The 56,461-nt window shown below is 53.8% G+C and carries 61 protein-coding genes and 2 tRNA genes (2 of these 63 running past the window's edge); 40 read left to right on the top strand and 23 right to left on the bottom strand.

Features of this window, described 5'->3' with window-relative positions; translation table 11 throughout:
* From araA to rsxC, 6 genes are all read left to right on the top strand, one after another.
* Positions 1-1,260 carry the 3' portion of an L-arabinose isomerase gene (gene araA / locus KGP16_RS12560; RefSeq protein ID WP_223501397.1) on the top strand. The gene continues 246 nt to the left of window position 1, outside the view, so the window shows 1,260 of its 1,506 coding nt (coding positions 247-1,506); its start codon lies off the left edge, out of view; its stop codon occupies positions 1,258-1,260.
* A gap of 101 nt (positions 1,261-1,361) precedes the next feature.
* Positions 1,362-2,774, top strand: a complete 1,413-nt coding sequence (locus KGP16_RS12555; RefSeq protein ID WP_021804521.1) for a glycoside hydrolase family 1 protein — start codon at positions 1,362-1,364, stop codon at positions 2,772-2,774.
* A gap of 298 nt (positions 2,775-3,072) precedes the next feature.
* Complete coding sequence (locus KGP16_RS12550; RefSeq protein ID WP_021178055.1) at positions 3,073-3,513, top strand: DUF2569 domain-containing protein; 441 nt, start codon at positions 3,073-3,075, stop codon at positions 3,511-3,513.
* Between the two features lie 144 nt (positions 3,514-3,657).
* A complete protein-coding gene (rsxA, locus tag KGP16_RS12545) occupies positions 3,658-4,239 on the top strand; it encodes an electron transport complex subunit RsxA (RefSeq protein ID WP_021178056.1) in 582 nt (193 codons plus the stop codon).
* Positions 4,239-4,814, top strand: coding sequence for an electron transport complex subunit RsxB (rsxB, locus tag KGP16_RS12540; RefSeq protein ID WP_021804523.1), 576 nt, complete (start codon positions 4,239-4,241; stop codon positions 4,812-4,814). Before rsxA ends, rsxB begins: the two co-directional genes overlap by 1 nt.
* Positions 4,807-6,906 carry an electron transport complex subunit RsxC gene (rsxC, locus tag KGP16_RS12535; protein ID WP_218519400.1) on the top strand — a complete coding sequence of 700 codons (2,100 nt, stop codon included), beginning with the start codon at positions 4,807-4,809 and terminating at the stop codon, positions 6,904-6,906. The genes rsxB and rsxC overlap by 8 nt, the downstream gene beginning before the upstream one ends.
* A gap of 35 nt (positions 6,907-6,941) precedes the next feature.
* On the opposite strand, the gene KGP16_RS12530 is transcribed toward rsxC, so the two are convergent.
* Positions 6,942-7,835: a helix-turn-helix domain-containing protein gene (locus tag KGP16_RS12530; RefSeq protein ID WP_218519401.1), complete on the bottom strand. Its 894-nt coding sequence runs from the start codon at positions 7,833-7,835 to the stop codon at positions 6,942-6,944.
* Between the two features lie 295 nt (positions 7,836-8,130).
* On the opposite strand from KGP16_RS12530, the gene rsxD reads away from it, so the two are divergent.
* From rsxD to KGP16_RS12500, 6 genes are all read left to right on the top strand, one after another.
* A complete protein-coding gene (gene rsxD / locus KGP16_RS12525) occupies positions 8,131-9,216 on the top strand; it encodes an electron transport complex subunit RsxD (RefSeq protein ID WP_218519402.1) in 1,086 nt (361 codons plus the stop codon).
* Between the two features lie 9 nt (positions 9,217-9,225).
* Positions 9,226-9,855: an electron transport complex subunit RsxG gene (gene rsxG / locus KGP16_RS12520; RefSeq protein WP_021804527.1), complete on the top strand. Its 630-nt coding sequence runs from the start codon at positions 9,226-9,228 to the stop codon at positions 9,853-9,855.
* A complete protein-coding gene (locus KGP16_RS12515) occupies positions 9,852-10,553 on the top strand; it encodes an electron transport complex subunit E (RefSeq protein ID WP_059200728.1) in 702 nt (233 codons plus the stop codon). Before rsxG ends, KGP16_RS12515 begins: the two co-directional genes overlap by 4 nt.
* Positions 10,550-11,191 (top strand): endonuclease III, encoded by a 642-nt coding sequence (gene nth, locus KGP16_RS12510; protein WP_021804529.1) that lies wholly within the window; start codon positions 10,550-10,552, stop codon positions 11,189-11,191. Before KGP16_RS12515 ends, nth begins: the two co-directional genes overlap by 4 nt.
* Positions 11,192-11,785: 594 nt before the next feature.
* On the top strand, positions 11,786-13,294 hold the full coding sequence (gene dtpA, locus KGP16_RS12505; RefSeq protein ID WP_074031407.1) for a dipeptide/tripeptide permease DtpA: 1,509 nt from the start codon (positions 11,786-11,788) through the stop codon (positions 13,292-13,294).
* A gap of 293 nt (positions 13,295-13,587) precedes the next feature.
* Positions 13,588-13,740, top strand: a complete 153-nt coding sequence (locus KGP16_RS12500; protein WP_059200725.1) for a Hok/Gef family protein — start codon at positions 13,588-13,590, stop codon at positions 13,738-13,740.
* Between the two features lie 93 nt (positions 13,741-13,833).
* On the opposite strand, the gene KGP16_RS12495 is transcribed toward KGP16_RS12500, so the two are convergent.
* Positions 13,834-14,397: a helix-turn-helix domain-containing protein gene (locus tag KGP16_RS12495; RefSeq protein ID WP_059200724.1), complete on the bottom strand. Its 564-nt coding sequence runs from the start codon at positions 14,395-14,397 to the stop codon at positions 13,834-13,836.
* Positions 14,398-14,508: 111 nt separating this feature from the next.
* Between KGP16_RS12495 and KGP16_RS12490 the strand changes: the two genes are divergently transcribed.
* A complete protein-coding gene (locus tag KGP16_RS12490; RefSeq protein WP_179251504.1) occupies positions 14,509-15,693 on the top strand; it encodes a benzoate/H(+) symporter BenE family transporter in 1,185 nt (394 codons plus the stop codon).
* A gap of 6 nt (positions 15,694-15,699) precedes the next feature.
* On the opposite strand, the gene KGP16_RS12485 is transcribed toward KGP16_RS12490, so the two are convergent.
* The gene (locus KGP16_RS12485; protein WP_037374919.1) at positions 15,700-16,554 is read right to left on the bottom strand and encodes an aminoglycoside phosphotransferase family protein; all 855 of its coding nucleotides are present in this window, start codon (positions 16,552-16,554) and stop codon (positions 15,700-15,702) included.
* A 123-nt stretch (positions 16,555-16,677) separates the two neighbouring features.
* On the opposite strand from KGP16_RS12485, the gene KGP16_RS12480 reads away from it, so the two are divergent.
* Positions 16,678-17,055 carry a RidA family protein gene (locus KGP16_RS12480; protein WP_037374920.1) on the top strand — a complete coding sequence of 126 codons (378 nt, stop codon included), beginning with the start codon at positions 16,678-16,680 and terminating at the stop codon, positions 17,053-17,055.
* Positions 17,056-17,066: 11 nt separating this feature from the next.
* On the opposite strand, the gene KGP16_RS12475 is transcribed toward KGP16_RS12480, so the two are convergent.
* The gene (locus KGP16_RS12475) at positions 17,067-17,447 is read right to left on the bottom strand and encodes a nuclear transport factor 2 family protein (RefSeq protein WP_021804535.1); all 381 of its coding nucleotides are present in this window, start codon (positions 17,445-17,447) and stop codon (positions 17,067-17,069) included.
* 31 nt (positions 17,448-17,478) lie between these two features.
* Entirely contained in the window at positions 17,479-17,790 is a 312-nt protein-coding gene (locus KGP16_RS12470; protein ID WP_059200721.1) for a hypothetical protein, read from the bottom strand.
* A 187-nt stretch (positions 17,791-17,977) separates the two neighbouring features.
* On the opposite strand from KGP16_RS12470, the gene KGP16_RS12465 reads away from it, so the two are divergent.
* The 5 genes from KGP16_RS12465 to gstA all read left to right on the top strand — a co-directional run bounded on the left by KGP16_RS12465 (position 17,978) and on the right by gstA (position 21,225).
* A complete protein-coding gene (locus tag KGP16_RS12465; protein ID WP_115158447.1) occupies positions 17,978-18,247 on the top strand; it encodes a hypothetical protein in 270 nt (89 codons plus the stop codon).
* Positions 18,248-18,285: 38 nt separating this feature from the next.
* The gene (locus tag KGP16_RS12460) at positions 18,286-18,951 is read left to right on the top strand and encodes an HD domain-containing protein (protein WP_021804538.1); all 666 of its coding nucleotides are present in this window, start codon (positions 18,286-18,288) and stop codon (positions 18,949-18,951) included.
* 71 nt (positions 18,952-19,022) lie between these two features.
* A complete protein-coding gene (locus tag KGP16_RS12455; protein WP_021178074.1) occupies positions 19,023-19,286 on the top strand; it encodes a DUF3811 domain-containing protein in 264 nt (87 codons plus the stop codon).
* A 357-nt stretch (positions 19,287-19,643) separates the two neighbouring features.
* Positions 19,644-20,525 (top strand): 4-hydroxy-tetrahydrodipicolinate synthase, encoded by an 882-nt coding sequence (dapA, locus tag KGP16_RS12450; protein ID WP_021804539.1) that lies wholly within the window; start codon positions 19,644-19,646, stop codon positions 20,523-20,525.
* A 97-nt stretch (positions 20,526-20,622) separates the two neighbouring features.
* Complete coding sequence (gene gstA / locus KGP16_RS12445) at positions 20,623-21,225, top strand: glutathione transferase GstA (RefSeq protein WP_021178076.1); 603 nt, start codon at positions 20,623-20,625, stop codon at positions 21,223-21,225.
* Between the two features lie 54 nt (positions 21,226-21,279).
* On the opposite strand, the gene tyrS is transcribed toward gstA, so the two are convergent.
* The 4 genes from tyrS to anmK all read right to left on the bottom strand — a co-directional run bounded on the left by tyrS (position 21,280) and on the right by anmK (position 24,906).
* Complete coding sequence (gene tyrS, locus KGP16_RS12440) at positions 21,280-22,554, bottom strand: tyrosine--tRNA ligase (RefSeq protein ID WP_024529915.1); 1,275 nt, start codon at positions 22,552-22,554, stop codon at positions 21,280-21,282.
* 141 nt (positions 22,555-22,695) lie between these two features.
* Positions 22,696-23,349, bottom strand: a complete 654-nt coding sequence (gene pdxH / locus KGP16_RS12435; protein ID WP_021804541.1) for a pyridoxamine 5'-phosphate oxidase — start codon at positions 23,347-23,349, stop codon at positions 22,696-22,698.
* Between the two features lie 88 nt (positions 23,350-23,437).
* Positions 23,438-23,740, bottom strand: a complete 303-nt coding sequence (locus KGP16_RS12430) for an MliC family protein (RefSeq protein WP_021178079.1) — start codon at positions 23,738-23,740, stop codon at positions 23,438-23,440.
* A 44-nt stretch (positions 23,741-23,784) separates the two neighbouring features.
* The gene (gene anmK / locus KGP16_RS12425) at positions 23,785-24,906 is read right to left on the bottom strand and encodes an anhydro-N-acetylmuramic acid kinase (RefSeq protein ID WP_021804542.1); all 1,122 of its coding nucleotides are present in this window, start codon (positions 24,904-24,906) and stop codon (positions 23,785-23,787) included.
* A 368-nt stretch (positions 24,907-25,274) separates the two neighbouring features.
* Between anmK and KGP16_RS12420 the strand changes: the two genes are divergently transcribed.
* On the top strand, positions 25,275-25,739 hold the full coding sequence (locus KGP16_RS12420) for a glycine zipper 2TM domain-containing protein (RefSeq protein ID WP_021178081.1): 465 nt from the start codon (positions 25,275-25,277) through the stop codon (positions 25,737-25,739).
* Positions 25,740-25,827: 88 nt separating this feature from the next.
* Here the strand turns inward: KGP16_RS12420 and slyA are convergent, their stop codons facing one another.
* Positions 25,828-26,262 carry a transcriptional regulator SlyA gene (slyA, locus tag KGP16_RS12415; protein ID WP_021178082.1) on the bottom strand — a complete coding sequence of 145 codons (435 nt, stop codon included), beginning with the start codon at positions 26,260-26,262 and terminating at the stop codon, positions 25,828-25,830.
* A 179-nt stretch (positions 26,263-26,441) separates the two neighbouring features.
* Here slyA and KGP16_RS12410 point away from each other — a divergent pair, with 179 nt between their 5' ends.
* From KGP16_RS12410 to KGP16_RS12400, 3 genes are read left to right on the top strand one after another with little or no spacing between them, the layout of a single operon-like run.
* Complete coding sequence (locus tag KGP16_RS12410) at positions 26,442-26,678, top strand: DUF1656 domain-containing protein (RefSeq protein ID WP_024486868.1); 237 nt, start codon at positions 26,442-26,444, stop codon at positions 26,676-26,678.
* 3 nt (positions 26,679-26,681) lie between these two features.
* Positions 26,682-27,545 (top strand): HlyD family secretion protein, encoded by an 864-nt coding sequence (locus tag KGP16_RS12405; protein ID WP_223501394.1) that lies wholly within the window; start codon positions 26,682-26,684, stop codon positions 27,543-27,545.
* 3 nt (positions 27,546-27,548) lie between these two features.
* Positions 27,549-29,576, top strand: a complete 2,028-nt coding sequence (locus tag KGP16_RS12400; protein WP_223501393.1) for an FUSC family protein — start codon at positions 27,549-27,551, stop codon at positions 29,574-29,576.
* A 14-nt stretch (positions 29,577-29,590) separates the two neighbouring features.
* Here KGP16_RS12400 and sodC read toward each other — a convergent pair whose 3' ends face one another.
* From sodC to KGP16_RS12380, 4 genes are all read right to left on the bottom strand, one after another.
* On the bottom strand, positions 29,591-30,115 hold the full coding sequence (gene sodC, locus KGP16_RS12395) for a superoxide dismutase family protein (protein WP_021804545.1): 525 nt from the start codon (positions 30,113-30,115) through the stop codon (positions 29,591-29,593).
* A 303-nt stretch (positions 30,116-30,418) separates the two neighbouring features.
* The gene (locus tag KGP16_RS12390) at positions 30,419-31,315 is read right to left on the bottom strand and encodes an aldo/keto reductase family oxidoreductase (protein WP_223501392.1); all 897 of its coding nucleotides are present in this window, start codon (positions 31,313-31,315) and stop codon (positions 30,419-30,421) included.
* 108 nt (positions 31,316-31,423) lie between these two features.
* Complete coding sequence (locus KGP16_RS12385) at positions 31,424-31,663, bottom strand: DUF1289 domain-containing protein (RefSeq protein ID WP_021804547.1); 240 nt, start codon at positions 31,661-31,663, stop codon at positions 31,424-31,426.
* Positions 31,664-31,684: 21 nt separating this feature from the next.
* Positions 31,685-32,614, bottom strand: coding sequence for a LysR substrate-binding domain-containing protein (locus KGP16_RS12380; RefSeq protein ID WP_037374794.1), 930 nt, complete (start codon positions 32,612-32,614; stop codon positions 31,685-31,687).
* Between the two features lie 138 nt (positions 32,615-32,752).
* On the opposite strand from KGP16_RS12380, the gene KGP16_RS12375 reads away from it, so the two are divergent.
* The 6 genes from KGP16_RS12375 to rnt all read left to right on the top strand — a co-directional run bounded on the left by KGP16_RS12375 (position 32,753) and on the right by rnt (position 38,563).
* On the top strand, positions 32,753-33,394 hold the full coding sequence (locus KGP16_RS12375) for an NAD(P)-dependent oxidoreductase (RefSeq protein ID WP_021178089.1): 642 nt from the start codon (positions 32,753-32,755) through the stop codon (positions 33,392-33,394).
* 122 nt (positions 33,395-33,516) lie between these two features.
* Positions 33,517-35,148, top strand: a complete 1,632-nt coding sequence (gene eptA / locus KGP16_RS12370) for a phosphoethanolamine transferase EptA (RefSeq protein ID WP_021804549.1) — start codon at positions 33,517-33,519, stop codon at positions 35,146-35,148.
* A 161-nt stretch (positions 35,149-35,309) separates the two neighbouring features.
* Entirely contained in the window at positions 35,310-35,915 is a 606-nt protein-coding gene (locus KGP16_RS12365) for a TetR/AcrR family transcriptional regulator (protein WP_021804550.1), read from the top strand.
* A gap of 82 nt (positions 35,916-35,997) precedes the next feature.
* Positions 35,998-37,095 (top strand): alkene reductase, encoded by a 1,098-nt coding sequence (locus KGP16_RS12360; RefSeq protein ID WP_021178092.1) that lies wholly within the window; start codon positions 35,998-36,000, stop codon positions 37,093-37,095.
* Positions 37,096-37,405: 310 nt separating this feature from the next.
* Positions 37,406-37,813 carry a lactoylglutathione lyase gene (gene gloA / locus KGP16_RS12355; RefSeq protein WP_021178093.1) on the top strand — a complete coding sequence of 136 codons (408 nt, stop codon included), beginning with the start codon at positions 37,406-37,408 and terminating at the stop codon, positions 37,811-37,813.
* A 69-nt stretch (positions 37,814-37,882) separates the two neighbouring features.
* Positions 37,883-38,563, top strand: a complete 681-nt coding sequence (gene rnt / locus KGP16_RS12350; protein WP_021178094.1) for a ribonuclease T — start codon at positions 37,883-37,885, stop codon at positions 38,561-38,563.
* Between the two features lie 84 nt (positions 38,564-38,647).
* Here the strand turns inward: rnt and KGP16_RS12345 are convergent, their stop codons facing one another.
* Positions 38,648-38,995 carry a Grx4 family monothiol glutaredoxin gene (locus tag KGP16_RS12345; RefSeq protein ID WP_172413932.1) on the bottom strand — a complete coding sequence of 116 codons (348 nt, stop codon included), beginning with the start codon at positions 38,993-38,995 and terminating at the stop codon, positions 38,648-38,650.
* Positions 38,996-39,405: 410 nt separating this feature from the next.
* On the opposite strand from KGP16_RS12345, the gene KGP16_RS12340 reads away from it, so the two are divergent.
* The gene (locus KGP16_RS12340; RefSeq protein ID WP_021804551.1) at positions 39,406-40,221 is read left to right on the top strand and encodes a C40 family peptidase; all 816 of its coding nucleotides are present in this window, start codon (positions 39,406-39,408) and stop codon (positions 40,219-40,221) included.
* 214 nt (positions 40,222-40,435) lie between these two features.
* Positions 40,436-41,014, top strand: coding sequence for a superoxide dismutase [Fe] (gene sodB, locus KGP16_RS12335; RefSeq protein WP_021178097.1), 579 nt, complete (start codon positions 40,436-40,438; stop codon positions 41,012-41,014).
* A gap of 64 nt (positions 41,015-41,078) precedes the next feature.
* On the opposite strand, the gene KGP16_RS12330 is transcribed toward sodB, so the two are convergent.
* On the bottom strand, positions 41,079-41,168 hold the full coding sequence (locus KGP16_RS12330) for a YnhF family membrane protein (RefSeq protein WP_158006235.1): 90 nt from the start codon (positions 41,166-41,168) through the stop codon (positions 41,079-41,081).
* 324 nt (positions 41,169-41,492) lie between these two features.
* Between KGP16_RS12330 and purR the strand changes: the two genes are divergently transcribed.
* Entirely contained in the window at positions 41,493-42,518 is a 1,026-nt protein-coding gene (gene purR / locus KGP16_RS12325) for an HTH-type transcriptional repressor PurR (RefSeq protein ID WP_021804552.1), read from the top strand.
* Positions 42,519-42,550: 32 nt separating this feature from the next.
* Here the strand turns inward: purR and punR are convergent, their stop codons facing one another.
* Positions 42,551-43,471 carry a DNA-binding transcriptional activator PunR gene (punR, locus tag KGP16_RS12320; RefSeq protein WP_021804553.1) on the bottom strand — a complete coding sequence of 307 codons (921 nt, stop codon included), beginning with the start codon at positions 43,469-43,471 and terminating at the stop codon, positions 42,551-42,553.
* Between the two features lie 125 nt (positions 43,472-43,596).
* On the opposite strand from punR, the gene punC reads away from it, so the two are divergent.
* Both punC and cfa read left to right on the top strand, forming a co-directional pair.
* Positions 43,597-44,802 carry a purine nucleoside transporter PunC gene (gene punC, locus KGP16_RS12315; protein WP_059200715.1) on the top strand — a complete coding sequence of 402 codons (1,206 nt, stop codon included), beginning with the start codon at positions 43,597-43,599 and terminating at the stop codon, positions 44,800-44,802.
* A gap of 340 nt (positions 44,803-45,142) precedes the next feature.
* A complete protein-coding gene (gene cfa, locus KGP16_RS12310) occupies positions 45,143-46,294 on the top strand; it encodes a cyclopropane fatty acyl phospholipid synthase (protein WP_059200714.1) in 1,152 nt (383 codons plus the stop codon).
* Positions 46,295-46,334: 40 nt separating this feature from the next.
* Here cfa and KGP16_RS12305 read toward each other — a convergent pair whose 3' ends face one another.
* Together KGP16_RS12305 and KGP16_RS12300 are read right to left on the bottom strand one after the other, a co-directional pair.
* Complete coding sequence (locus KGP16_RS12305) at positions 46,335-46,628, bottom strand: I78 family peptidase inhibitor (RefSeq protein ID WP_037374799.1); 294 nt, start codon at positions 46,626-46,628, stop codon at positions 46,335-46,337.
* A 36-nt stretch (positions 46,629-46,664) separates the two neighbouring features.
* Entirely contained in the window at positions 46,665-47,315 is a 651-nt protein-coding gene (locus KGP16_RS12300) for a riboflavin synthase (protein ID WP_037374801.1), read from the bottom strand.
* Between the two features lie 333 nt (positions 47,316-47,648).
* On the opposite strand from KGP16_RS12300, the gene KGP16_RS12295 reads away from it, so the two are divergent.
* From KGP16_RS12295 to KGP16_RS12270, 6 genes are all read left to right on the top strand, one after another.
* A complete protein-coding gene (locus KGP16_RS12295) occupies positions 47,649-49,025 on the top strand; it encodes an MATE family efflux transporter (protein ID WP_021804558.1) in 1,377 nt (458 codons plus the stop codon).
* 192 nt (positions 49,026-49,217) lie between these two features.
* Positions 49,218-49,294 (top strand) — tRNA-Val (locus tag KGP16_RS12290).
* A gap of 21 nt (positions 49,295-49,315) precedes the next feature.
* Positions 49,316-49,392, top strand: a tRNA-Val gene (locus tag KGP16_RS12285).
* Between the two features lie 122 nt (positions 49,393-49,514).
* On the top strand, positions 49,515-49,820 hold the full coding sequence (locus tag KGP16_RS12280) for a pectin degradation protein (sugar phosphate isomerase family) (protein ID WP_021804559.1): 306 nt from the start codon (positions 49,515-49,517) through the stop codon (positions 49,818-49,820).
* Positions 49,821-50,249: 429 nt separating this feature from the next.
* Positions 50,250-51,662, top strand: a complete 1,413-nt coding sequence (gene pykF, locus KGP16_RS12275; RefSeq protein WP_021178107.1) for a pyruvate kinase PykF — start codon at positions 50,250-50,252, stop codon at positions 51,660-51,662.
* A 307-nt stretch (positions 51,663-51,969) separates the two neighbouring features.
* The gene (locus KGP16_RS12270; protein ID WP_005165631.1) at positions 51,970-52,206 is read left to right on the top strand and encodes a major outer membrane lipoprotein; all 237 of its coding nucleotides are present in this window, start codon (positions 51,970-51,972) and stop codon (positions 52,204-52,206) included.
* Positions 52,207-52,354: 148 nt separating this feature from the next.
* Here KGP16_RS12270 and KGP16_RS12265 read toward each other — a convergent pair whose 3' ends face one another.
* The 4 genes from KGP16_RS12265 to sufD form a co-directional block, all read right to left on the bottom strand.
* Complete coding sequence (locus KGP16_RS12265; RefSeq protein WP_094981792.1) at positions 52,355-53,374, bottom strand: L,D-transpeptidase family protein; 1,020 nt, start codon at positions 53,372-53,374, stop codon at positions 52,355-52,357.
* A 281-nt stretch (positions 53,375-53,655) separates the two neighbouring features.
* Positions 53,656-54,072, bottom strand: coding sequence for a cysteine desulfuration protein SufE (sufE, locus tag KGP16_RS12260; protein ID WP_021804562.1), 417 nt, complete (start codon positions 54,070-54,072; stop codon positions 53,656-53,658).
* A 17-nt stretch (positions 54,073-54,089) separates the two neighbouring features.
* Entirely contained in the window at positions 54,090-55,310 is a 1,221-nt protein-coding gene (sufS, locus tag KGP16_RS12255) for a cysteine desulfurase SufS (protein WP_223501389.1), read from the bottom strand.
* Positions 55,307-56,461, bottom strand: partial view of a Fe-S cluster assembly protein SufD gene (sufD, locus tag KGP16_RS12250; RefSeq protein WP_179247406.1) — the 3' portion only. The gene runs 132 nt beyond the window's last position; 1,155 of the gene's 1,287 nt are visible here — the last part of the coding sequence; its start codon lies off the right edge, out of view — the gene reads right to left on this strand; it ends in the stop codon at positions 55,307-55,309. Before sufD ends, sufS begins: the two co-directional genes overlap by 4 nt.

Genomic DNA, 56,461 nt, shown 5'->3' with positions numbered 1-56,461 from the left:
TTTTCACCGGCCAAAATGTGGATTGCCGGCCTGTCTATTCTCGATAAACCGCTGCTCCAGTTCCATACCCAATTTAATGCTGAGGTTCCGTGGGACAGCATGGATATGGATTTTATGAACCTGAACCAGACCGCCCACGGTGGCCGCGAATTCGGGTTTATCGGTGCCCGTATGCGCCAGCAGCACAGCGTAATCGCGGGCCACTGGCAAGATAAAAATGCCCAGGAACGAATCGCTCAATGGCTGCGTGTTGCCTGTGCCAAACAGGAAAGCCAACAGCTGAAGGTGGCGCGTTTTGGTGACAACATGCGCCAGGTCGCCGTGACCGATGGCGATAAAGTGGCCGCGCAGATCCAGTTTGGTTATTCCGTGGATGCTTATGGCATCGGCGATTTGGTTAGCGTGATCGATGAAGTGAGCAAGGGCGATATCGATGCTCTGATCGAAGAGTACGAAGCCAGCTATGAGCTGAGCGACGTAGCAAAAGTTAACGGGGCCAAACGGCAGAACCTGATTGATGCAGCCGCCATCGAACTGGGCATGAAACGTTTCCTCGAACAGGGCAAGTTCCACGCCTTCACTACCAACTTTGAAACGCTGCACGGCATGAAGCAGTTGCCAGGTTTAGCGGTACAGCGCCTGATGCAGCAAGGTTACGGCTTTGCCGGTGAGGGCGACTGGAAAACCGCGGCCCTGCTGCGCATTATGAAAGTGATGGGCAGCGGCTTAAATGGCGGCACCTCGTTTATGGAGGATTACACCTACAACTTCCAGCCGGGCAACGATTTGGTGGTGGGGTCCCATATGCTGGAAGTCTGCCCTTCCATTGCCAAAGAACAGAAGCCACTGCTGGATATTCAATATCTTGGCATCGGTGGCAAGGCCGACCCGGCCCGCCTGATCTTCTCTACCCCGGCAGGCCCGGCGGTGAATGCCAGCCTGATCGATATGGGCGATCGTTTCCGCCTGCTGGTCAATCAGGTTGATACTATTGAGCAGCCTAAACCATTACCTAAGCTGCCGGTGGCCCGGGCGATCTGGCGCGCTCAGCCTTCCCTGGCTACGGCCGCAGAAGCCTGGATCCTGGCAGGTGGTGCGCACCACACGGTGTTCTCACAGTCACTAAACGCCGACTACCTGCGCCTGTATGCCGAGATGCACAACATCGAATTCCTGCTGATCGACAACGACACCACCCTACCAGCGTTCAAGAACGAAATCCGCTGGAATGAAACCTACTACCAAATCAACCGTCGCTAAACGCTCCCGCAAAAACTGCAACCGGTTTCAGAAACCGGTTGCAAACTCATTTCAACTCGACCTAAACTAGACTCAATATTTAACGTATAGAGAGAATAGTTATGTCTGCTTTCCCGAAAGCGTTCCTCTGGGGCGCGGCTAGCGCGGCGTATCAGGTTGAAGGCGCACACGATGCCGACGGTAAAGGCCCATCCATCTGGGATACCTTCTCCCACCTGCCGGGTACCACTTACCAAGGCACTAACGGCGACGTTGCCGTCGATCACTATCACCGCTTCCGTGAGGACGTGGCGCTGATGGCCGAAATGGGGATGCAGAGCTACCGGTTCTCAATCTCCTGGCCGCGCCTGCTGCCACAGGGCCGGGGCACCATCAATGAGGCCGGGGTCAAATTCTACAGCGATCTGATTGATGCCCTGTTGGAACACAACATTGAACCGATGATCACCCTGTACCACTGGGATCTGCCGCAGGCATTGCAAGATGAAGGCGGTTGGGAAGCACGCAGCACTGCGGAGGCTTTTGAAGAGTATGCCCGCCTGTGTTACCAACGTTACGGCGATCGCGTCAAACTGTGGTCTACCTTCAATGAAACCGTGTGCTTTATCGGCTTCGGTTACATCACCGGCGGCCACCCACCGGGCGTACAGAACCCGGCACGTGCGATCCAGGCCTGTCACCACGTCTTTGTAGCCCACGCTAAAGCGGTAGCCGCATTCCGTACCAGCGGCATTGCCGGCCAAATCGGCTTCGTCAACGTGTTGCAAACCCATACCCCGCTCAGCCAATCAGCGGAAGATCTGGCGGCCTATCAGTTGGCCGAAGGGATCTTTACCCACTGGCTGTACGATCCTGTGCTGAAAGGGGAATATCCGGCTGAACTGCTAGAACAGACTCAGGCGCTGTGGGGCGTGCCGCAATTCGCCCCTGGTGATGAACAACTACTGCGCGACAATATCTGTGACTTTATTGGCCTGAACTATTACAAACGTGAAACCATCGCGGCCAATAATCAAGAGTCACATCTGACCATCAACACCACCGGTGAGAAAGGCAGCGGCCACCAGCAGGGTAACGAATTCGGCTTTAAGGGGCTGTTCAAGTTCGTCCGCAACCCGAACGGCGTGTATACCGATTGGGACTGGGAAATTTATCCGCAGGGCCTCACCGAAGGCATCATGAATATCAAGGCGCGTTACGGCGATATCCCTATCTACATCACCGAGAACGGTCTGGGAGCCAAAGATCCGATTATCGACGGTGAAGTGGTGGATGACGATCGCATCGACTATCTGCGCCAGCACATTGGTGCCATTGAAGACGCTATCAAACAGGGGGCTGACGTACGAGGTTATTATCCATGGTCGTTTATCGATCTGCTGAGCTGGCTCAACGGTTTCCAGAAACAGTACGGCTTTATCTACGTTGACCACAACAAGGATCTGGCACGCCAGCGTAAGAAAAGCTTCTTCTGGTACCAGAAGCTGATCGCCAGCAACGGTGCGGAACGTTAATCACATTCCCATTGTTACTGGACATAATACCGCAACACCCGAGCTTGAGGCAGGTGGGAGTCATTGCAGGTTAGCCGACCGTTGAGCGCAGGGATGCGCGATACGAGCCTCCAGGGATGGATTCACGGCGTGTCGGCGTTCTGTATGACTCTCACCTGTTGCACCATTACCTGCAGCGACCCAACCTGACTAACATTTTTATAGGTTAGGCCAACGAAATCGCCTTCTCCTCGCGCATTGGCACATATTTGAGTAAGCTATGCCGCTTACTTCGTTGGAATACCACTCAGGATCTCGTATGACCCAAGCTGAATATTCGCGCATCGGCGGTTGGCTGCTAGCCCCGATGGCCTATCTGATCGTTACCCTGCTCAGCGCCAGCCTGATGTTGGCCCTGTACGGTATGGCCATTTTTATGCCGGAATCACGCGAGTATCTGAGCACCAATGCTCAGGCTTTCTCCACGCAGTGGTATTTATCGGTGCTCACCACGCTGGTAATGTGGTGCTTTACGCTGTACCTGCTGTGGCTGTTCTGCCAGCGTTCACAACGTTTTCCAAAGCTGTTCCTGGTCTGGCTGCTGATCACCGTGCTATTGGCGATCAAGGCTTTCGCCTTTGCCCCCGTGCCCGATGAACTTGCCGTGCGTAGCCTGCTATGGCCGTTGGTGATGGCCGCCCTGCTGGTGCCCTATTTTAAGCGTTCCCAGCGCGTGAAAGGCACCTTCACCGAGAAGTAACCACGGCAAGGCACGATTTGATCGCCCTGCTGTGTAAATTTTCAACAAAACAGGCAAAAAAGCGCAATACCCTTGCGATTAGTATGTTGTCGTTACGCCGCCGATTACCGATAATAGGCGGCTTTTATTTTTTTAGGCATTGCAATGACCGAATACCTGCTCTTGTTTGTTGGCACCGTACTGGTGAACAACTTTGTCCTGGTGAAATTCCTGGGCCTGTGCCCCTTTATGGGCGTTTCCAAGAAACTGGAAAGTGCCATCGGCATGGGCATGGCGACCACATTCGTGATGACGCTGGCCTCGGTCTGCGCCTGGCTAATCAACAGCTTTATCCTGATCCCGTTGGATCTGGTTTATCTGCGCACGCTGTCCTTTATTCTGGTGATCGCCGTCGTGGTGCAATTCACCGAAATGGTGGTGCGTAAAACCAGCCCGGCTCTATATCGCCTGCTGGGGATTTTCCTGCCGCTGATCACCACCAACTGCGCTGTATTAGGCGTGGCGTTGCTCAACGTCAACCTTGGCTACAACTTCCTGCAGTCTGCGGTTTATGGCTTTAGTGCCGCCGCAGGCTTCTCATTGGTGATGGTGCTGTTTGCCGCCATCCGTGAACGCCTGGCGGTCGCCGATGTGCCCGCGCCGTTTCGTGGTTCCTCTATCGCCTTGATCACCGCTGGCCTGATGTCTCTGGCCTTTATGGGCTTTACCGGGCTGGTGAGATTCTAATGACTGCGTTGTGGATTGCGGTGGCGGCATTAAGCGCCTTGGGATTGCTGTTTGGCCTGGTGCTGGGTTTTGCCGCACGCCGCTTTGAAGTGGAAGAAGATCCGGTTGCCGAACAGATCGACGAAATTCTGCCGCAGAGCCAATGTGGCCAATGCGGTTATCCCGGCTGCCGCCCCTATGCCGAAGCGGTTGCCAATGGCGAGATGATCAACAAATGTGCCCCGGGTGGCGAGCAGGTGATGCTCAAGCTGGCCGAATTACTCAACGTCGAGCCACAACCGCTGGACGGCGGTGCCGCCGTGGCAGAGCCGGTGCGTAAGGTCGCCTTTATTGACGAAGCCAACTGCATCGGCTGCACCAAGTGCATTCAGGCCTGCCCGGTGGACGCCATCGTGGGTGCCACCCGCGCCATGCACACGGTCATTACCGATCTCTGTACCGGCTGTGATCTGTGTGTTGCGCCCTGCCCAACCGATTGTATTGAAATGAAACCGGTCGCCACCACGACCGCCAGCTGGAAGTGGGATATGCAAACCATTCCGGTGCAAGTGATCCCCGTGGAGCAACATGTTTAATCTGTTCGCCGCTTTGAAAAAAGATCGGATTTGGGATTTTGACGGTGGCATTCATCCACCCGAAATGAAGACCCAGTCCAGCGGTGTGCCACTGCGCGTGGCTCCCCTGCCCGACATTTTTATCGTCCCCTTGCAACAGCATCTGGGACCAGAAGGTGAGCTGTGCGTCAAAGCCGGTGACCACGTACTGAAAGGCCAACCACTGACCTTTGGCCGTGGCCGCACCTTGCCGGTACATGCACCAACCTCGGGCACCATCCGCGCCATTGAACCTCACGTTACCGCCCATCCTTCAGGGCTGGCGGAACTGTGCGTGATTATCGATCCCGACGGTGAAGATCGCTGGTGCGAACTGACGCCGGTCGCCGATTACCGCCAACTGGATGCGGCAGAGCTGATCCAACGTATTCATCAGGCCGGGATTGCCGGACTGGGGGGTGCGGGTTTCCCAACGGCCAGTAAGCTGCAAGGTGGCCGTGAAGAGGTGGAAACCCTGATCCTCAACGCTGCCGAATGCGAGCCCTATATCACCGCCGACGACCGGCTGATGCAGGAACAGGCCGCTCAGATTATCGAAGGCACCCAGATCCTGCGCCACCTGTTACAACCCAAAGTGACGTTGATCGGCATCGAAGATAACAAGCCGGAAGCCATCGCCGCGCTGAAAGCCGCTTTGCGCGGGCAGGATGGCATCGCCCTGCGGGTGATCCCCACCAAATACCCTTCCGGTGGTGCCAAGCAGTTAACCAAAATTCTGACGGGCAAAGAAGTGCCTCACGGCAAGCGTTCGTCCACTATCGGCGTGCTGATGCAGAACGTGGGCACCGCCTTTGCCATCAAGCGGGCGATTGTCGATGGCGAGCCGTTGATTGAACGTGTCGTCACCTTAACCGGTGAGGCCATGAGCCGACCAGGCAACGTCTGGGCGCGCCTCGGCACGCCAGTGCAACACCTGCTGGCCTTTGGCGGCTATCAACCTCAATCCCAACAGATGGTGGTAATGGGCGGCCCGCTGATGGGCTTTACGTTGCCAACGTTAGACGTGCCGATCGTCAAAATCAGCAACTGCTTACTGGCCCCGACGGTTGACGAAATGGCCGTACAAGAACCAGAGCAGTCCTGTATCCGCTGTGGCCTGTGCGTTGATGCCTGCCCTGCCGGGCTGTTGCCGCAGCAGCTTTACTGGTTCAGCCGTGGCGAAGAGCACGAGAAGGCGCGTAAGCACAACCTGTTCGACTGTATCGAATGTGGTGCCTGTGCCTACGTCTGCCCCAGCAATATTCCGCTGGTGCAATATTATCGCCAAGAGAAGGCTGAGATTAACGCGTTGGATCAGGAAGCGGCACGTACCGCCGAAGCCAAGGCACGTTATGAAGCCAAGCTGGCCCGTTTAGAACGTGAGAAGCTGGCGCGCGAAGAGCGTCATAAAAAGGCCGCGGTGAAACTGACCGACAGCGATCAAGATGCCGTCCAGGCGGCTTTGGCTCGCGTGCGCAGCAAAAACAGTGAGGCTGCTGGCATTGCTATCAGTGGCCAGGAGCCGGATAACAGCGCTGCCATAGCTGCCCGCGAAGCGCGTAAGGCACAGGCCAGAGAGCGCAAGCTCGAGCGAGCAAGCGAAATGCCTGCGGCGACAGCGGTGCAAGAGGAGGACCCGCGTAAAGCGGCCGTGGCTGCGGCGTTGGCTCGAGTCAAAGCCAAGAAAGCGGCGCAGGCACAAGACGCAGAGAGCGTGGCGGAAACGGTAGCTTCAGAGGATCCTCGTAAGGCTGCAGTAGCGGCAGCATTAGCCCGCGTGAAGGCGAAAAAGGCGGCGCAGCAAGCCGAGCTTTCACCACCGCAAGTAGACGAGGAACCTATCCCTACGGCTGAGCCGGAGGATCCACGCAAGGCTGCCGTTGCTGCCGCGCTGGCCCGAGTCAAAGCCAAAAAAGCGGCGCAGCAAGCTGAGCGTTCTCAACCACTAGTTGACGAGGAACCTATCCCAACGGCTGAACCGGAGGATCAACGCAAGGCTGCCGTTGCCGCAGCATTGGCCCGAGTCAAAGCTAAAAAGGCCGCACAACAGCTAGCTACGGTAGATAAAGAGTAAGCGGTATGGGGGTCTTGCCGAACGTAAGGCCCCACTTAATCGATAGAAATCAGGTAGGTGTAATTGACATCGATCTGCCGCAGTTTGGCATCCTGATTCCACGCTTTAGCTTCGATTATCTCCATCTCAACACTTCCGCGTACTTCATTGCGCAGCCCTGGCATCACGTGCGAGATCAGGTAAGAGATAAATTTCACGCACTCTTTGGCCGTCCCCTGATGGGTAATCGCGATGTACTCGCGCGCTGGCAAGCGAATATCTTCAATCTTGTGGCCAGAAAGGATGTCCTTCTTGAATTCCGGCTCCACCGCCATAGTATGCGTGACTGAACACTCGCCTTCGCCACGCTCATTGGCAGAATGGATGCTGTAAACCTTGTGGCACTCCATATTCAGCCCTTTGAAGAAGTCATTAAAGATTTCCCCCTTCATGGCGATACAGGAAGAAATAGCCATCTCTTGGGCAGTATCAAATTCCATCTCACGCATAAAACCGACCAGGTGCGTATCAGGTAACGTCAGCCGTTGTATCTCCGGATAAAAACCTGCCTCATACACGGCTTCGAAGTCGAAGCGCGGCATCAGGCTCTTCACGTCCCATTTTTCCATGGTACGGTAGCGGTTTGGCGTAATGCCAAAACGTTGCTTAAACATCCGGGTAAAGGTCTGCTGTGAATCAAAGCCCAACTCATCGGAGATATCGATAATCGTACGGTTGCTGATACGCAGCGCGACCGCCGCACGGGTAAGAATGCGTGAGCGAATATAGGTGGCGAGCTGGATACCGGTGATTCGCTTGAACTTGCGCTGCAGGTGCCACTTGGAGTAGCCGGAGATACGCGCAACTTCATCCAGATTTGGCCGAGTCTCCAGATGAATTTCGACCCATTCAATCAGTTCTTCAATAAATAAAATATCTTCATTAGTCATTATTAATTGTTCGCTACTTCAAAAATGCTCAGGATAGTAACCTACGTTAATTATATGAAAGTTGTTATTCCGTGCGCCAAGCAGTCCAAAAATAGCAGCTCGATCATCAGTATGACAACCCATACTGCACGTTTTACACCCAGCCTGGCTTTTTCTCACCGCAAAAGCTGAATATCCTTATGATTAGCACGTATTACCCGGCATATGATTGAGGTAGAATGCAGCGCTGTAATTTCCCCCGGTGCCCGCACCGTGAATGCACTGATTAACATGGCAAAGAAATGGTAGTTATTCTATGAAGTTCAGGCCGGTACAACAGGCAGCCCCCAAGGGCTTACACATCGCCAGCTCTCCGTTTACCCATAACCAGCAAAGCACCAGCCGCATCATGCTTTGGGTGATGCTGGCCTGCATTCCCGGCATGGCAGCACAGCTATGGTTCTTTGGCTATGGCAACCTTGTTCAGACCGCGCTGGCCATGGTGACCGCCCTCGGGTCCGAGGCCGCCATTCTTGCGCTACGTAAACAGCCAGTCAAGGCTCGGCTGGCAGATAATTCCGCCCTGCTCACTGCGCTGTTGCTGGGCATTAGCCTGCCACCTCTAGCTCCCTGGTGGATGATCGTTATCGGCACCTTTTTCGCCATTGTGATCGCCAAACAGCTATACGGCGGACTTGGGCAAAACCCTTTCAATCCGGCCATGGTGGGTTACGTGGTGCTGTTAATCTCCTTCCCGGTACAGATGACCAGTTGGTTACCGCCGGAAGAGCTGCGCGCAACCGCCCTGACCCTGCCAGATACCCTGCTAGCTATTTTCAGCGGCCACACTGCCCAGGGGGCCACTCTGCACGAATTGCAGATAGGCGTCGATGGCATCAGCCAGGCCACGCCATTAGACGGTTTTAAAACCGGCCTACGCAGCGGCCACTCGGTCGAGCAAGTGCTCCAGCAACCGCTGTTCGGTGGCACCCTGGCCGGTATCGGCTGGCAGTGGATTAACCTGGGCTTCCTGCTCGGCGGCCTGTTTATGCTGGGCCGTAAGCTGATCCACTGGCAAATCCCGTTCAGCATGTTGGCCGTCATTGCCTTGTGCTCAGGATTGGCCTGGACGTTGGATCCGGCCCATCAGGCTTCCCCGTTGATCCATCTGTTTTCCGGGGCCACTATGCTCGGGGCTTTCTTTATTGCCACCGACCCGGTCAGTGCCTCTACTACGCCCAAAGGTCGGCTGATATACGGCGGCCTGGTTGGCTTGCTGGTCTGGCTGATCCGCGTGTATGGCGGTTATCCCGACGGGGTAGCCTTTGCCGTACTGCTGGCCAACATTACCGTACCGTTGATCGATCACTACACGCAGCCACGCGTGTATGGCCACCGTTGAGGAGTCATTATGCTTAATTCCATGAGAAAGCATGGCACCACACTGGCCGTGTTTGCCGCGGTCACCACCGGCCTGACCGCCGTGGTGTACCAGTTAACCAAAACCACCATTGCACATCAGGCGGCGTTGCAACAAAAAGCGTTGCTGGACCAGGTCGTCCCGCCGGAACATTATGACAATGATATGCAGAGCGAATGCCTGCTAGTCAGCGATCCGGCTTTAGGCAATGGCGCGCCGCACCATCTGTATCTGGCCCGCAAAAATGGTCAACTGGTGGCAGCCGCGTTGGAAACGACCGCGCCAGACGGTTATTCTGGGGCGATCCAACTGCTGGTCGGGGCCGATTTTAACGGCACGGTATTGGGAACCCGCGTAATAGAACATCACGAAACGCCTGGGCTGGGCGACAAAATCGAATTACGTATCACCGACTGGATCACCTTCTTCAGCGGTAAAAAGATCGACGGCCCGGATGATAAACGTTGGGCAGTGAAGAAAGACGGCGGCATGTTTGATCAGTTCACTGGGGCCACCATCACCCCGCGAGCGGTGGTCAACGCCGTGCGTCGTACAGCGTTGTTTATGGAGACGCTGCCGCCTAAACTGGATACTTTGCCTGCCTGCGGAGCCAGCGAATGAGTGAAGCCAAAGAGTTAATCGTACAGGGGTTGTGGAAAAACAACTCTGCGTTAGTGCAATTATTGGGGCTGTGTCCGCTGCTGGCGGTAACGTCAACTGCCACCAACGCCTTGGGGCTTGGACTGGCTACCACACTGGTGCTGACCATTACCAACGGTTCCATCTCCGCCCTGCGCCGTTGGATCCCGAGCGAGGTCCGCATTCCGATTTATGTGATGATCATTGCCGCCGCAGTGAGTATCGTGCAGATGCTGATCAACGCCTACGCTTTCGGCCTGTATCAGTCGTTAGGGATTTTTATCCCGCTGATCGTCACCAACTGCATCGTGGTGGGCCGGGCTGAAGCAGTAGCGGCGCGAAAACCGGTAGGACTGGCATTGATCGACGGTATGGCTATCGGCCTTGGTGCCACCAGTGCCATGTTTGTGCTGGGCTCGCTACGCGAGCTGATTGGTAACGGTACGCTATTTGATGGCGCTGACCTGCTGCTAGGCAGTTGGGCCAAGGTGTTGCGCATTGAGATTGTCCATTTCGACACCCCTTTCCTGCTGGCCATGCTGCCACCAGGTGCCTTTATCGGTCTGGGCTTGATGCTGGCAACCAAATATCTGATTGATGAAAAAATGAAGGCGCGTAAAGCCAAGGCCTTGGCAGTTGAAGCTAACATGGAACAGGGACACGCAGAGAAAGCGCTATGAATAAAGAGAAACGCCTGGAGATCCTGACCCGCTTGCGGGATAACGACCCGCATCCGACCACCGAGCTGGTGTATACCACACCTTTTGAGCTGTTGATTTCCGTGCTGCTCTCCGCTCAGGCAACCGACGTCAGCGTTAACAAGGCCACGGCCAAGCTCTACCCGGTTGCCAACACGCCAGCGGCCTTGCTGGCGTTAGGGGTAGACGGCGTCAAAGAATACATCAAAACCATCGGCCTGTTTAACAGCAAAGCCGAGAACGTGATCAAAACCTGCCGTATTCTGTTGGAAAAGCATGACGGTGAAGTGCCGGAAGATCGCGCAGCACTCGAAGCCCTGCCCGGCGTGGGGCGTAAAACGGCCAATGTAGTGTTGAACACGGCCTTCGGTTGGCCGACCATTGCCGTTGATACCCATATCTTCCGCGTCTGTAACCGCACCCACTTCGCCCCAGGGAAAAACGTGGAGCAGGTAGAGGAAAAGCTGCTGAAAGTGGTTCCCGCCGAGTTTAAAGTCGACTGCCATCACTGGTTTATCCTGCATGGTCGCTATACCTGTATCGCCCGTAAACCGCGCTGCGGTTCATGCATTATCGAAGACCTGTGCGAGTTTAAAGAGAAGGTCTATCCGCTTGATTGAAAGTACCGGGCACGGCGATCCGTGTCCGCGACTCTTCCCTCCGGTTTTTTATCAAAAATGTGACATCGGGCAGCATTAACCTTGGTGGAATCCGGGATTACCCTACAAACTCGCTGTTTCAGATATTTTCAACCGTAAAATTAGTCAAAAATTGTGGTTAACCTCACGTCTTGACGATCACATCTCATTTACAAACCTCACTACCGATCTGTCCATTTTCAGAAATTTTGCATAACCCAATTTATGCACAACAAACCAAGGCCTAATCAATCATGAGCATTGGTATGGACTGGATATGGCTTAAATAGCAGAAGATATAACTAAATTAATTCAGGATAGCTTTTAATCAAAACAAAAACTCGGCAAATTTAAAAATGGCAAACGTTAATACTGCATAACATTTGCAACATAGTTGCATAGCGCTGCCTATGTTATATGTAACAGAACATGTCAAAAAGCTTGCCACGTTGACAAAGATAGTGAACATTAACCGCCGGCATTCATCCTATAACAATGCAGAAGTGTGCAGCCCTGCATCACATTCTGCTATTTCCCGTCCTGACAATACGGGTAGTGAAAAAACCAGAGGTACCAGTGTCAACTGCAAACAACAATTCTTCGGAAAACATTAGCCTTAACGCGTTTAAGCAACCTAAGGCCTTCTACCTGATCTTCTCGATTGAACTCTGGGAACGTTTCGGCTACTACGGTCTGCAAGGCATCATGGCAGTCTATCTGGTCAAGATGCTTGGCCTGAGTGAAGCCGACTCGATTACGCTGTTCTCCTCATTCAGTGCGCTGGTGTACGGTTTCGTGGCCATTGGTGGCTGGCTGGGGGATAAAGTTCTTGGCTCCAAGCGTGTGATCGTCTTGGGGGCCATAGTGCTGGCCGCCGGTTACGCCATGGTGGCCTATTCTGGTCATGATATCTTCTGGGTTTATCTGGGGATGGCCACCATCGCCGTGGGTAGCGGTCTGTTTAAAGCCAACCCTTCTTCCCTGCTGTCTACCTGCTATGAGAAAGACGATCCGCGTTTGGACGGTGCATTTACCATGTACTATATGTCCGTCAACATCGGTTCATTCTTCTCCATGCTGGCAACCCCGTGGCTTGCGGCCAAATATGGCTGGAGCGTCGCCTTCTCACTGAGCGTGGTGGGGATGTTGATCACCCTGGTCAACTTTATGATGTGCCACGGCTGGGTTAAACAATACGGTTCAAAACCTGACTTTAAGCCCCTGCAGGTCAAAAAACTGCTGATGGTGATCGTTGGTGTGGTAGCACTGATCGCGGTTTCCAGCTGGTTGCTGCACAACCAGATTATCGCGCGCTGGGCACTGGCTATCATCTCTGTGGGTATCGTCATCGTGTTCGCCAAGGAAACCTTCGCCTTGCACGGCGCAGCACGTCGTAAAATGATCGTGGCCTTCCTGCTGATGCTCGAAGCGGTGGTGTTCTTCGTGTTGTACAGCCAGATGCCAACCTCACTGAACTTCTTTGCTATCCACAACGTTGAGCACAATATTCTGGGGATCGCGTTTGAACCGGAGCAGTATCAGGCACTGAACCCGTTCTGGATCATGATGGCCAGCCCTATTCTCGCTGCGCTGTATAACAAGATGGGCGATCGTCTGCCGATGCCGCACAAGTTTGCCTTCGGCATGATCCTGTGCTCCGGGGCGTTCCTGGTGCTGCCGTGGGGCGCAAGCTTCGCCAACGACCAGGGCATCGTGTCCGTTAACTGGCTAATCTTGAGCTATGCGCTGCAGAGTATCGGTGAGCTGATGATCTCTGGTCTGGGCCTGGCTATGGTGGCTCAGTTGGTGCCACAGCGCCTGATGGGCTTTATCATGGGCTCCTGGTTCCTGACCACCGCCGCCGCCGCGCTGATCGCCGGTAAGGTCGCGGGTCTGACCGCCGTCCCAAGCGACATTAACGATGCGCATGCTTCTTTGGCTATCTATAGCCACGTGTTTATGCAGATTGGTATCGCCACGGCGGTGATCGCCGTGCTGATGATGCTGACCGCACCGAAGCTGTACCGCATGACGCTGGATACCGCAGAAGATACGGCAGCCAAAGCGAAAGCTGCAGCTCTCTAATCTCTGCTGTAACCTGACCTCAAAAACGCCGGAGCCTAGCTTCGGCGTTTTTTTATGGTGCACAGAAAAATTGCGAAACGCTTCGCTATCTGAACAATCGAGTGCATTCAACAGCATGGGTATTAAGTAGACTGCAGGTGGGTGCTCTGGATCTTTCCGTCTGGAGCATTTGGTAAAGGATGGAAAGAGAAAAGCCCCGGACCGATTTACATCAATCCGAGGCCGATCTCACTCCTAAGCAAGGTGAGGTTAGCCTCTTAAAATCCCAAAATCAAGGGACAAGGAGGTTAAGAATGCCGCAAAAACTGCTGGTTTTATGCCTGATCGTTATCTGTGTGACGCTGATCGCATTCACCTGGATAACACGTGATTCGCTGTGTGAGTTACGTGTCAGGCAAGGAACAACGGAAATTGCCGCCATTCTGTCTTGCCTGAAACAGCGGTAATGCGATCCCACGGATGGGGTGCGCCCCGTCCGTAACTTGCTGGGAGACGTTCCGTGAGCACCCTTTTTTGCACATCAAAATTCACGGCTACGATTAAATCCGTGGGTAATGGATCAAGTCGTGAATGCGTACCGGCTCTACGCTGGCATTATGATACGCATGTGGGCAATCCGCCTGGAAACGCATGGCTTCGCCGCTGGCAAGGCTGTACCACTCGCCATTAATCGCCAGTTCCAGTTGGCCACTAATGACAATGACATGTTCAATCACGCCCGGCTCATGAGCCGAGGATTCACTGAGCGCGCCAGGAGCCAAGTCGATCACAAACATATCAAAACCCAGTTGGCGGTCGAATGGGAACAGAGGCACCACACGCATGTCGGCATTGTCTTGATTGAAGATTGGCAACTCGCCATAACGATGCAGCATAGCCGCCGGTTGCAGCGGCGCCGTTTCCAGAAAGGCAGAGAAAGCCACGTTAAACCCGGTAGCAATTTTCCATAAGGTCGCCACCGTTGGGCTGGACTCACCCCGTTCGATCTGCCCCAGCATAGCCTTGCTGACGCCCGTATTTTCGGCAGCCTGATTAAGGCTCCAACCGCGTTGCGTACGTAATGACTTCAGCGTTTGCGCCAAATGGCTGGCAAGATCCTGCATAGCGGTTCTCCTGATAAACCTGCGGCGATTATAGCCCCTTGTGCGCTATAACGCACGATGCTATGCTCCGTCAATTCGTACGTTATAACGCACACTGACTCGGGAGCGGTTATGCGTCCTGCACTCTCATTACGTGATATCTCCTTTTCTGCCATCGTTGCCGGTTTTGTCGCCGTGCTGGTCGGCTATACCAGTTCTGCAGCGATTATCTTCCAGGCCGCTGCTGCCGCAGGGGCTAGCCCGATACAAATTGGCGGCTGGCTGAGCATGCTTGGTCTAGGTATGGGTATCACTTCGTTGGGGCTCTCACTCTATTACCGTACGCCAATCCTCACCGCCTGGTCCACGCCTGGTGCCGCGTTACTGGTCACCAGCTTGCCTGGAACCCCGCTCAATGAGGCCATCGGGGTATTTATTTTTGCCAGCGGGCTAATCCTGCTGTGTGGTGTCACCGGCCTGTTTGCCAGGTTGATGAATCATATCCCGCAGGCCATATCGGCAGCGATGCTGGCCGGCATATTGCTCCGCTTCGGGTTAGATGCCTTTGCTTCCTTGCAGATCAATTTTTCACTCAGCGCCGGCATGTGCCTGGTGTATCTGTTCACCCGCCGCTATCTGCCACGTTACGGGATCGTTCTGACGTTGCTGGCCGGGCTGATCATCGCGGCGTTACAGGGTAACATTCATTTCACCCAACGAACGCTGTCCTTCGCCAAGCCGGAATTTATCGCTCCGCACTTCACGCTGTCGACGTTGCTGGGCATAGGTATTCCTTTCTTTGTCGTGACGATGGCCTCGCAGAACGCGCCAGGCATCGCCACTCTCAAGGCCGGCGGATATGACGTTCCCACTTCCCCCTTAATTAGTTGGACTGCCCTGACGGCTCTGGTGCTGGCCCCCTTTGGCGGCTTCACGGTGTGTATTGCCGCCATCACCGCCGCCATCTGCATGGGGCCGGACGTACATCCCGATCCCAAGCGCCGTTATATGGCTGCCGTGGCCGCCGGCGGCTTTTATCTGTTAGCTGGGGTGTTCGGCGGTACCATTGGCATGCTGTTCAGCGCGCTGCCGGTAACCTTGATCCATACCATCGCCGGGCTGGCGTTATTAGGCACCATTGCCGGTAGTTTGCAACGCGCGCTCCAGGATGATAAACAGCGGGACGCTGCGGTGATCACTTTTCTGATCACCGCTTCCGGGCTGACGTTGTTAAACGTGGGGGCTGCCTTCTGGGGACTGATTGGCGGTGTACTGGCTTACGCTATTTTCTCATTACCACGGCGCAAAATGCCTTGAATCCCGCTATTGGCTCTCAACGATTGGCAGGATAAATCCGCTATCACCCTGCGGCAGCGCGATACCCAAGGCACGCGCTGCCAGTTCTGCTACACGAAAATCGATATCCGCTGGCTCACCATCTTCCAAAAACCAGGCCGCGGAAAGCCCCGCCCAGGCCAGGATCCACTGCAGCAGACGGTAACGTTCCAAACCAGCCAAGGAGCAAACCTGGTCAACGCGACGATGGAAGATATCGGGATCGGTGGCGACACCGTAATTGGGGTTGCAGAAGATATTGGCGTAATCAAATCCACGCTCGCCATACAGACGCTTGGGATCGATCACTAGCCAGCCGCGTTCGGCAAAATCCAGCACGTTGTCATGGTGAATATCCCCATGCAACACCCCTTGATCCCTTGGGCTGGTCAACAGTTCTGCCGCAGCGGTAGCACTCAGACGCAACATACCACCATGAGCCTGTGCTGCGGGCCATAAGGCGTTAAACCACTGATGCAAGGGGATCAGTTCGGGATAAGGCTCATCTCGCGGCGCATGCAATTGGGCAATAACCTGGCACAGAATAGCGGTTGCCCGTTGGTCTTCACCGTTGCGTACCAGTTGTGCCAATGACAAAGGCCCCATAGCCCTTTCCAGCAAAATGCCGTCATCATGCCAGGCCAGCACCCGCGCAGCACCTTCTCCACGCCACCAGCACATCAGCAGGCCGCCAAATTTTTCTTCCTGTTCGCGGGCAATTTTCAACATTGCGGGCATCATTTGATAGCGTACCGGCATCAACAGGCTGCTGTGGGTTTCAAACGCTGGCCCGTCTGGCTCAAGTTGCCAACGTTGCAGATAAGGAATAAATGCCTGGTTGATCACCCTTATGCACCCTTATTGCGTGAACGACTGCCTGGGATGATAGTATTACCAGGCAGCATCCTGCAAAACTTTCGGCTGCACGCGCTGATGAGTGCGTGCTCTTGGTCATCTCGTGGGGTCATCATGTCATTAAAACGCACCAACTATGCAAAATTACCTAAGCCGGGTGGGCCCTATGTGCACGCGGTACGCCACGCCGATACGCTGTACGTCTCTGGCCTGACCGCCTTTGCCACCGAAGCCCAGGGGCAAGCGGTACAAGACCAGGCTCGCGCCATACTGGAACAACTTGCGGCCGTGGCTGCCAGTGAGGGCACCAATCTTAAATCACTGATCAAGATCACCGTTTTTCTGACCGAAATAGCCGACTTGGCCGCCATTCGTGACGTCCTGTTCGACTATCTGGACGGTGCACTCCCTGCCAGTTCTCTGGTTGCCGTCAGCGCCCTGTTTTCGCCCGATTTGAACGTCGAGATCGAAGCCATTTTGGCACTGTAAATCAGGGGGCGCTATAACGCGCCCTCATCCAGTTCACAAGGCCCAATCTTGAACCAGGCCTTGGCGATCTTCCCTTGCTCAATCTCATAGATGGCAATAACGTCCATCTTCCCGCGTCCCTGCGGAAAATTGCGCGTGACCACCTCTTGGTCTATGACCAAATTCTCAACCACCATACGTTTGATACGCTCACCGTAAAGGCTTGGCTCTTGGAAGCGGGCAAGATGACGCTCACGAATTTCACCTTTACCACGGGCAAGCAGCGTATCCGGATGCTGATAATACAGCGCATCGTCTGCCCAACAGGCCATAAAGGCGTCGATATCACGGGCATTGTAGGCATCAAGCTGCTGTTGCACGATCTCTTCTGGGCGTACTGTTTTGCTGTTCATCGTAATCCCCTGCATAACGTTGAGTCCGAGGTTAAAGCTCGACGATTTTATCAACCTGATGGTGAAACACGTAAGGATCGGAGATCAGCGCGAAGGCTTCATCATCCGGATAAGTGACCGCAACTTGATAGGCTTCACCGGCAAAACATTTGATGGCCTCCAGCGAGGTCCAATAAGTTGCCAGAAAGAAATGCGCATAGTCTCCCTGCACCTCTTGCCTGACAAAAGCCCCACGGTTGCCCGCAATCGCTTTAGCATGCTTGACGCCTGTGACATGCAAATGATCGGCAAATCCTTGCCGATGTTGTAGCGGCACGCAGCCGTGCCAGGTTCTGACAATCATCGCCACCCACTGAATATAAAACCGGAAATAGTGAATAAATAACCTATCATGTTTTTAGCCGATTTCAATCCGTCAACGCGTGATTTTTAAACCGATGCAGAAAGTAACATGACAGCCCTTATCCGCTATGACGCTGTCGGGAATAATCTGCTAATTTAGCAACTGGACTGATTGATGATGAGTGACTATGCAGCAAAAGCCGGTTTTGCACGAAGCCAGACAGTTGAAACGCCTTAACGCCGCAACGCGGCGGCAGTCGCACATGTATAAGTGGATTGCCCTGGTGGCGGCGCTGGATGCATTGTTGGTGTTTTATTATGACCGGGATATGCGTAATGTTTCATTTTCAACCCTGGTGGCCCTGGTTTGCGGCTATCTGTGGATCCGCGATCGCAATAAAGCACGCGGCTATCGGCGTGAGTACGACGACAAATACGGCAACTCTCGCCACGAGTAATCCCTCCTCACTTCCAGCCTATTGATAAGGATCGATTTGTGCATTCTCCAACTGTCTCCCCAGAGCTGCTACAACCCTTCACTCCGTTTCAGGCATTAGCCCAAGAGCTACTACCTCTGACGCTAGAGGGCGATGATGGCTCGCATGATGTGGCCCACCTGCACCGCGTTTGGAAAAATAGCCGCCAAATCAGTCAGGATGAAGGAGGAGACCAGCAAATTCTGTGTGCCGCCGTGTTGCTGCATGACTGCGTTGCGGTAGAGAAAAACTCTCCTCAGCGCCACCTGGCCTCACGCATGGCGGCAGAAAAAGCCAGCATCGCGCTGGCAAGCCTTGGTTGGTCTGTTGGCGATATCAGCAAGACTGCTCACGCGATCGAAGCCCACAGCTTTTCTGCCGCTATTCCCCCGCAAACGCTGGAGGCCAAAATCCTGCAGGATGCCGACAGACTGGATGCGATTGGCATGATCGGCGTTGCCCGCTGTTTCTACATCGGTGGCCGCATGCGTAGCGCCTTATACGATGCCGCCGACCCGCTGGCGCAACAGCGCCAGTATGATGACAAGCGATTCACTCTGGATCACTTCGAAACCAAGCTGTTCAAACTACAGGAAGGGTTTCAGACTGAGGCAGGCCGAAGGATGGCGGCATTACGCACGCAACGCATGCGCCGCTTTCTCAGCGAACTGCTGGAAGAAGTTTGATAACTACAGAGCAATATCTTTGCCATAAATGCTGTACACTGAAAGTCAACTTCACAACACAGGTTGCCAAAATGAAGAGACTAACGCTGAAAGAGATGACAGAAAGCGAACAACGTGAAGTAAAGACCGATCTGGACAGAGCAAGCAAAAACCTCGAGCGCCAGTTAACCAACTCCGAACATAATAAAATTAAAGACGAAGCCATCGATCGCATTATGGCCGCACGTGAAAAGATTGCCAAAGCGACCCGCGCAGAACGCAAAGCCAACCGGGCACAGCCAACAGGTGCCACCTTCAGTTGGACTGCTTCCATCAGCACGCGCCCACATCGTTGATCACAGACCCCGTTTCGGCGGGGTCTCTGTTTGATAAGCCAGATTCATCTACGCCCTGCCATTATTAATATCCCTATTATCATCCGGTTATCCATTGACAGTTAACCGTGACCTGTCCACTATCGGGGGACATTCACAGGTTATGAGATCGCCATGTCCCCTTTCATCCAACAGGCCACACCGCAGCAAACCGCGTTGACCGTGGGTGAAGCTTTGGCGTTTACTTCGAAGAAACAGCCGCTCATTTGACCGGGGCGCGCTGTCCCGTCAGATGAGCTGACTGGATGGTGTGCAACGCGATACCCCTCTCTGGTTTTTTCATCTGACTCCTAGTCGGTCACGCAGCAGGAGTTTTACATGGCTTCATTTTCCGGTATTTGGGTAGCACTGGTTACCCCATTCAATCATGACGACGTTGATTTCCCGGCAGTCAAAAGGCTGGCTCAGCATCTGATCGCCAAAGGCGTCGCTGGCGTGGTGGTCTGCGGTTCGACCGGCGAAGCCGCGGCCCTGAGCAAAGAAGAACAGTTGGCGGTGCTGGATGCCGTTCTCGAAGTGGTGCCAGCCCGCCAGGTGATCATGGGCCTTTCCGGTAATAACATGGCTAGCACCTTGCAGATGCAGCAGGCCATCAACCAGCGCGATATCGCCGGTGTGCTGATCCCCGCGCCATACTATATTCGCCCTTCGCAGGCGGGCCTGGTGGAGTATTTTACCCGCCTTGCCGATGCCTCTCGCGTGCCGGTGATTTTGTATAATGTGCCTTATCGCACCGGAGCAACCTTTGAGCTGGCAACGCTGCGGCAACTCGCCCGTCACCCGCAAATCAAGGCGATCAAAGATTGTGGCGGCTGCCCTGAGGCCACCATGGCGCTGATCCACGACGGCGAGATCGACGTGCTGACCGGCGAAGACCATCTGATCCTGACCACGCTATGTCTGGGGGGCAGTGGCGCAATTTCCGCTGCGGCACACCTGCACCCGGAACGCTTTGTTGCTCTGGTGGAACAAGTCGCGCAAGGGGATCTGGCCGCCGCACGCAGCAATTTCTATACCCTGCTGCCGATGATCCAGCAGATGTTCAGCTACCCGAACCCAGGCCCGGTTAAAGCGGCACTGTCGCAGCAGGGGCTGATAAAAAACGAGCTTCGTTCCCCAATGCAAACCGCACCACAGGCGTTGCAGCAGCAAATCGCCGATTTACTGGCGCAGTTGCAACCTCTCGCCCTGGCGGAGTAATAAAATATTGTTCGCAAAACCGCTGTAATTTTTCCGGCCTAGGACTAGGATGGGAAGTTAAACCTGCCTGTCCTTCATCACCATCAAGGAGTTTTCGATGAAATTGTTCTATAAAGCTGGCGCCTGTTCCCTGTCCCCTCACATCGTATTACGTGAGGCCGGGTTGGATTTCACCGCAGAGAAAGTCGATTTAGCTCACAAGAAAACCGAAAGTGGTGCCGACTATCTGGCGATCAACCCGAAGGGGCAAGTCCCGGCGTTGGTACTTGACGATGGCAGCCTGCTGACCGAGGGCGTGGCGATTGTGCAATACCTGGCGGATCGCGTACCGGATCGTAACCTGATCCCGGCCGCTGGCACGCTTTCTCGCTATCATGCGATCGAATGGCTGAACTACGTGGCTACCGAGTTGCACAAAGGCTTCAGCCCGCTGTTTAACCCGAAGACGCCGGACGAATACAAAGCGATTGCCCGCGATAAGCTGGCTAGCCAGTTCAGCTACCTGGATTCAGTGCTGGAGAAGCAGCATTACCTGTTGGGCCAGCGTTTCAGCGTGGCGGACGCGTATCTGTTCACCGTGTTGCGTTGGGCGAAGGCGTTACAGTTTGATCTCACGAAGCACGCACACCTGACGGCTTATTTCGATCGCGTAGCGGCTCGCCCGGCAGTGGCAGCCACGTTGAGTGCCGAAGGTCTATAAAGCCTGAATAAAAGAAAGGGGCCACATTGGGCCCCTTGTCAGTATCAAAACAGATTATTTCCAGTCAACCAGGCAGTAATGCTTTTTGCCACGACGCAGCAGCGTGTAACGGCCAAACAGGCGATCGCTGTCGGTAAACAGATATTCAGGGTTGGACTGCTTCTCACCGTTGATGGTCACCGCGTTGGAACCGATCATGGTGCGAGCCTGCCCGCGAGAAGGAACCAGCTCTGCATTCACCAACGCCTGTTGCAGATCCGCATCATTCTCCAGCTTGATGGTTGGCATGCCATCCTGAGCCAACTGCGCAAAGTCCGCCTCAGTCATTTCGTGCAGAGCACCAGAGAACAGGCTCTGGGTGATACGTTTCGCCGCGGCCAACCCCTCAGCGCCATGCACCATACCGGTCACTTCTTCTGCCAGCACATACTGGGCGCGCGGTGCTTTGCCGCTGTTCTTGTCTTCTTCTTCCAGCGCATTAATCTCTTCAATGCTCAGGAAGGTGAAGAACTTCAGGAAGCGATAAACGTCCGCATCCGCGGTGTTGATCCAGAACTGGTAGAATTTGTACGGACTGGTTTTTTCCGGAGCCAGCCATACTGCGCCGCCTTCGGTTTTGCCAAACTTGGTACCGTCTGACTTGGTGATCAATGGCACCGTCAGGCCGAACACCTGTTTCTGGTGCATACGGCGAGTCAGGTCGATACCCGAGGTGATGTTGCCCCACTGGTCGGAACCACCGATCTGCAGCTCCACCTGATGGCGGTTATACAGCTCGGAGAAATCGAACCCCTGCAGCAGGTTGTAGGAAAACTCGGTGAAGGAGATCCCGGAGTCATCACGGTTCAGGCGCTGCTTGACCGCTTCCTTGTTGATCATCTGGTTTACTGAGAAGTGTTTACCGATGTCACGCAGGAAGGTCAGCACGTTCATGCCGCCAAACCAATCGTAGTTGTTGGCCGCAATGGCGCTGTTGCTGCCACAGTCGAAATCGAGGAACGGAGAAACCTGCTTGCGGATTTTCTCGACCCATTCGTTGACCGTTTCCGTGGTGTTGAGTTTGCGTTCGGCGGCTTTAAAGCTTGGGTCGCCGATCATACCGGTCGCGCCACCTACCAACGCTACCGGCGTATGGCCGGCCAGTTGGAAACGCTTCAGGCACAGCAGAGGCACCAGATGGCCCAAATGCAAGCTGTCAGCGGTCGGATCGAAGCCGCAATACAGTGCAATTGGCCCTTGCGCCAGTCGCTCTGCTAACGCTTCCTCGTCCGTCACTTGAGCCACCAGGCCCCGCTCTTGCAGTTGTTGAATCAGGTTGATGCTAGCCATCAATTTCTCCATGTATAAACGAATGCACCTTTGCCGGTACACGGCCTTCGCCCATTGGCGAAAATCACAAAATTCGGGGTAGCGCATAGAATAAAGCGCCAGCGGCATCAGTGCCAGCGCTTAAGGGGGATTTTCCGTCTATCAGGGTGCCAGTCGGTCAATTTTCCAGTCATTTCCCTCGCGTTGATACAGGAAACGGTCATGCAAGCGGTGCGCGCCCCCTTGCCAGAATTCAACGGAGTCGAATCTGACGCGGAAACCGCCCCAGAAACTGGGCAATGGCACTTCTCCTTGCTGGAACTTTTGCTTCAGTTCGAGGAACTTGCTTTCGAGGATGCCACGGGCAGAAATGCGCGTTGACTGTTGCGATACCCAAGCGCCTATCTGGCTGTCTTTGGGCCGACTGTTGAAATACTTCATCACTTCCAGCGTCGATAGCCGCTCGGCCTTGCCGAGGAAGATCACCTGGCGATCCAGCATATGCCACGGGAACAGCAGGCTGATATGCGGGTTTTGCGCCAGCTGCTGCGCTTTGCGGCTGCCCAGGTTGGTATAAAACACCAGACCCTGGTCATCGAAGTGCTTGAGCAACACGATACGTTGGAAAGGCTGTCCCTGCTCGTCCACGGTAGCGACGCACATGGCGGTAGGATCCGCCAGACGCGCCTCACAGGCCTGTTTGAGCCAGCGTTCGAACAAATCCAGGGGGTTGGCGGTCAGATCGTTACGGCGCAGCCCGCCACGGGTATATTCACGGCGCAGATCCGCCACATCAAACTCATTATTATCAGTCATCTGGATTAGCAACCAAGCGGTAAATTCGTTGTCATATTCTGCGCCTGTAGCAGCAGGATCTCAATCATTCTGCTGCTACAAGGTAGGTTTATTGAGCCAGCACGCAGTCGCTCATGATCACTTTATCATTGCGCTCGACAAAGGCGTTTGGCCCTTTCGACCAGAAGGTGTATTTACCGTCGCTGTATTTGGCACCGGACGCCGCCACCACCTGTTTCAGCTTCAGCTGTTCGCCGTCCATCAGGAAGCTGACCGTGCTCTCTTCACCATTGAGCTCCACGGTGAGCGGTGTCGTTCCGCATTGATAATGCAGCGTTTCGCTCTTTTGTGGAACCACGTAGCTGCAACCCGCCAACGCGAGAACCCCGGCAACCATCACTATTTTTTTCATCAGGTGCTCCTTAAGATATTAACCCTTTCTTTATCCTAACAGAGCTAGCGGTGGCCCAACGGCAAAACCGGATAAATCCCACCCAGCAGCGTTTCACAACTGGCACCGGTAACCGAAGGCAGATTTCCCGGCAGACCGGAAATGGTCCGGAATGCCAGCCAGGCGAAGGCCAACGCCTCCATGTCATCCCCACTGACGCCAAAGTGATCGGTGGTAGCCACCTCGGTCCCCGGCAGTAAAGCGGACATTCGCGACATCAGCAGTGGATTACGGGCACCACCACCGCAGACCAGCAGCCGCTCACAGCCCCCAGCCAGCATCACCTGCTCGCTAATGGTGGTGGCGGTCAGCTCCACTAGCGTGCTCATCACATCCACCGGTGCTAACCCCGGCAACGTCGCCAGCTGTTTTTCCAGCCAGCTGATATTGAAATATTCACGACCGGTACTTTTCGGTGCCGGTAAGGCGAAATAAGGATCGGCCAACATCTGCTGCAATAGCGGTAAGCAAACGCGCCCTTCCATCGCCCAAAGGCCATCTTTATCAAAAGGTTTCGAGCGGTGGCGCCATACCCACGCATCCAGCAGCATATTCCCCGGCCCGGTATCAAAACCGCGCACCGGTGCGCCGGGCAGTAGCAGTGACAAATTAGCGATGCCGCCAATATTCAGCACCATGCGGCGCTCGGTTGGGTGAGCTAACAAAGCCTGATGAAACGCCGGAACCAAGGGCGCCCCTTGGCCACCATAGGCCATATCACGGCGGCGAAAATCCCCCACGGTAGTGATATTAGTCAATGCCGCCACCCGGTTATTGTCCCCTAGCTGCATCGAAAAGCGTGTCTCACCCTCCGGTTCATGCCACACCGTTTGGCCATGACAGCCAATGGCGGTGATTTCATGGGCCGGAATACCGGTCTGTTTTAACAACCCCAGCACCGCTTCACCGAACAGCGTGCCCAACTGGGCATCCAACCGTCCTACGGCAGAAAGCGTCGTCTGCTGCCCTTGACACATCCCCAGAATATCTTTTTTCAGTTGGATCGGCATTGGGTGGCTATAGCTTGCCTGTTGCGCCACCATACGTTCATCGATCGCGGCAAGCACCACGTCGATCCCATCCAGACTGGTGCCGGACATAACACCAATATAGCGGCCTGACTTCATCAGCACTATCCTTTACCCTTTCCAGGTTGCAACCGTTTTCACCCTTTAAATAGACCAGAATTGTGCGATTAACGCCATGAATTATGATGTCTTTTTTACAGGCTGTGAGCGAAGTTGTTTATTTTATGTCGAGCGTTGGTTACATAATAAGCAACTCAAGGGAGGATAAAGCGTCGGTTATTTGTTTTCAGTTCTGTCACAAAGTTAAACCACCGTTTATTATTGGTTGAACAGAGAAAAGCTAAGCTGTATACAGAAGGCAACACATGGGTGATATCAAACCGATTCAACCATCATTGCTGTAATATTTATAGAACTTGGTTTGGGTCTATCTCCCAGATCTGGATTACCAACTGCAGGAGCTTTATATGATCAAGCGTCTTCTTGTTGTCGCTCTCGCCTCCGTCACACTGGCGGGCTGTGCAAACCAAACCGCGTCCGGTGATGTCTATTCCGCCTCTCAGGCCAAACAGGTACAAACCGTGACCTTTGGGACCTTGGTATCCGTACGCCCGGTGCAAATTCAGGGCGGTGAAGGCTCAAGCATGCTTGGCACTATCGGCGGCGCAGTCCTGGGTGGATTCCTGGGTAATACTATTGGTGGCGGTACTGGCCGTAGCCTGGCAACCGCAGCGGGTGCCGTAGCCGGTGGTGTGGTAGGCGATAGCGTCGGTAGCGCTGCTAGCCGTAGCAACGCCTGGGAGCTGGAAATCAAAACCGATAACAAAGAAAATATCGTGGTGGTACAGAAAGCCGGGTCAACTAAATTCAGCCCAGGTCAGCGCGTTCGTATGGCGCAAAATGGCAGTACCGTTACCGTTTCTCCACTGTAACGTCCTTGCCTGAATGCAAAACCGGAGGCCCCTGGGCCTCCGGTTTCTGTTTGTTGCTGTGACTAAGCATAATAAAAAGGCGCTGGATTTATTGTTTTTCTTGCAGTTCGATGATGTTCTGTTCCAGCTTGCTAATCAGACCAACTAAAAGTCTCACTTCTTCTGCCGAGATACCGCTGAGTATTTCGCCTCTGGTCGACGTGATCACACTATCCACTTCACGAATAATCGGCTCTGCCGCCTCGGTCAATTTGATGCGCTTGGCACGTCGATCGTTAGCGCAGGTGTGACGGGTGATCAACCCTTTTTCTTCCAGCTGATCCAAGGTACGTACCAAGGAAGGCTGCTCAATACCGATCGCTTTTGCCAATTGGATTTGCGACTGTTCAGGCGGTAATCGATTGATATTGTGCAATGTCACCCAATGCGTTTGTGTAAGCTCCAACGGCTTTAGCCGATGATCGATCAGCGCACGCCAAACACGAACTAATCGTGCTAAATCTGAACCTAACGTTGATTCCACTTCCCCCTCCTTATAGTTAGCATGCTAACATTACTCCCAAAAGTGTAGCCCATTTTGGTTAATTAACATTAAAAACACAAATGTATATAATCCAAATCGCAAAAATAGACACATTTCTCTCGGTAATTGGTTATCCTCTATGCAAACATCCTTCATATTCACTCATCGGGATTGCTAACGTGAATACGACCTGGCTCCACACTGCGTCACCACTGCCCGATCTGGTGCTGGGTGCATCGCTTTATTTCCCTCCTCTCTTTAAAGCTTTCTTACTCGGATTAGTCTTCTGGCTGCTGGTGCATCATTTGCTACGCGACTGGATGTACTCCGGTGATATCTGGCACCCTATGCTGATGGATCTGTCCATTTTCGTCATTACCGTCAGCGGTTCCCTGTGGCTCCTAGCGAGTTGGTAGCTCATGAAGCATAAGACATTAAAGTATTTTTCGACGGTTATTGTTTGCGCCATCGCGCTTTGTGCCGGCTGGTGGTTATGGAATTACTACATGCAATCCCCTTGGACACGCGACGGTAAAGTGCGGGCTGAGCTCGTCAACATTACCCCTGAAGTCTCTGGCAGATTGGAGAAGATACTGGTTCATGATAACCAGTTAGTTACTGCGGGCAGCCTGATTTTCAGCATTGACCCAGTGCCTTACCAAATTGCGTTGGACAATGCCGAGGCGGCGCTGGCCAAAGCACAGGCCGATATGGCCAAGGCCGATCACGAAGCGTCCCGTCGCCGTAGCCTGCCCCGTAACGTCATCTCCTCTGAAGATCTGGATGAGTCAAACCTGGCTGCCGCCTCCATGAAAGCCTCGTATAAGGCGGCTCAGGCCAATCTGGAACAGGCCAAATGGAACCTCAGTAAGACGCGGATCTATGCCCCAACCGACGGTTACATTACCAACTTACAGGCCCGAGTCGGCAACTACGCCACCGCAGGAACGCCGTTGGTGGCGCTGGTAGACACCCATTCGTTCTATGTGCTCGGTTATTTCGAAGAGACCAAGCTCAGGCATATCAGGGAGGGCCGCAAAGCGGATATCGTGTTGTATAACGGCAATATTCGGCTGCAAGGGGTGGTCGAAAGCATTGGCCGGGCCATTTACGACCAAAGCGCTGACAGCAGCAGTGATTTGTTGATGGATGTGAAACCCAACGTGCCTTGGGTGCGCCTGGCACAACGGGTGCCGGTACGTATCAAGCTGATCGATATTCCGGCCGACCTGACTCTGGTAGCCGGTACCACCTGCACCATTTCAATTCATCAGCAGGACTAATGTGTGAACCTGCCCTTTCTTGAATGGAAGCGTTCGCCCTGGGGTAAAGCCACCGCAGGGCAGTGGCGCTATGCGTTACGCAACACCCTGGCAATGTGCCTGGCGCTGTGGGTCGCCTTCGTTTTACAGCTGGATGAACCCTATTGGGCGCTGACCTCCGCCGCCGTCGTCAGTTTCCCGACGGTTGGCGGCGTGATCAGCAAGAGCATTGGCCGCATTTTTGGCAGCCTGCTTGGTGCCATGGCGTCACTGCTGATTGCCGGTTGTCTGAACGATCCCTGGTTGTTCACCCTGTCGATTGCCAGTTGGTTGGGGCTGTGTACCTACATTTCCAACCACTACCAGAACAATGTCTCCTACGCCTTTGCCCTGGCGGGCTATACCGCCGCTATCATCGTGTTTGGCACGGTTAATATTACCGACACCCAGCAAATTTTTGATATCACCCAGGCACGCGTCTGTGAGGTGATCACCGGTATCCTGTGCGGCGGCCTGATGATGATGATCCTGCCAAGCACCTCGGATGGCGCAACTCTGCTGGTATCGCTACGCCGCATGCACTTACGCCTGCTGGAACACGCCGCCATGCTGTGGCAACCGGAAATCAGCCTGCGGATGCGTACCTCCCACGAGGGCGTTATCGGACAGATCCTGACCATGAACCTGCTGCGTATTCAGGCCTTCTGGAGCCATTACCGGCTGCGTCGGCAAAACAATATCCTCAATTACATGCTGCACCAGCAATTGCGCATCACCAGCGTTATCTCCAGCCTGCGCCGCATGTTGTTAAACTGGCCAGACCGCCCGGAGAATCTGGCGGCGGTGTTAGAGCAGTTGTTGAATGAATTACGCGTTCCCACCACGGACAAATATCGGCTGGCGCATATTCTGGTCACCATCGCCCCTCAGGATCCGACAGATTATCGCCATCGGGCCTTCTTCCTGCGCCTGCGCCACTTTTGCTGGCTCTATCTGCGCTGTACCCGTTGGTTGCAACGGCTGGAAAGCGCTACCCAGGTCAGCGATATCGAACCACCGCGGGTTACCTCACTAGCGCGCCATACAGACAGCGTTGAGGCCGCCTACAACGGGCTACGCACCTTCTTGTGTATCCTGATCGGTTGCGCTTATTGGATCACGACCCAGTGGGACGCAGGTAGCTCTGCGCTGACGCTGATCGCCATCAGTTGCGTGCTCTATTCTTCTACCCCTTCGCCGATCAAATCCATCACCACCTTACTGAAGGCCGTTTCCCTGCTGTTTGCCTTCTGCTTTGTGATGAAGTTTGGCCTGATGATCCAGATCGACGACTTCTGGGTGTTTTGCGCCTTCCTGTTCCCGACCCTGGTCACGATGCAGATGATGAAACTGCAAAATCCCCCCTATGCCCCACTCTGGGGTCAGTTGATCGTGTTTATGGGATCGTTTCTCGCCGTGACCAACCCGCCGAGCTACGATTATCAAGGCTATATCAATGACAGTCTCGCCAAGATTGCCGGTGTGCTGTTGGCAGGGCTGGCGTTCCAAATCCTGCGGCCCAGTTCGGACAAACGTAAAAGCCGACGGATTATCCGCGCATTACGCCGTGATTTTATCGATCAGTTGAGTAAGAAACCGCAGCAAAGCGAAAGCCAGTTTGAGTCGCGTATCTATCACCGCATCAGTCAACTGAATCAAAGCCTGGATCAGGAGGCCCGCACCTGGCTATTACGTTGGGGAGTAGTGCTGCTGAACTGCAGCCACGTGGTCTGGCAACTGCGTGATTGGCAAACCCGATCAGATCCGCTGGCCGCCGTACGTGACGTCTGTATTCATTGTTTGAAGGGAGTCATGACTGAGAAAGGAGTGCAGCATGCGTCGTTGGACGCCACCTTGCAGGAGTTGCAGCGTATGAGTAACACACTTGCCCAACATCCTGAACAGGCAGCACGTGATTTGGCGGGCTTGATTTGGCGGCTGTACTGCTCACTGCAGCAGTTACAGCAGGCGATCATTCCACCGGAAGCGATAACAGCGCCCACGCCAGGCTGACGCGGGCAGCTGATTTATTTGATTACGCCACAGGCGAAGCGATCGCCACCACCACCCAGCGGTTTGGGTTGATCGGAGTGGTTATCCCCCCCGGCGTGTACCATCAGCGCCTTGCCTTCGATTTCGCTGATTTTCTTCAAGCGCGGAGCCAGCACCTGAGTGTCAGCCATGCCGTCCGCCGTGACATAGATTGCTGGCAAATCGCCTAAATGCCCGTTGGCATCATAAGGCCCGAGATGCTTGCCGGTTTTCTCAGGATCAAAGTGGCCCCCCGCAGCCAGTGCGGCTACCGCCTTGCCCTCTTTCATACCCGGCTCACAGCTGCCTTTCTCATGAACGTGAAAACCGTGCACACCGGCAGGCAAGGCTTTCAGTTGCGGGGTGAACAACAGGCCGTAAGGCGTTTCGCTAATTGTGATTTTACCAATGTCCTGACCAATTCCCTGGCCGGTCACCAGATTCATTTCGACATCAACCGTTGCCGCCTGCGCAACGCCACAGGCCATCAAACCCAATGCCGCACACCAATAACGTTTCATCACTCAATCTCCATGCGATAGTTATAGTCCTTAGGGAGTATATACCGATTAAACCTTGCTACAGGGGAAACCGTCGTTAATCAGCGCAGCCACTGAGCCGGTTATAATATTTTGTGACCTTGCTCTCGTATTCCTTGGTTTTCTGCCCCCCTGCGTCGGCAAGTGTCATTAACATAAAGATACTGGCATTCTTAATGTTTTGGGCTGCAAGCTTACTGATAATATTTAGCCAAGGGGTGCAAGTGAAGTATCGGCAAAGGACATCGGATAAGGCTGGCACGATGCCAGCCTTACCCGCTCAACTTAAGGTACGTCGTAACCCAGTGCCGCTTTACGAATGCGGAACCACTGCTGGCGGCTCAAGGTCAGCTCTTGCGCCTTCAGGGCCGAACGTACGCGCTCGATCTTGCCGGAGCCGATAATTGGCAGCGGTGCCGAAGGCAGACGCATCACCCAGGCATACACCACCTGCTCAATGGTTTCGGCACCAATCTCTTGCGCCACCGTTTGCAGTTCATCGCGTAACGGCTGGAACTCAGCATCGCTGAACAACCGCCCGCCACCCAGACAAGACCAGGCCATCGGTTTGATACGCAACTGCTGGCATTGATCCAAGGTGCCGTCGAGGATCGCAGGCTGATAGATCGGGGAAATTTCGACCTGGTTAGTCACCAGCGAGAACGGCAGACGCGACTGCAATAAGGAAAACTGTGCTGGCGTAAAGTTCGAAACGCCGAAATGGCGCACCTTGCCGCTTTTATGCAGCGCCACAAAAGCTTCTGCTACCTCATCGGCCGCCATCAACGGATCGGGGCGATGGATCAACAATAAATCCAGGTAGTCCGTATGCAGGTGCGATAATGACTGCTCTGCGCTATGCACGATATGCTCGCGATCGGTGATGTAATGCCCGATAGGGTTACCCGGCTTGGCGGTGGTCGCGATGCCGCACTTCGACACCAGCTCCATCCCCTGGCGCACCGAGGGCTGTAGCTTGATAGCCTCGCCAAAGGCCTGCTCGCAGGCATAGCCACCATAAATATCCGCGTGGTCCGCCGTGGTCACCCCCAGCTCAACGTGTTGCTTGATAAACGTCAGCAACTGCTGCGGAGACATGCCCCACTCCATCAAACGCCAGTAGCCGCAAATCATGCGTGAGAACTCTGGCCCAAGGGGTGCCAGCTTAGTACGATTCAGCATTGTTAAACCTCATGACAATAGTTAACGCCAGCATACACAAGCGTCCAAGACGTAGGAAACGCAAAAGTGGCCTTTACGTGCGGCAGATCGAGAAAATCAGCATTAAAGTTAAAACAGTGAGGGCTGCTCTGGCGGGATCTCTTCCGGCTGCTTGCCGGTACGCAGTGAGCGCAGGTAACGCTGGCGACACAGGCGCAGAACGTCCTTTTTCTGGACATCGTTCATTTGCATCCAGCCAAAGCGCTCCTCGCGGCTGCGCAGGCAACCACGACAATAGCCGCGCTCATCGGCCTGGCAAATGCCACGACACGGGCTTGGGATGTCAAAGAACTCGAGTTGCTGCGCCACACGTCCTCCTGCGTTGTCATGCTAATTGAAGACGTCATCGGGGCCATTGGCAAGTGGCTTTTCCCCATGACGGCGAAAATATTCTCGCAAATAGTGCAACGCCTGGCGCGTTTTCTCCGGTAGAACCCGCTCCAGAGTTAACGCATGCAGCCGATATGGCGCTGGCCTCCACTGCGGTAACAGGGCGATTAATTCCCCCCTGCGCAGTTCATCACCAATTTCATACAGCGGTTGACCGGAAATCCCCAGACCATTGCGGGTAAAGGCCCGGATCACGTTCATACTACCGCTGACAACCTGCCCCGCCGCCAGGCGTAGTTTGAATGTTTCGCCCGCATGGTGATGTAAATCGAGATGCAGCCCGTGACCGCTACCAGTGATCCAGCGGTGTTGCACCAGCTCCTGGGGCGTTTCCGGCACGCCATGCTGGCTAAGATAACGCGGCGCGGCGCAGAGCACCATGGGCCAGGCGGTCAGCGGGTGAGCAATCAGGTTGGTATCTGCCAGTTGCAGATTTACGCGCAGCGAGATATCTACCCGCTGCTCGATCATATCCACCACCTGGTCATCTGCCAGAATGCGCAGCGTCAGCTTTGGGTGCGCCAGCAGCAAGGGAGCCAGAGCCTCAGCCAAGGGGCCGCTACCGATCCCGACGGTGGTGGCAATACGTAGTTCGCCCACCAGCGTATCCCGCAGTTCCGCCAGCCGCTGCTCCGCGCGCTGTGCTTCCTGCAACATGGCTTCGCAACCGGGATAAAAGGCTTCCCCCGCATCGGTCAGTGCCAAGCGGCGAGTCGAGCGGTGCAATAACGGCATCCCGAGCGACTTTTCTAACGACCTCATATGCTGGCTGACCGCAGAAGGCGTCATCTCTAGCCGACGGGCCGCCGCAACAAAAGATCCCTCGGCCACCACGGTGGCAAATACCGCCATTCGATTCAGTTTATCCATGATTATGAAGTTTTACTTAATCAAGAAAGCATAAATATGGCACTAATCAGCCGCATTGTTAAGGCTTATAGTATTTCTACTGCGCCGCCACTGAGTGGTACGGCAACCCGCTAAAAAATATTTCACAGGAGAGACCTCATGAAAGTCGCCATTATTGGAGCAACCGGTTTTGTTGGCCGCCGCGTAGTGGATGAAGCTTTGGCCCGCGGCCTGCAAGTGACCGCCATCGCCCGTCAGAAAAAAGATCTGCCGGATAATGCCAATCTCACCGTCGCCCTGGGTGACGTGGCCGACGGCCCGTGGCTGGCACAACAGTTAGCTGGCCATGATGTCGTGATCAGCGCCTATAACCCAGGTTGGGCAGAAACGGACCTGTATGAGAAAACCGCTAAAGGTGCCCAACAAATCCTGGCGGCGGTAAAACAATCCGCGGTTAAACGCCTGCTGTACGTTGGCGGTGCCGGTAGCCTGGAAGTCGCTCCGGGAGTTGAGCTGGTTGATACTCCGCAGTTCCCGGAAAATATTCGTCCAGGGGCCCAGGCGGTACGAGATTTACGTAATGCATTGAAAAAAGAAACCCAGTTGGATTGGACCTACCTTTCTCCTGCCGCGTTGCTGGAACCCGGCAAGCGTACCGGTCAGTTCCGTTTGGGCACGACACAATTGTTGATGAAGGGTGACGCGCCGGCCAGTATTTCGGTAGAAGACCTCGCGGTTGCCATTATCGACGAAGTGGAAAAACCGCAGTTCATCAAGGCACAGTTTACCGCTGCCTATTAATCGTCCGCCAGCGGCTGTAATCGTTGCAGCCGCTGTCCTGCCACTCACTACGTCTAAGGTTATCTTAAGTTTCATCTGATAAATTTCGGCGCATTACCTCATGGCAGGATCCAGATTTGGCAATGCGCTTACGTCCATCATTACAATGCAACAGCTTGGGTTTTATCCTGGCTTGCGCCCTATTCTTCACGGTTTTCCAGAATCTGCTATTTATTCACCAGGCCTGGTCATATATCACCTTTGATAGCGTACATAGCGTCATTTTTGCGGCGACTATGCCAGTGGTTATTTTCTGTGCCCTGAATATTATCTTCAGCGTATTAACCATTCCGTTCCTGCGTAAACCCCTGGTTATTCTGTTACTGCTCGGCAGCGCGGCGGCCAACTATTTTATGTTCAGCTACGGCGTGGTGATTGATGGCAATATGATGCAGAACGCCTTCGAGACCAACCCTCAGGAAGCGACGGCATTGCTCACCCCTCGTATGGGGCTATGGCTGCTGTTGCTGGGCATTTTGCCTGCCGTTTTCGTGTGCTTTGTCCGCATCAATAAAACCCGCCCTTGGTGGTACATGATTGGCCTGCGCGCGGCCAATGTGATGCTTTCCGTGGTGGTGATCCTGTTGGTTGCAGCGTTATTCTATAAAGATTACGCCTCGCTGATCCGCAACAATAAAAGCGTGGTGAAAATGCTCACCCCAAGCAATTTTGTGTCTGGCACCATCAAGTACGCTCAACACCGCTATTTCCACCAAAATCTGCCGCTGGTCAAGATTGGTGAAGATGCTCATTTAGGCCCAGTCATTAGCAGCCAGACCAAGAAAACCCTGGTGATACTGGTGGTCGGTGAAACCGCGCGGGCAGAGAATTTTTCGCTAGGTGGTTACTCACGGGAGACCAATCCCCGCTTGAAGCAGGACCATGTGGTTTATTTCAAGAATGCCAGCTCCTGCGGTACCGAAACGGCTATCTCCGTGCCCTGCATGTTCTCCAACATGCCACGCGGCGACTACGACGCCACCTTGGCCGCACACCAGGAAGGCATGCTGGACGTGATGGCTCATGCCGGAGTGAACCTGCTGTGGCGCGAAAATGACGGCGGTTGTAAGGGGGCCTGCGATCGCATCCCACATATCGACATGACCAAGCTGAAGCTTTCACAGTATTGCGACGGCGATGTCTGCATGGATAACGTGCTGCTGCATAAACTGGACGATTATATCAACGGCCTGAAAGGGGACGGTGTGATCGTACTGCATCAGATGGGAAGCCACGGCCCGGCCTACTACCGCCGCAGTACGCCCGAATTACGCCAGTTCTCACCCACCTGTGACAGCAACCAGATCCAGGACTGTACCCACGAGCAACTGGTGAATACCTACGACAATTCGCTACTGTACACCGACGCCATGCTGGACAGCACCATCAAGCTGTTGCAGCAATACAGCGGCAAATTCAATACGGCGATGGTCTATCTTTCCGATCACGGCGAATCGCTCGGGGAGAATGGCATGTATCTGCACGGTACGCCTTATATGTTCGCGCCTTCTCAGCAGACCCACGTGCCTTTCCTGATGTGGATGTCGGCCGATTATGAACGCAATTTCGGCATTAACCGCCAATGCCTGCAATCCTTGGCGGATAACGACAAGGTTTCACAGGATAATCTGTTCCATACCCTGTTGGGCATGTTGAACGTGCAGACACAGCAATATCAGCCCAACCTGGATATTCTGCAGCGCTGCCGCAGCTAGACTGACGCAGCATGCTGCGCACCGGCATGAGGTCTTGTGCAGCAACTCGATAGAATGTAAGTTAGTCGACGTTTTTACCGTCAGAGCCGGGGATTTTTTTCCCGGTTTTTTTTATCTGCGACTTGACCTAGACCAATCGGTCTATTATTCTCATTTTCATTATGACAAAACAGACGAATTGCAACGGGGATACCCGAGAACATCTGCTCGCTACCGGCGAAACGCTCAGCCTACGCCTTGGTTTTACCGGCATGGGCCTCAGTGAGTTGCTCGCTACAGCTGGCGTGCCCAAAGGGTCGTTCTATCACTATTTTCGCTCGAAGGAAGCCTTCGGCGAAGCGATGTTGCAACGCTATTTTGCCCATTACGACGCTCAAATGCAGGCGCTTTTTGCCGACTCTCGCAGCGACGCGCGTAATCAGTTATTAAGTTATTATGCCCAGGCCATCAGCTTCCACTGCCGCAGTGAGTGCCATAACGCTTGCCTGGCAGTGAAACTCTCCGCAGAGGTCAGCGATCTTTCTGAACCTATGCGCCATGCGTTGGAAGCTGGCACCAGCCGCGTGATTGGTCATCTGCAAGACGCTATCGAACGTGGTATCCGTGAAGGTTCACTTGCTATCACTATGAGCCCGGCGGCCACGGCGGAAACGCTGTATTCGCTGTGGTTGGGCGCATCGTTGCGGGCTAAAATCCGCCACTCTGTCGCCCCACTGACCTGTGCGCTGGAAAGTATCGAATTGCTGTTGCGCCCAGCGCAGCCATAAACTCCCTTTTTTTACCCGAAAGACATTGTAGCGATATTGTTTATCATCACTAGTCGACTGGTCTAATACTATAGGATGCACTATGAAGATTGAAAAATTGTTCTCTCCGCTCAAAGTTGGCCACACCACCTTACCCAATCGAGTGTTCATGGCCCCGCTGACTCGTCTGCGCAGCATCGAGCCAGGTGACATCCCTACGCCGTTGATGGCGGAATATTATGCTCAGCGTGCCAGCGCTGGCCTGCTGATCACCGAGGCCACCCAGATTTCTTTCCAGGCGAAAGGTTATGCCGGAGCTCCCGGTCTGCATACCCCAGAACAAATCGCCGCGTGGAAAAAAATCACCCAGGCGGTACATGACAAACAGGGTCATATCGCTGTGCAACTTTGGCACGTAGGCCGCATCTCCCACTCAAGCTTGCAGCCGGGCCAGCAGGCTCCCGTCGCACCTTCAGCGATCAATGCCGAAACCCGCACCACGGTGCGTGATGAAACCGGTGCCTGGGTCCGTGTGCCAACCTCTACCCCACGTGCTTTGGAAACCAACGAAATCCCGGGGATCGTCAACGATTTCCGCCAGGCTGCGGCCAACTCGCGTGAAGCCGGTTTTGACTATATTGAATTGCATGCCGCGCACGGTTACCTGCTGCACCAGTTTATGTCTCCGGCGTCCAACCAACGTACTGACCAATACGGTGGCAGCATTGAAAACCGTACCCGTCTGACGCTGGAAGTGGTCGATGCGAGCATTGCTGAAATCGGAGCCGATCGCGTTGGTATCCGTATCTCACCGTTGGGCCCGTTCAATGGCCTGGACAACGGCGAAGATCAGGAAGAAGCGGCGCTGTATCTGATCGAAGAGCTGAACAAGCGCGGTATCGCCTACCTGCATATTTCCGAGCCGGATTGGGCCGGTGGCAAGCCTTACTCAACCGCGTTCCGCGATGCAGTAAGAGCGCACTTCCAAGGCGTGATTATTGGCGCGGGTGCCTATACGGCGGAGAAAGCGGAAGAGCTGATCGCCCAAGGCTTTATTGATGCCGTCGCCTTTGGCCGCAGCTATATTGCCAACCCAGATCTGGTGGAACGCTTTAAACAGCAGGCTCCACTCAACGAGCAGCGTGCCGATTTCTTCTACGGCGGCGGTGCCGAGGGTTATACCGATTATCCGACACTGTAACGCTCAGCTAAACAGGGGCGCTAAATACCGCAATACACTAAGCCTCTGACAGGTGGGGTCATACAGGTTAGCCGACCGTTGAGCGCATCGACGCGCGATACGAGCCTCCATGGAAGGATCCACGGCGTGTCGGCATTCTGTATGGCTCCCGCCTGCTGCACTATTATCCGCAGCTATTTTTGTTTGTGACAACGTAACCTACCCTATCACCAACCGCACGCGTTGAATTGCCTTATGCGACAAGGCTATACTGTCTGACGCTGTTCAAGTCACCTGCCGTCAGCCGCGGCATATCCAATCAGAGGAAATTATGCGCTTACTCCATACCATGCTCCGTGTCGGCGATCTGCAACGCTCCATCGACTTCTATACCAAGGTATTAGGCATGCGCTTACTGCGTACCAGCGAAAACACCGAGTACAAATACTCGCTGGCCTTCGTGGGTTATAGCGATGAAAGCGAAGGCTCGGTTATCGAACTGACCTATAACTGGGGCGTCGACAGCTACGACATGGGTTCCGCCTTTGGTCATCTGGCTCTGGGCGTCGATGATGTAGCCGCCACCTGCGACAACATCCGACAGGCCGGTGGCAAAGTCACACGCGAAGCCGGTCCAGTCAAGGGCGGTACCACCGTGATTGCCTTCGTCGAAGATCCAGACGGCTACAAGATCGAACTGATCGAGAACAAGCATGCAGGTCACGGCCTCGGTAACTGAGGTTTCTCCAGGGCGCGCCATGCGCCCTGCTTTCTATCTCCGCTGCACCAAGACAAGAAATTTGTCATAATGCGCGCTGAATTCGCTAAAGATAAGAAACTGATGGCCGAAAAAAGTGATCTTAACGCCCTGAGTGGCCGTTTCCGTGGGTTTTATCCCGTTGTTATTGATGTGGAAACCGCCGGGTTTCATGCTCAGACCGATGCGCTGCTAGAGATTGCCGCCGTCACGCTGAAAATGGATGAAAATGGTTGGTTACAGCAAGATGAAACGCTGCATTTTCACGTAGAACCGTTTGAAGGGGCGAACCTGCAACCGGAAGCGCTGGCCTTCAACGGTATCGATCCACATAACCCACTGCGTGGTGCAGTGAGTGAATATGATGCGCTGCATGCGATTTTCAAAGCCGTGCGTAAAGGCATTAAGGATCAGGGCTGTAACCGGGCGATCATCGTGGCGCATAATGCCAACTTTGATCACAGTTTCCTGATGGCCGCCGCCGAGCGCGCCAGCCTGAAACGCAACCCGTTCCACCCGTTTGCCACCTTTGATACCGCTGCGCTTAGTGGGCTGGTATTAGGGCAGACGGTGCTGGCCAAAGCCTGTATCGCCGCCGGTATGCCGTTTGATAGCAGCCAGGCACACTCAGCCCTGTATGATACCCAGCAAACCGCCCAACTGTTCTGTGAACTGGTCAACCGCTGGAAACGTCTCGGTGGCTGGCCGATTGCCAACGTTGAATCGCAATAGCTTGCTGGCAAACTGACAGACATAAAAAATCGGGCGGCACTGTTAAAGGTGCCGCCCGATTTTATTGGGTAAAACCCTGCGCCATTAAGGCTGCTGGTCTTCCTGATCTTTATACTTTTCGGCCGTTTCTTTGATCAACGGCTGCAGTTCACCACGCTGGTACATCTCGATGATGATATCGCAGCCGCCAACCAGTTCACCATCGACCCACAGCTGCGGGAAGGTTGGCCAGTTGGCGTACTTTGGCAGCTCAGCGCGGATGTCCGGGTTTTGCAGAATATCAACATAGGCAAAACGTTCACCACAGGCTGAAAGCGCCTGCACGGCCTGAGCAGAGAAACCGCAGCTTGGCAATTTCGGTGAGCCTTTCATATACAGCAGGATCGGGTTGGCAGAAATTTGCTGCTGAATTTTTTCAATCGTCGTCATTATTGCTTCCTCAAGCCACATCATGGCTACAACATGCATCACACTGGCTATTGTAGCGGCAGGACCGGTGCCAAGAAAACGCCATCTTTTGCAGGGACATTCTCTGATTGCCTTAGCAAAAGCGGCGGACACACCGAACCGGTTAAAACATGGCCCCAGAATAACATTTTTAATCGGGACGTTTCACTATTATCTTTGCCCTGCCCAATGCCGGCGAACAATAAGCCAACCACATGATCTCTGTCGCTTTTTTAGGCGCCAGGCGTTTGATTTTGCAACAATAAAAATGCCATTAACGTTTTCTCACAATATGGATTAGTATTTATGAGATCCACGCTGTTTTATAGGGTGAATTTCGGGAATACTGTGACTCATTCGATTTCTGTTTCGGAGCCAAGGTTGGTAACGTCGATATGCGGTTAATTATTACACTTTTTGTGCTGCTATTTACGCAGCTCTTCTTCAATTTGGCGCACGCTGCGCCACAGGCACGTGTTTCTGCCGAGCAGCGCAAGAGTCACGTTAATGAAGCCCGGCCAGACGACCGCAAGAAAAAGAAAGCGGAGAAAGCCAATAAAAAAGTGAAGGCAGCCACCCCTCCGAAAACGCTAAAAACCAAACCAGCAACGATAAAGACCGCAAAAAAAACCACCAGCGTTAAAACCAAAAGCCAGGCAACCAAAACGGCCAAGCTAAAAGTAACTCCGCCTAAAAAAGGCTATAAAAAAGGTTATGGTCGCCATCGTGAAGAAGGCAAAGCTACGGCAAAATTGGCTGGCCGCGAAAAGCCGTTGAAACTTTCCGCCGCTCACAAAAAACGTTATCAGCACGCCAAGCAGACCGCCATGGCCAAGCTGATGGGGCAAATGGGTAAGCCCTACCGCTGGGGTGGGTCTTCACCTGGTACAGGCTTCGACTGCAGCGGGCTGATTTATTACGCGTACAAAGACGTGGTGAAAATCAAAATGCCGCGTACCGCCAACGAAATGTACCACCTGCGTGATGCAGCGCCGATCAAGCGTAATGAGCTTGAGAAAGGCGATCTGGTGTTCTTCCGCATCAACAACCGTGGCACCGCCGATCACGTTGGCGTCTATCTTGGTAACGGTAAGTTCATCCAGTCACCGCGTACCGGTGAAGAAATTCGCATCAGTCAGTTAGATAACGACTATTGGCAAAACCATTACATTGGTGCCCGCCGCGTAGTGACCCCTACCACCATCCGTTAACCTTTCACGGCTGAGCTAACTGCTCGGCCGTGCTCTCTATCACCCGCTGCAACTTTAAACAATCAGTCACTTGGCACACTTTGGATGTTCTTTTCGCTCGGAAAGTTGTTAAGATTAATAACCATAACAAAAGTGGTGCAATTGCGTTTTTCCGCCCTCGGCCCCTTAGGCCTGCAGCGTCGGAGAGGCGTATTGTCTATAAAAGGAGAAAGCAATGTCGTTTGAATTACCTGCATTACCATATGAGAAAAACGCTCTCGAACCGCACATTTCCGCAGAAACGCTGGAATACCACTATGGCAAGCACCATAACACCTACGTGGTTAACCTGAACAATCTGGTGAAAGGTAGCGAGTTCGAAGGCAAATCCCTGGTCGAGATCGTCAAGACCTCCACCGGCGGCGTGTTCAACAACGCCGCTCAGGTCTGGAACCACACCTTCTATTGGCACTGCTTATCACCGCAAGGTGGTGGCGAGCCAACGGGTGCAGTGGCAGAGGCCATCAATAAGTCATTCGGCTCCTTCGCCGCCTTTAAAGAGCAGTTCACCGATGCCGCCGTGAAAAACTTCGGCGCGGGCTGGACCTGGCTGGTGAAAAAAGCGGATGGTAGTCTGGCGATCGTCAGCACCTCAAATGCGGCAACCCCGCTGACCGGCGCAGACGTTCCGCTATTGACCGTTGACGTGTGGGAGCATGCTTACTATATCGACTACCGCAATGCGCGGCCAAAGTACCTGGAAAACTTCTGGGCGTTGGTTAACTGGGCATTCGTGGCAGAAAACCTGGCTTAACGGCGGGTAACTAGCTAATAATAAGGCGCGGCATCAAGCTGCGCCTTTGTTTTTCTGCTGCGGATCAGTTCAATGCGGCAATAAAACTGAAAGCAATAATCATTGCCAAAGCACCCACGGTGGTGAGTAATGACATCTTCAAATTGGTATCCATATACAACTCCCTCTCAGATTGGCTTTTCCAGAGCATAAGCCACACAGTTTATACGTCAAATCATTTTCCCACAGTTCGTGATTAAAATCTTGTTATGATTTCCCCGCTGATAATTACCGATTAGCTCTTCCACTTTTCTTCAATATGCGACAAAATCCGCAGTTCACAACTGCGTACCGATAAACTGCCCCTCCCTGTTCAAGCGATTTACGACTTCAGCACTAAAAACTCAGTTTTCGCTTATCTGGGGAAGGATCTACGCAGGCAAACGATTAACATCATACTTACATGCTGTAACATGTGGGTTTAGGAGTCATTTTTTACATGGCAACGATTAAAGATGTGGCCAAACGCGCTGGCGTTTCTACCACTACCGTTTCGCACGTTATCAATAAAACGCGTTTCGTCGCCGAAGATACCAAAACGGCCGTTTGGGCCGCCATCAAAGAGCTTCACTATTCACCTAGCGCCGTGGCCCGCAGCCTCAAGGTCAACCACACCAAATCGATCGGTTTGCTCGCCACCTCGAGCGAGGCCCCCTATTTTGCCGAAGTGATCGAAGCGGTGGAAAACAGCTGCTACAGCAAAGGCTATACCCTGATCTTGTGTAACTCGCACAATAATCTGGATAAACAGCAAGCCTATTTGGCAATGCTGGCGCAAAAACGCGTCGATGGCTTGCTGGTGATGTGCTCAGAATATCCAGATCAGCTACTGGGCATGCTGGAAGATTACCGTAACATTCCCATGGTGGTGATGGATTGGGGTACCGCGCGCGGAGACTTCACCGATACCATTATCGACAATGCCTTCGAGGGCGGCTACCTGGCAGGCCGCTACCTGATCGAACGTGGCCACCGTGACATCGGTGCCATTCCTGGTCAACTGGCGCGTAATACCGGTGGAGGTCGCCACCAGGGCTTTCTGAAAGCCATGAAGGAAGCCAACATCGAAGTGCGCGAAGAATGGATCGTGCAGGGGGATTTCGAGCCTGAATCTGGCTACAAAGCCATGCATCAGATCCTGTCGCAAAAGCATCGTCCAACCGCCGTTTTCTGTGGCGGCGATATTATGGCCATGGGGGCGATCTGCGCCGCCGATGAGCTGGGGTTGCGTGTACCGCAGGATATCTCGGTGATTGGCTACGACAACGTGCGTAATGCCCGCTACTTCACCCCGGCGCTGACCACCATTCACCAGCCGAAAGAGCGTCTGGGCGAGATGGCCTTTACCATGCTGTTGGATCGCATTATCAGCAAGCGTGAAGAATCGCAGGTGATTGAAGTGCATCCAAAACTCATCGAGCGCCGCTCAGTCGCCGATGGTCCTTTTGTCGATTACCGCCGTTAACTCCTGTTGGGGCGCTGCAATACTGCGCCCGATTAAGCACCCGACTCCTCTTCACTGAGCCATTCCTGATTGAGCGTTTCGCTGTCGCCCAGATAGTCCAACAGCCAGGCCATGGCCGGAGACTGGGCGTTTTGCTGCCAGGTCAAGCAGCAGGCGCTAGGCGGGAAAGGCTCATGCAGTGGTAATACCACCAGTTCGCCACTTTGTACCAACGGCAATACCCGATGCGCGGGTACCATGCCCACACACAGCCCGGCACGCAAACAATCTACCGCCGAAACCCAGTCCGGCACGGTCAACCGCCGCTGGTTGTCCAACGACCAGGTCACCCGCTTGGGTAAATTGCGCGAAGTATCTTCCAACAGCAACGAGGGATAAGGTCGTAGCTGATCGTCTCGCAGCTTTCCTTGCAAGGCGGCCAGCGGATGTTTAGCATGGACTACGCAGAGCCAATTCATAAAGCCCATATCGCGAAAGGCAAAACCGCCGCCTACCGGTACCGCCCGTGTTGCACCAATGGCCATCTCAGCGCGGCCATCGACCAGCGCATCCCACACGCCGTTGAAGACTTCCGGCTGTACCATCAGTTCCACGTCGGGGAAATGGCGATAAAAATCCAGCACCAGCTGGCGGCTGCGCTGGGGTTTGACGATCAGATCGACCGCAATCCGCAGTTGCCCGCGCCAACCGTTGGCCACCTGCTGACACTGCCGTCGGGTATCGAGCATTTTTTTGATAACAACTCGCGCCTCCTTAATAAACAGCGCCCCCGCTGGCGTGAGTTCCACATCGCGGTGACGGCGTTCAAACAAAGGCACTGCCAGCCATTGCTCCAGTTGACGCACCGTATAGCTCACAGCAGAAGGAACGCGGTGCAACTCCTGTGCCGCCGCGCTGAAACTGCCGGTCCGCGCTACCGCATCTACCACATCGAGTGAATATTCTGACCACATATGTTTGCCTTCAAATTTTTTAACAGCACCTTGCAAATATTACCGTTTCACAAGCAGAGATCCAGCCGTATACACTTGCCGGCGCTTCAAAACCTGCGACAACATAATTTTAACGAGAAATAGCAATGCGAAATTTTGGATTTATGTTCTACCTGGCCGGCCTGAGTATGTTGGGCTATCTGGCTACCGATATGTACCTGCCCGCCTTTGGGGCAATGCAGCAGGATCTGCAAATCTCCGCTGGGGCGATCAGCGCCAGCCTGAGTATCTTCCTGGCGGGCTTTGCCTTCGCCCAGTTGCTGTGGGGGCCGCTGTCCGACCGTATTGGCCGTAAGCCCGTGTTATTGATTGGCCTGGCGCTGTTCGCCGTTGGCTGCCTCGGTATGCTTTGGGTCGAGAACGTGGCACAGCTGTGGTCACTGCGCTTCATTCAAGCCATTGGTGTCTGTTCCGCCGCCGTCACCTGGCAGGCGATCGTGGTCGATCGCTACCGCGATGGCAAAGCCAACCGTGTTTTCGCCTCCATTATGCCGCTGGTCGCCCTCTCTCCGGCGCTGGCCCCACTGCTGGGTGCCTGGTTGCTCAACCATATGGGATGGCGGGCCATTTTCGCCGTGCTGCTGGGGATCACCGCCCTGCTGCTGATCCCCACCTTGCTGCTGAAAGACCGGAGCAGACTGGTACCTTCCGCCGATAAAAAGCCGAGCCTTGGCTTTATGCAGATCTTGAAATCCCCGGTGTTCAGCGGCAACGTGATGGTTTTTGCTGCCTGTTCTGCTGGCTTCTTCGCCTGGCTGACGGGTTCACCCTTTATCCTCGGCGATATGGGGTATAGCCCCAACGATATTGGCCTGAGCTATGTGCCGCAAACGCTGGCTTTCTTATTAGGGGGTTATAGCTGCCGTAGCGCCTTAAATCGCATCTCTGGCAAAACCTTGCTGCCGTGGTTGCTGTTAGCTTACGGTGTCAGCATGGTGGCGTTGTATCTGATCGCCACGCTAAGTGAGCCAACGTTGACCACTCTGCTGATCCCGTTCTGCTTTATGGCGTTAGTAAACGGTGCCAGCTATCCTATTCTAGTGGCCAATGCGTTGATGCCCTTCCCCAACAACAGTGGCAAAGCCGCTGCGCTGCAAAACACGCTACAGTTGGGATTATGTTTTATCGCCAGCCTGTTGGTTTCGGCATTTATCGCCCAACCGCTGTTAGCCACGGCTACCGTAATGGTGGCTACCGTATTTTTAGCAGCCTTGGGCTATCTGATCCAGCGTGGGAAAGGAACGGATGAAACTCAGATGACACAGCAGAAGCGTGCCGACTCCGTGTCATAATTGTCTCTGTAAATAGTCACTTAATGAAAATTCTTGCCGAGCGCGATTTGCAGTTGAGTCTACGCCTCGGCAAGCCTATACTCAAAAACGACCTTTTAGAATAACAGTTATACTAAGTTCTTATTGCAGCAACTGCTGCGTACGTGGATGGCATCACACTTTATTTAAGGTTGCATTTACCCGCGTCCTTTGACGCAGGGAGTCTCTTAAATTTCCTCTGTTCAAGTCGGATTTCAGACACCACGGTGAATTTTTACCGTAGGTATACGTATGTCCCTGTAGAAATTGTCTACGCTAAATTCTGCAGGATCATAAGTCAGAAGAAGGTGATGGAGAAGCTATGAGTTCATCGTGTATAGAAGATCTGAGCATCCAGGACAACCATTGGTATCGTATCGCTCATGAAATGCTTAGCATGGCCGGCATTGAAATCAATGGTTCACGCCCTTTCGATATTCAGATCAATAATCCCAATTTCTTTAAACGCGTACTGCAAGACGGCTCTCTGGGGCTGGGCGAAAGCTATATGGACGGTTGGTGGGAGTGCGAACGGCTAGACATATTTTTTCAGCGGGTTGTCGCAGCTGGCCTGGAAAAGAAACTGCCCCACCACCTGAAGGATATCTTGCGTATTGCCGCCGCCCGCCTGACCAACCTGCAATCCCAAAAACGTGCCTGGATTGTTGGCAAAGAGCATTACGACCTGGGTAACGATTTGTTTACCCAGATGCTGGATCCCTATATGCAATATTCCTGCGGCTATTGGCAACAGGCCACGACGTTGGAAGAAGCACAAGAGGCCAAGTTACGGTTGATTTGCGAAAAACTGCACCTGCAGCCCGGTATGCGGGTATTGGATATCGGCTGTGGCTGGGGCGGTCTGTCTGCTTATGCGGCCAAGCACTACGGCGTTTCCATGGTGGGCGTCACCATCTCCGCCGAACAGCAGAAAATGGCGCAAGAGCGCTGTGCCGGGCTGGACGTGGAAATTCTGCTGCAGGATTACCGCGATCTCTACCAGCAGTTTGACCGCATCGTCTCGGTCGGCATGTTCGAACACGTTGGGCCGAAAAACTACCGAACCTATTTCGAGGTGGTGGAACGTAATTTAAAACCCGATGGCATTTTCCTGTTGCATACCATTGGTTCCAACGAGACCGATATGAACGTTGATCCGTGGATCAATAAATATATCTTCCCCAACGGTTGCCTGCCGTCGGTGAAACATATTGCCCAGGCCAGCGAAGGCCGTTTCGTCATGGAAGATTGGCATAATATCGGCGCAGATTACGATCGCACCCTGATGGCCTGGTATGAACGTTTCAAACAGAGCTGGCCACAGCTGGCTTCGCGCTATTCCGAACGTTTTGAAAGGATGTTCAGTTATTACCTTAATGCCTGCGCAGGAGCGTTTCGCGCTCGCGATATTCAACTTTGGCAGGTGGTATTCAGCCCTAAAGGCGTTGAAGGCGGCCTGCGAGTTCCCCGCTAAAATCCTTTACCCCAACCCACAGGGTTGGGGTAAAGGGTTATTAACCGCAATAAACGCGAATGATTTTGTCTTCACTGTCACCCAGGAAGTTCAAGCGTTTTAGATTGAAGTCCATGGTTACCATAGAGTTATAAGGAATAGTCCGTACCTGCTGGGGAATATTGACCCCGTCCAACGCAGACAGCGGTTTACCCACATAATTCTGATACTGCGATGCACCACAGGTATCATCTTCGGCCTCGGCAGACTGTGAGTTCGCCTGTTCCGGGGAGCTTGAACAGGCGGTCAGCGCCAACAGCGCCGCTAGCATCATCGTTTTCCCGTAAAACTTCACGTTTGGCTCCTATGTGTGGTTATTGGTGCAGGGTTATCAGACTTTGGGTACAGACGGCTTGGTGACAGCTAACGCAGCCTCACGATTAGCTAGCACACGCTCGACGGTATCCACCACCGCTTGAGTTTGCGGATCGATTTCGATATTGACCTTATCGCCCAGGCGCTTTTTACCCAGCGTGGTGCGCTCAAGGGTTTCCGGGATCAAATGCACACAGAAACGGTTATTGACCACCTCGCCTATGGTCAGGCTGATGCCATCGATGCCGATGAACCCTTTATGCAGCACATATTTCATCAAATCGATATTCGGCATACGCAGCCAGATCTGACGATTATTTTCCGAGGTATAAATCTTGGTGACTTCCGCCGTACAGATAATATGCCCGGACATCAGGTGTCCGCCGATTTCATCGTTAAACTTGGCGGCTCTTTCCAGATTGACCACATCACCCAGTTTAAGATCGCCAAGATTGGTCAACCGCAGAGTCTCTTTGATCAAATCAAAGCTGACGCGATTGCCTGCAATCTCCGTGACGGTCAGACAGCAGCCGTTGTGGGCTACCGAGGCCCCCAACTCCAGCCCTGGTAACAGCTCATCAGGCATTTCAACAACGTGGGTACGGAAGTTGGGTTTTTCATCAATGGCAACCAGCGGGGCGGTGCCTTGTACGATACCGGTAAACATGTTGGCCTCTTCTTTATGACTATGTTCAACGCGCTGTAAGCAGTTTGCCCCAGTTATGGCAGAAAACCAAACGCACAGCGGCAAAAAAGCAGTGCTTGCCTAGTTTATATCCTGGGGTTAGCGTCCTCAGCTAACTGCGCTGTAGTTTCAAGGCGACGAATAGAGACTCTTGGATTTCAAGCTACAGCTTGAAAGACGACGAGTATAACTATTTCTTTACAACCTTTGCTTAACCCCGACTAGCAGGTACAATCTTTTCGGCATATTCCGCAGTTTTTAGTTGTTGCTGATGCAGCGACACCCCTTCCCATAAATAATTAGAAAGGTGTATACGTGCAGAAGTACTTTATTGAGGCGCGTAGTTTATTGGCCCTCGCAATTCCGGTCATCATCGCGCAAATATCCCAAACCGCAATGGGCGTGGTCGATACCATCATGGCTGGCTCTTATAGCGCCACGGATATGGCCGCCGTTGCCGTCGGGACCTCTATCTGGCTGCCGACCATTCTGTTCGGCCACGGTTTACTGCTGGCCTTGACCCCAGTTATCGCCCAGCTCAACGGCGCGGGCCGCCGCGATCGTATCGCGTATCAGGTGCGTCAGGGCTTTTGGCTGGCATCGGGGGTTTCACTCCTCATTATCGCCGTGATTTATAACAGCCAGTTGGTGATCGACATGATGCACAACATCGATCCGCTGCTGGCTGAAAAGGCCGTTGGTTTCCTGCATGCCATTATGTGGGGAGCTCCCGGCTATTTGTTCTTCCAGGTCGTCCGTGGCCAGTGTGAAGGCTTATCCAAAACCAAGCCCGGCATGGTAATAGGATTTTTGGGGCTGTTGATCAACATCCCGATCAACTACATAATGATTTTCGGCAAGTTTGGCATGCCGGAAATGGGCGGCGTCGGTTGTGGTGTCGCCACCGCCAGCGTGTATTGGATGATGTTCCTGATGATGCGCTGGTATACCAAACGTGCATCCTCGCTGCGGGATATCAAGCTGGAGGAAGGCGCACGCCGTGGCCCGGACTGGCAGGCGTTAAAACGCCTGATCGGCATTGGTCTACCGGTTGCCCTGGCCTTGTTCTTTGAGGTGACGCTGTTTGCCGTGGTGGCATTATTGGTTTCACCGCTAGGCATCGTCGCGGTGGCCGGGCACCAGATCGCCCTGAACTTCAGCTCACTGATGTTTGTACTGCCGCTGTCGCTCGGCGTTGGGGCCACCATTCGCGTTGGGCACCGTCTGGGCGAAGGCTCGGTAGAGGGCGCTCGGATTGCCGCCTATGCGGCGATTGCCGTCGGCATCGCCATGGCCAGTTGCTCGGCGTTGTTCACCGCTGCCTTCCGCGAATCTATCGCCCTGCTGTATAACGATAATCCTGCGGTCGTGACCATGGCCTCCCATCTGATGCTGCTGGCGGCGATTTACCAGATATCCGACTCTATCCAGGTGATCGGTAGCGGTATTCTGCGAGGCTATAAAGATACCCGGGCGATCTTCTACATCACCTTTGTGGCCTATTGGGTTCTCGGATTGCCCAGCGGCTATCTGCTGGCGCTGACGGACTACATCGTGCCGGCGATGGGGCCGAGCGGATTCTGGTTCGGCTTTATTATCGGCCTGACCTTCGCCGCCATCATGATGGTATTTCGGATGCGCTGGTTACAACGCCAACCCCCGGCGTTGATTTTGCAGCGTTCCACACGTTAATAGCGTTCGCCGGTTTGTCACAGGCAAACCGGCGAGTTCCTCGCCAGCCATTGCAGAAAAAACCGCCTTACTGCACATAAGCTCAGCAATCGCGTGAAATACCAAATAAAATTGCGTTTTTCCCCTTGCCAGCGGCCAGGTTGCTCGTTAATATTCGTCCCCGCTGTCAGCCATGACAGAGAGGAAAAAGATGCGTCTGTAGCTCAGTTGGTTAGAGCACCACCTTGACATGGTGGGGGTCGATGGTTCGAGTCCATTCAGACGCACCAAATTCCTGAAAGTAGCACAGTGCGTCCGTAGCTCAGTTGGTTAGAGCACCACCTTGACATGGTGGGGGTCGATGGTTCGAGTCCATTCGGACGCACCACTTCTTGTTTCGCTTCCCAGTATTATCTCTCGCCTAACGGTAACCCAATTTAACAGTAATACCGGACAGAGCGTCAGCCCGTCGCGTATCATCAGCACAGTATCCTGATGGAGGTAATTTTGATGTCGGTTTTTAAATCACAGCTGCCGTTCGAACAACTCGACAATGGCCTCGCCCGCCGCCAAGGGCTAATGAGCGATGGGAGCACCGCCTGGGAAGTCAAGTTTGCCGCAGGCACCTTTGACCAACTGCAAAAACGCCCCTACCCCCAACACATCCGCGTCCTTTCTGGGATCTTCGAATTCACCGTCGGCAGTGACGTGCATACTCTGATGGCCCAGGAAACGTTGGCGATCCCTGCCACTACCGTTTTTGGCTGTTTCTGTCTGGATGACGGAGTCCTGCTGGAAATCCAGAAAAATGTTTGAAAACGCGATCGCCGTCACTTTATTTTTTTCGAAAACATAATCCGTTACAGTAATGCTAATTGCGCAACAAACCCGTTAGCAGGCGGCTTATTTGCGCCACATTTGCTGACTTTATGTACAAAACTGCCAACGACTGCGGTTTTTTGTTTTGTTTCCAGCCGCATAGCCTTATAATGCGCAACGTCTTTCAGTTGAATGGTTTCAGCCCTTGATCTGCGAAAACGCAATTACAAAAAATTCTCATCCTCGCTTTTTGCGCAGCCTACCCGCACCTGGGCATCGGCCGAATTTTTCCACCCCATTTCGACCAAGGTCACCTATCCTTAACTATGTTTTGCATTGCCAGGCACAGCCCAAATCCCTTACCGATGGCCTAGCCACCGGTATCGTTAGTTTTATAATCCATCACAACTTGCAGAAAAAATCGTCATGAAAAAGACCAAAATTGTTTGTACTATCGGCCCGAAAACCGAGTCGGAAGAAATGCTGACCAGCCTGCTGAACGCGGGCATGAACGTAATGCGCCTTAACTTCTCCCACGGCGATTATGAAGAACACGGTAACCGCATCAAGAACATGCGTGCGGTAATTGCCAAAACCGGTAAAAACGCCGGTATCCTGCTCGATACCAAAGGCCCGGAAATCCGTACCATGAAACTGGAAGGCGGCGTTGATGCAGCCCTGGTTGCTGGCCAGACCTTCACCTTCACCACCGACCAGAGCGTTATCGGCAACAACGAACGCGTTGCGGTGACCTACCCTGGCTTTGCTGCCGACCTGAAAATTGGCAACACCGTACTGGTGGATGATGGCCTGATCGGTATGGAAGTGACTGCGGTTACCGAAAGCGAAGTGGTTTGTAAGGTACTGAACAGCGGCGATCTGGGCGAAAACAAAGGCGTTAACCTGCCGGGCGTATCCATTCAGCTGCCAGCGCTGGCCGAAAAAGACAAACGTGACCTGATCTTCGGTTGTGAGCAAGGCGTAGACTTCGTTGCGGCTTCCTTTATCCGTAAGCGTTCCGACGTGCTGGAAATCCGTGAGCACCTGAAAGCTCACGGCGGCGAAAACATTCAGATCATCTCCAAGATCGAAAACCAGGAAGGCCTGAACAACTTCGACGAGATCCTCGAAGCGTCTGACGGCATCATGGTAGCTCGTGGCGATCTGGGTGTTGAAATCCCGGTTGAAGAAGTGATCTTCGCGCAGAAGATGATGATCGAGAAGTGTAACCGTGCACGCAAAGTGGTTATCACCGCGACCCAGATGCTGGATTCAATGATCAAGAACCCGCGCCCTACCCGTGCAGAAGCCGGTGACGTTGCCAACGCCATCCTGGACGGTACCGATGCGGTGATGCTGTCTGGTGAAAGCGCCAAGGGTAAATACCCGCTGGAAGCCGTTACCATCATGGCAACCATCTGCGAACGTACCGATCGCGTGATGCCTAGCCGTATCGACACCCTGAACGACAACCGTAAACTGCGTATCACCGAAGCAGTATGCCGCGGTGCGGTAGAAACTGCCGAAAAACTGGACGCGCCACTGATCGTGGTTGCCACCAGCGGCGGCAAATCAGCCAAATCCGTGCGTAAGTACTTCCCTAACGCCGTGATCCTGGCGCTGACGACCAACGAAGTCACTGCCCGTCAGCTGATCCTGAGCAAAGGTATCACCACTCAGATGGTCAAAGAAATCGCTTCTACCGACGACTTCTACCGCATTGGTAAAGAAGTTGCTTTGGCCAGCGGCCTGGCACAGAAAGGCGACGTCGTGGTGATGGTTTCTGGTGCTCTGGTACCAAGCGGCACGACCAATACTGCCTCGGTTCACGTGCTGTAATAATAAACGTGACAACCAGTCTGTGACCCAAACGCCGCTTAGCGGCGTTTTTTTTATCTGCAATAACGCACTTTCAGAAAAACGCAACCATTAAAGCGGTTTATTTCGCCAATTTCATTTGAGAGTTGTCCCATAGAATCAGGCTGTTTTCCTTCGATTTTTTAACTATTTTGCAAAAGAAGATGCAAGTTTGAGCGAACGATCAAAATAAAGGGCCCTAATACAAAAAATTTATTCTCTTTCGAAAAAAGTTTGTGTAATACTTGTAACGCTACATGGAGATTAACTCAATCTAGAGGGTGTTATAATGAATCGTACTAAACTGGTACTGGGCGCGGTAATCCTGGCTTCTACTATGCTGGCTGGTTGCTCAAGCAACGCTAAAATCGATCAACTGTCTTCTGACGTTCAGACTCTGAACGCTAAAGTTGATCAGCTGAGCAACGACGTGAACGCAATCCGTTCTGACGTTCAAGCAGCTAAAGACGACGCAGCGCGCGCTAACCAGCGTCTGGACAACCAAGCACACGCTTACAAAAAGTAAGTTTGCTTCGGTTATTGAAAACGGTGCACATTGTGCACCGTTTTTTTTTGCCTATAAATTCCCCTGCACATCACCCTATCCAATACCTTAGGCACAAAAAAAGGGCCAGGCTCAATGCCGGACCCCATGACTTTCTCACCATCAAGGTTTAGTTCACTGAGCTAATCGGTGCACCAGACTCGCCAGAGGTATCAGCACCCTCACCAGGAAGTGCTGTAGGCGGTGTAGTGACCTCGGAAGGGTCTTGCCCTACACTTACCAGCACTGGCATGCCAGAACGCCGTACGATGGCGCTGTCGAGCATTGCCTTATCGGTCTGTGGATCGGCAGCAAAGGCTTTCTGATTTTTAGAAAGCGCGATTGGCATGGTCTGCGGATCGTCACTGGCCACTCTGGACAATGGCTGGTGCACTTCTACATAGCGTTTGCCGTCTGGCTCAACGGAGACTTTCAGCGGTTCATTGACGATTTGCACTCTGGTGCCCTGTGGCACCTGGTTGAACAGCGCTTCGATATCGTCCGGGCGCAGGCGGATACAGCCTGAGCTCACACGCATCCCGATACCAAAGTTGGCATTGGTGCCGTGGATCAGGTATTCACCGCGCCCCATGGCCAGACGCATGGCAAACAACCCCATCGGATTCTCTGGCCCGGCTGGTATTACCGCAGGCAAAGTCACGCCCTGTGACTGGTAGCGCTTGCGGATGTTGGCAGTGGGCGTCCAGGTTGGATTCGGGATCTTCTGGCTGACCGAGGTCACCTTCAGCGGCGTATTCATACCGGTCTGGCCAATACCGATCGGGTAGACGATCACCTTATCTTCCCCTTTCGGGTAATAGTACAAGCGCAGTTCCGCCAGATTGACCACAATGCCTTCACGTGGGGTATCCGGCAGCAGCATCTGTGTCGGGATCGTCAGCGCCGATCCCGGTTTAGGCAGATAGGGATCGGTACCCGGGTTGGCTTCCAGCATGCCCAATAGCCCAATCTTGTAGTCAGCCGCAATGGCTTCCAGCGAACGGCCATCGTTTGGCACGTTGTAAATCGTATTCTCACCAATCAGACGGCTGCCTGGCGGCGGCAATGGGTATTCGTTCGCACTGGCGGCCTGGGTGCCGGTCAGTACAGTGGCGAATAGCACGCCCATTAGAGTCAACGCACGTTTCATTCTGATCCCTATTGTTATTACGGTTCATTGCAAGGCTAGCGATCGCTGGCCAGCAGGTAAATAAGATAAATGCTCGTTCGATATTAGCAAGATCCGATTTAAAGGCAATAAATTGCAAAAAATCAACATGTTATAACGTAATCAAACGCAGGAATTGTCAATGCATCGTCAACGAGTAACTGACTGAAATAGCTAGGATTTGCGGAAAACAGGCGGAGCTTGGCAGGAATTGTAAAGGCTCATTGACATAACCTGTCATCAATAAGCCTTGGGATATCCGGTCAGGCGAGCTGTGCCGCTTTACCGCGAATAGCGCGGATCATCGCCTCCAAACCTTGAGAACGAGAAGGCGTCAGATGTTGGCTCAAGGCCAGTTCGCTGAAGAATGGGCGTATATCCAGATCGAGGATTTGCTGCGGCGTAAGCTCATGATAAACAATAAACACCACCGCCAGCAGCCCCTTGACGATAGCAGCATCGCTATCGCCATGAAACTCAACCTGCCCTTGCGCGTTGTTGCTCATCACGATCCAGACCTGGCTTTGACAGCCGGAAATCAGGTTGGCCGCCTGCCGCTCGCTTTCATCCAGCGGTGGCAACTGGCTACCCAGTTCGATCACATACAGGTACTTCTCCTCCCAGTTCAGGCAGCGGGAAAAATTACGCACCAATTTATCTTTGTCTGGCAAATGCGCCATGGGGTTCCCTTTAATGATTAGCCTAACAAGCTGTGGATGCGCTGCAAACCGGCGACCAGCCGATCCACTTCCTCACGGGTATTGTACAACGCCAGCGAGGCACGGCACATACTTGGTACCTGGTAGAACTCCATCAGCGGCATGGCGCAGTGGTGCCCAGTGCGGATCGCAATGCCGTATTGATCCAGGAAACTGCCCACGTCGTAGGCATGATGTTCACCCAGGTTAAAGGCAATCACGCCGGCACGCTGCGCAGGGCCATAAATCTTCAGCGTTGGCACCTGCTGCAGTCCATCCAATGCGTAGCGCATTAGAGATTGCTCGTGATCGTGGATATTTTCCAGCCCCAGAGCCTCGACATAGTCGATGGCAGCCCCCAGCCCCATCATACCCGCCGTATTAGGTGAACCGGCCTCAAACCGCCATGGCGGCGCTGCAAAGGTAGTACCTTGCGTCAGGCTGACCCGTTGGATCATCGCGCCGCCGCCTTCCCACGGTGGCATCTGTTCCAGCAACGACTGCTTGCCATACAGAATGCCGATACCGCTAGGCCCGTACAGCTTGTGGCCAGAGAACACATAGAAATCGCAGTCAAGCGCCTGGACATCGATACGCTGATGCATCACCGCCTGAGCCCCGTCCACCAGCACCTTCAGCCCAGCAGCTTTGGCCACGGGAACGATCTCATGCAGTGGGTTGACGGTTCCCAACACGTTCGATACCTGGGTAATCGCCAACAGCTTGGTGGAGGCATCGATCAGATCCGGCAGTTGTGCCAAATCCAAGGTGCCGTCTGGCTGCAATGGCCAGATACGCAGCGTGATGCCTCGCTCTTGCGCCAGCATTTGCCACGGCACAATGTTGGCGTGGTGCTCCATCTCGGTGATGATGATGCTGTCGCCCGCCGTCAGCAAATGGCGGCCAAAGCTGTTAGCCACCAGATTGATGCCTTCGGTGGTGCCTTTGACGAACACGATTTCTTCCGCCGAGCCCGCATTGATAAAGCGCGCCACTTGCTCACGCACGCCCTCCATCTGCTGGGTAGCTTCGGCGCTCAACGTATGAATGCCGCGGTGAACCGCGGCATAACCGTGACGGTAGAAATCCAGTTCGCGGTCAATCACGCTCTGCGGTTTCTGCGCGCTGGCAGCACTGTCCAGATAAGCCAACGGTTGCCCATTGACCTCCCGAGCCAGCAGGGGAAAATCACTACGTACCCGTTCCAGGGGATAACTCATGCCGCCTCCTGGGGTAAACGATCGGCGATACGCGCCAGCACCAACTCCCGAATGACCGGGTCGGCAATGCCCTCCGTCAGTTCAGCGGCAAAGGCAAAGATGATCATCTGCTGCGCCGCGTGCTTATCAATACCGCGCGATTGCAGATAGAACAGCTGTTCTTCATCGATCCGGCCCACGGTGGCACCGTGGCTGCATTTGACATCATCGGCGTAGATTTCCAACTGCGGTTTGGTATCGACCTCCGCCACCTTGCCCAACAACAGATTGTGGTTGTTCATCTGGCCGTCGGTTTTGATCGCGTGCTGCGCGACCTTGATCATGCCGTTAAATACCGCCTTGGCCCGATCGCTGACCACCGTTTTGTGCAGTTGGCGGCTTTCACAGTAGCCTTTGTTGTGCTCCAGATAGGTACGGGTATCGCACACCTCTTTACCTACCGGCAGCACCAGGCTGTTGATGACCAGATTGCTCCCCTCACCGTTTAACTGTGCACTGGTGTGGTGGCGTGTCAGCCCCGCTCCCAACAGGAAGCTGTCGCTTTTAACCCGCGCATCGCGGCCAACCAGCAGGTCGTTATGGGCAAAGTGATAACTGGCCTGGCTCTCAAACGCCAGTTTGCAATGATGCAGCTCGGCATTATCACCCACCGTCACGGTCAGGCGCGCACCGGTGAAGTGGGCCGCAGCGCTGACGCTGGCATAGTGTTCGATGACCGAAGCTCGTGCACCACTTGCAATCTCCAGGTGGTGCCGGTGATGCAGCGTATTCACTTCTCCGGGCTGCTCGCGACCAGTGCTGAGATGCAACAGATAGAGCGGTTTAGCCGGAGCTTTGCCTGCCGCCAGGCTAATCACACTGGTTTCCTGCGCCAGGCTTTCGGTCAAATGCAGAAAAATTTCTGGCTGGATCGGTTCTGGCAGCGTTATTGGCGCATCATAGGTCACCCTGTTCAACTGGTAGTCACCAAGATCCTCATCGCTCAATTGCGGACATAAGCGCCCATCGACAAACACCAGGCGATACGCATCAATCTTCAACGCTAACTGGTCACGCTGCTCCTCGCTAATCACGTGGTCCACAGGCTCCAGAAACTGCTGCTCCAACAAGCCTTCCAGCGGGGTATATTTCCAGTTTTCCTGCTTGCGAGT

The organism is Serratia sp. JSRIV006 (assembly GCF_019968685.1).
In the GTDB taxonomy this organism is placed as follows: Bacteria; Pseudomonadota; Gammaproteobacteria; order Enterobacterales; family Enterobacteriaceae; genus Chania; species Chania fonticola_B.
Note: the sequence above shows the minus strand (reverse complement) of the source record. Positions and strands in the feature narration are given on the sequence as shown.

Bases quoted from the DNA above. Each gene is read 5' to 3' on its own strand.
- KGP16_RS12330 (WP_158006235.1), bottom strand. From the start codon at position 41,168: ATGGATACCAATTTGAAGATGTCATTACTCACCACCGTGGGTGCTTTG.
- KGP16_RS12530 (WP_218519401.1), bottom strand. From the start codon at position 7,835: ATGACTAATGAAGATATTTTATTTATTGAAGAACTGATTGAATGGGTC.
- sodB (WP_021178097.1), top strand. From the start codon at position 40,436: ATGTCGTTTGAATTACCTGCATTACCATATGAGAAAAACGCTCTCGAA.
- sufE (WP_021804562.1), bottom strand. From the start codon at position 54,072: ATGGCGCATTTGCCAGACAAAGATAAATTGGTGCGTAATTTTTCCCGC.
- KGP16_RS12280 (WP_021804559.1), top strand. From the start codon at position 49,515: ATGTCGGTTTTTAAATCACAGCTGCCGTTCGAACAACTCGACAATGGC.
- rsxA (WP_021178056.1), top strand. From the start codon at position 3,658: ATGACCGAATACCTGCTCTTGTTTGTTGGCACCGTACTGGTGAACAAC.
- KGP16_RS12490 (WP_179251504.1), top strand. From the start codon at position 14,509: ATGCGTCCTGCACTCTCATTACGTGATATCTCCTTTTCTGCCATCGTT.
- gloA (WP_021178093.1), top strand. From the start codon at position 37,406: ATGCGCTTACTCCATACCATGCTCCGTGTCGGCGATCTGCAACGCTCC.
- KGP16_RS12300 (WP_037374801.1), bottom strand. From the start codon at position 47,315: ATGTTTACCGGTATCGTACAAGGCACCGCCCCGCTGGTTGCCATTGAT.
- KGP16_RS12390 (WP_223501392.1), bottom strand. From the start codon at position 31,315: ATGCTGAATCGTACTAAGCTGGCACCCCTTGGGCCAGAGTTCTCACGC.
- KGP16_RS12420 (WP_021178081.1), top strand. From the start codon at position 25,275: ATGATCAAGCGTCTTCTTGTTGTCGCTCTCGCCTCCGTCACACTGGCG.
- KGP16_RS12465 (WP_115158447.1), top strand. From the start codon at position 17,978: ATGCAGCAAAAGCCGGTTTTGCACGAAGCCAGACAGTTGAAACGCCTT.
- KGP16_RS12515 (WP_059200728.1), top strand. From the start codon at position 9,852: ATGAGTGAAGCCAAAGAGTTAATCGTACAGGGGTTGTGGAAAAACAAC.
- KGP16_RS12550 (WP_021178055.1), top strand. From the start codon at position 3,073: ATGACCCAAGCTGAATATTCGCGCATCGGCGGTTGGCTGCTAGCCCCG.
- punC (WP_059200715.1), top strand. From the start codon at position 43,597: ATGCGAAATTTTGGATTTATGTTCTACCTGGCCGGCCTGAGTATGTTG.
- pykF (WP_021178107.1), top strand. From the start codon at position 50,250: ATGAAAAAGACCAAAATTGTTTGTACTATCGGCCCGAAAACCGAGTCG.
- KGP16_RS12340 (WP_021804551.1), top strand. From the start codon at position 39,406: ATGCGGTTAATTATTACACTTTTTGTGCTGCTATTTACGCAGCTCTTC.
- nth (WP_021804529.1), top strand. From the start codon at position 10,550: ATGAATAAAGAGAAACGCCTGGAGATCCTGACCCGCTTGCGGGATAAC.
- KGP16_RS12360 (WP_021178092.1), top strand. From the start codon at position 35,998: ATGAAGATTGAAAAATTGTTCTCTCCGCTCAAAGTTGGCCACACCACC.
- KGP16_RS12500 (WP_059200725.1), top strand. From the start codon at position 13,588: ATGCCGCAAAAACTGCTGGTTTTATGCCTGATCGTTATCTGTGTGACG.
- KGP16_RS12265 (WP_094981792.1), bottom strand. From the start codon at position 53,374: ATGAAACGTGCGTTGACTCTAATGGGCGTGCTATTCGCCACTGTACTG.
- KGP16_RS12375 (WP_021178089.1), top strand. From the start codon at position 32,753: ATGAAAGTCGCCATTATTGGAGCAACCGGTTTTGTTGGCCGCCGCGTA.
- eptA (WP_021804549.1), top strand. From the start codon at position 33,517: ATGCGCTTACGTCCATCATTACAATGCAACAGCTTGGGTTTTATCCTG.
- KGP16_RS12270 (WP_005165631.1), top strand. From the start codon at position 51,970: ATGAATCGTACTAAACTGGTACTGGGCGCGGTAATCCTGGCTTCTACT.
- dapA (WP_021804539.1), top strand. From the start codon at position 19,644: ATGGCTTCATTTTCCGGTATTTGGGTAGCACTGGTTACCCCATTCAAT.
- rnt (WP_021178094.1), top strand. From the start codon at position 37,883: ATGCGCGCTGAATTCGCTAAAGATAAGAAACTGATGGCCGAAAAAAGT.
- KGP16_RS12380 (WP_037374794.1), bottom strand. From the start codon at position 32,614: ATGGATAAACTGAATCGAATGGCGGTATTTGCCACCGTGGTGGCCGAG.
- KGP16_RS12365 (WP_021804550.1), top strand. From the start codon at position 35,310: ATGACAAAACAGACGAATTGCAACGGGGATACCCGAGAACATCTGCTC.
- KGP16_RS12405 (WP_223501394.1), top strand. From the start codon at position 26,682: ATGAAGCATAAGACATTAAAGTATTTTTCGACGGTTATTGTTTGCGCC.
- KGP16_RS12495 (WP_059200724.1), bottom strand. From the start codon at position 14,397: ATGCAGGATCTTGCCAGCCATTTGGCGCAAACGCTGAAGTCATTACGT.
- KGP16_RS12430 (WP_021178079.1), bottom strand. From the start codon at position 23,740: ATGAAAAAAATAGTGATGGTTGCCGGGGTTCTCGCGTTGGCGGGTTGC.
- KGP16_RS12455 (WP_021178074.1), top strand. From the start codon at position 19,023: ATGAAGAGACTAACGCTGAAAGAGATGACAGAAAGCGAACAACGTGAA.
- sufS (WP_223501389.1), bottom strand. From the start codon at position 55,310: ATGAGTTATCCCCTGGAACGGGTACGTAGTGATTTTCCCCTGCTGGCT.
- punR (WP_021804553.1), bottom strand. From the start codon at position 43,471: ATGTGGTCAGAATATTCACTCGATGTGGTAGATGCGGTAGCGCGGACC.
- KGP16_RS12470 (WP_059200721.1), bottom strand. From the start codon at position 17,790: ATGATTGTCAGAACCTGGCACGGCTGCGTGCCGCTACAACATCGGCAA.
- rsxC (WP_218519400.1), top strand. From the start codon at position 4,807: ATGTTTAATCTGTTCGCCGCTTTGAAAAAAGATCGGATTTGGGATTTT.
- anmK (WP_021804542.1), bottom strand. From the start codon at position 24,906: ATGAAGTCAGGCCGCTATATTGGTGTTATGTCCGGCACCAGTCTGGAT.
- rsxD (WP_218519402.1), top strand. From the start codon at position 8,131: ATGAAGTTCAGGCCGGTACAACAGGCAGCCCCCAAGGGCTTACACATC.
- rsxG (WP_021804527.1), top strand. From the start codon at position 9,226: ATGCTTAATTCCATGAGAAAGCATGGCACCACACTGGCCGTGTTTGCC.
- gstA (WP_021178076.1), top strand. From the start codon at position 20,623: ATGAAATTGTTCTATAAAGCTGGCGCCTGTTCCCTGTCCCCTCACATC.
- KGP16_RS12475 (WP_021804535.1), bottom strand. From the start codon at position 17,447: ATGAACAGCAAAACAGTACGCCCAGAAGAGATCGTGCAACAGCAGCTT.
- rsxB (WP_021804523.1), top strand. From the start codon at position 4,239: ATGACTGCGTTGTGGATTGCGGTGGCGGCATTAAGCGCCTTGGGATTG.
- pdxH (WP_021804541.1), bottom strand. From the start codon at position 23,349: ATGACTGATAATAATGAGTTTGATGTGGCGGATCTGCGCCGTGAATAT.
- purR (WP_021804552.1), top strand. From the start codon at position 41,493: ATGGCAACGATTAAAGATGTGGCCAAACGCGCTGGCGTTTCTACCACT.
- tyrS (WP_024529915.1), bottom strand. From the start codon at position 22,554: ATGGCTAGCATCAACCTGATTCAACAACTGCAAGAGCGGGGCCTGGTG.
- KGP16_RS12555 (WP_021804521.1), top strand. From the start codon at position 1,362: ATGTCTGCTTTCCCGAAAGCGTTCCTCTGGGGCGCGGCTAGCGCGGCG.
- sodC (WP_021804545.1), bottom strand. From the start codon at position 30,115: ATGAAACGTTATTGGTGTGCGGCATTGGGTTTGATGGCCTGTGGCGTT.
- cfa (WP_059200714.1), top strand. From the start codon at position 45,143: ATGAGTTCATCGTGTATAGAAGATCTGAGCATCCAGGACAACCATTGG.